General features: G+C 66.0%; 45 protein-coding genes, 1 tRNA gene and 1 pseudogene (2 of these 47 cut by a window edge). 20 read left to right on the top strand and 27 right to left on the bottom strand.

Annotated elements, in window-relative coordinates:
- The 7 genes from lon to LK542_RS07900 all read right to left on the bottom strand — a co-directional run.
- Positions 1 to 1,827 carry the 5' portion of an endopeptidase La gene (gene lon, locus LK542_RS07930; RefSeq protein WP_227803044.1) on the bottom strand. It extends 585 nt beyond the left edge of the window, so only the first 1,827 of its 2,412 coding nucleotides appear in the window; its start codon is at positions 1,825 to 1,827; the stop codon falls past the left edge of the window.
- A 268-nt stretch (positions 1,828 to 2,095) separates the two neighbouring features.
- On the bottom strand, positions 2,096 to 3,364 hold the full coding sequence (gene clpX, locus LK542_RS07925; RefSeq protein WP_227803045.1) for an ATP-dependent Clp protease ATP-binding subunit ClpX: 1,269 nt from the start codon (positions 3,362 to 3,364) through the stop codon (positions 2,096 to 2,098).
- Positions 3,365 to 3,521: 157 nt separating this feature from the next.
- Positions 3,522 to 4,139, bottom strand: a complete 618-nt coding sequence (gene clpP / locus LK542_RS07920) for an ATP-dependent Clp endopeptidase proteolytic subunit ClpP (RefSeq protein ID WP_227803046.1) — start codon at positions 4,137 to 4,139, stop codon at positions 3,522 to 3,524.
- 221 nt (positions 4,140 to 4,360) lie between these two features.
- Positions 4,361 to 5,701, bottom strand: coding sequence for a trigger factor (gene tig, locus LK542_RS07915; RefSeq protein ID WP_227803047.1), 1,341 nt, complete (start codon positions 5,699 to 5,701; stop codon positions 4,361 to 4,363).
- Between the two features lie 31 nt (positions 5,702 to 5,732).
- Positions 5,733 to 5,819 (bottom strand) — tRNA-Leu (locus LK542_RS07910).
- Positions 5,820 to 6,117: 298 nt separating this feature from the next.
- Positions 6,118 to 9,216 (bottom strand): efflux RND transporter permease subunit, encoded by a 3,099-nt coding sequence (locus tag LK542_RS07905; protein WP_227811463.1) that lies wholly within the window; start codon positions 9,214 to 9,216, stop codon positions 6,118 to 6,120.
- Positions 9,213 to 10,424 carry an efflux RND transporter periplasmic adaptor subunit gene (locus LK542_RS07900; protein ID WP_227811462.1) on the bottom strand — a complete coding sequence of 404 codons (1,212 nt, stop codon included), beginning with the start codon at positions 10,422 to 10,424 and terminating at the stop codon, positions 9,213 to 9,215. The genes LK542_RS07905 and LK542_RS07900 overlap by 4 nt, the downstream gene beginning before the upstream one ends.
- A 65-nt stretch (positions 10,425 to 10,489) precedes the next feature.
- Here LK542_RS07900 and hpnC point away from each other — a divergent pair, with 65 nt between their 5' ends.
- From hpnC to LK542_RS07870, 6 genes are all read left to right on the top strand, one after another.
- On the top strand, positions 10,490 to 11,299 hold the full coding sequence (hpnC, locus tag LK542_RS07895) for a squalene synthase HpnC (RefSeq protein WP_227811461.1): 810 nt from the start codon (positions 10,490 to 10,492) through the stop codon (positions 11,297 to 11,299).
- 171 nt (positions 11,300 to 11,470) lie between these two features.
- Positions 11,471 to 12,304, top strand: a complete 834-nt coding sequence (gene hpnD / locus LK542_RS07890) for a presqualene diphosphate synthase HpnD (protein WP_227811460.1) — start codon at positions 11,471 to 11,473, stop codon at positions 12,302 to 12,304.
- Positions 12,291 to 13,694 carry a hydroxysqualene dehydroxylase HpnE gene (gene hpnE / locus LK542_RS07885; protein WP_227811459.1) on the top strand — a complete coding sequence of 468 codons (1,404 nt, stop codon included), beginning with the start codon at positions 12,291 to 12,293 and terminating at the stop codon, positions 13,692 to 13,694. The genes hpnD and hpnE overlap by 14 nt, the downstream gene beginning before the upstream one ends.
- Before the next feature lie 33 nt (positions 13,695 to 13,727).
- Complete coding sequence (locus tag LK542_RS07880; protein WP_227803053.1) at positions 13,728 to 13,880, top strand: hypothetical protein; 153 nt, start codon at positions 13,728 to 13,730, stop codon at positions 13,878 to 13,880.
- Positions 13,881 to 13,899: 19 nt separating this feature from the next.
- Positions 13,900 to 14,691 (top strand): DUF1700 domain-containing protein, encoded by a 792-nt coding sequence (locus tag LK542_RS07875; RefSeq protein ID WP_227803054.1) that lies wholly within the window; start codon positions 13,900 to 13,902, stop codon positions 14,689 to 14,691.
- Positions 14,692 to 14,693: 2 nt separating this feature from the next.
- Complete coding sequence (locus LK542_RS07870) at positions 14,694 to 15,500, top strand: head GIN domain-containing protein (RefSeq protein ID WP_227811458.1); 807 nt, start codon at positions 14,694 to 14,696, stop codon at positions 15,498 to 15,500.
- Here LK542_RS07870 and LK542_RS07865 read toward each other — a convergent pair.
- Positions 15,484 to 16,731: a TIGR03862 family flavoprotein gene (locus LK542_RS07865; protein ID WP_227811457.1), complete on the bottom strand. Its 1,248-nt coding sequence runs from the start codon at positions 16,729 to 16,731 to the stop codon at positions 15,484 to 15,486. The genes LK542_RS07870 and LK542_RS07865 overlap by 17 nt on opposite strands.
- Before the next feature lie 132 nt (positions 16,732 to 16,863).
- On the opposite strand from LK542_RS07865, the gene LK542_RS07860 reads away from it, so the two are divergent.
- From LK542_RS07860 to dctP, 5 genes are all read left to right on the top strand, one after another.
- Positions 16,864 to 17,250, top strand: coding sequence for a hypothetical protein (locus tag LK542_RS07860; protein WP_227811456.1), 387 nt, complete (start codon positions 16,864 to 16,866; stop codon positions 17,248 to 17,250).
- Positions 17,247 to 17,450 carry a helix-turn-helix transcriptional regulator gene (locus tag LK542_RS07855; RefSeq protein WP_227803058.1) on the top strand — a complete coding sequence of 68 codons (204 nt, stop codon included), beginning with the start codon at positions 17,247 to 17,249 and terminating at the stop codon, positions 17,448 to 17,450. The genes LK542_RS07860 and LK542_RS07855 overlap by 4 nt, the downstream gene beginning before the upstream one ends.
- The gene (locus LK542_RS07850; RefSeq protein WP_227811455.1) at positions 17,447 to 18,388 is read left to right on the top strand and encodes an alpha/beta fold hydrolase; all 942 of its coding nucleotides are present in this window, start codon (positions 17,447 to 17,449) and stop codon (positions 18,386 to 18,388) included. The genes LK542_RS07855 and LK542_RS07850 overlap by 4 nt, the downstream gene beginning before the upstream one ends.
- Positions 18,389 to 18,406: 18 nt before the next feature.
- The gene (locus LK542_RS07845) at positions 18,407 to 18,619 is read left to right on the top strand and encodes a hypothetical protein (protein ID WP_227803060.1); all 213 of its coding nucleotides are present in this window, start codon (positions 18,407 to 18,409) and stop codon (positions 18,617 to 18,619) included.
- A gap of 241 nt (positions 18,620 to 18,860) precedes the next feature.
- Complete coding sequence (gene dctP / locus LK542_RS07840) at positions 18,861 to 19,877, top strand: TRAP transporter substrate-binding protein DctP (protein WP_227811454.1); 1,017 nt, start codon at positions 18,861 to 18,863, stop codon at positions 19,875 to 19,877.
- 141 nt (positions 19,878 to 20,018) lie between these two features.
- On the opposite strand, the gene moaD is transcribed toward dctP, so the two are convergent.
- From moaD to LK542_RS07810, 6 genes are all read right to left on the bottom strand, one after another.
- Positions 20,019 to 20,276: a molybdopterin converting factor subunit 1 gene (gene moaD / locus LK542_RS07835; RefSeq protein ID WP_227803062.1), complete on the bottom strand. Its 258-nt coding sequence runs from the start codon at positions 20,274 to 20,276 to the stop codon at positions 20,019 to 20,021.
- Positions 20,277 to 20,283: 7 nt separating this feature from the next.
- Positions 20,284 to 21,516, bottom strand: a complete 1,233-nt coding sequence (gene glp / locus LK542_RS07830) for a gephyrin-like molybdotransferase Glp (RefSeq protein WP_227811453.1) — start codon at positions 21,514 to 21,516, stop codon at positions 20,284 to 20,286.
- 13 nt (positions 21,517 to 21,529) lie between these two features.
- Positions 21,530 to 23,005, bottom strand: coding sequence for a threonine synthase (thrC, locus tag LK542_RS07825; RefSeq protein ID WP_227811452.1), 1,476 nt, complete (start codon positions 23,003 to 23,005; stop codon positions 21,530 to 21,532).
- Between the two features lie 221 nt (positions 23,006 to 23,226).
- Entirely contained in the window at positions 23,227 to 24,615 is a 1,389-nt protein-coding gene (locus tag LK542_RS07820) for an L-serine ammonia-lyase (RefSeq protein ID WP_227803065.1), read from the bottom strand.
- 50 nt (positions 24,616 to 24,665) lie between these two features.
- Positions 24,666 to 25,622, bottom strand: a complete 957-nt coding sequence (locus LK542_RS07815; protein ID WP_227811451.1) for an NAD-dependent epimerase/dehydratase family protein — start codon at positions 25,620 to 25,622, stop codon at positions 24,666 to 24,668.
- A 15-nt stretch (positions 25,623 to 25,637) separates the two neighbouring features.
- Entirely contained in the window at positions 25,638 to 26,843 is a 1,206-nt protein-coding gene (locus LK542_RS07810) for a glycine C-acetyltransferase (protein ID WP_227811450.1), read from the bottom strand.
- Between the two features lie 184 nt (positions 26,844 to 27,027).
- Between LK542_RS07810 and LK542_RS07805 the strand changes: the two genes are divergently transcribed.
- Positions 27,028 to 27,603, top strand: a complete 576-nt coding sequence (locus LK542_RS07805; RefSeq protein WP_227811449.1) for a helix-turn-helix domain-containing protein — start codon at positions 27,028 to 27,030, stop codon at positions 27,601 to 27,603.
- 154 nt (positions 27,604 to 27,757) lie between these two features.
- Here LK542_RS07805 and LK542_RS07800 read toward each other — a convergent pair whose 3' ends face one another.
- From LK542_RS07800 to LK542_RS07785, 4 genes are all read right to left on the bottom strand, one after another.
- The gene (locus LK542_RS07800) at positions 27,758 to 29,941 is read right to left on the bottom strand and encodes a prolyl oligopeptidase family protein (RefSeq protein ID WP_374040128.1); all 2,184 of its coding nucleotides are present in this window, start codon (positions 29,939 to 29,941) and stop codon (positions 27,758 to 27,760) included.
- A 148-nt stretch (positions 29,942 to 30,089) separates the two neighbouring features.
- Entirely contained in the window at positions 30,090 to 31,481 is a 1,392-nt protein-coding gene (locus tag LK542_RS07795; protein ID WP_227811447.1) for a tetratricopeptide repeat protein, read from the bottom strand.
- Between the two features lie 170 nt (positions 31,482 to 31,651).
- Positions 31,652 to 32,314: a PolC-type DNA polymerase III gene (locus tag LK542_RS07790; RefSeq protein ID WP_227811446.1), complete on the bottom strand. Its 663-nt coding sequence runs from the start codon at positions 32,312 to 32,314 to the stop codon at positions 31,652 to 31,654.
- 12 nt (positions 32,315 to 32,326) lie between these two features.
- Positions 32,327 to 33,592: an Hsp70 family protein gene (locus tag LK542_RS07785; protein ID WP_227811445.1), complete on the bottom strand. Its 1,266-nt coding sequence runs from the start codon at positions 33,590 to 33,592 to the stop codon at positions 32,327 to 32,329.
- A 120-nt stretch (positions 33,593 to 33,712) separates the two neighbouring features.
- On the opposite strand from LK542_RS07785, the gene LK542_RS07780 reads away from it, so the two are divergent.
- The 7 genes and pseudogenes from LK542_RS07780 to LK542_RS07750 all read left to right on the top strand — a co-directional run bounded on the left by LK542_RS07780 (position 33,713) and on the right by LK542_RS07750 (position 41,475).
- Positions 33,713 to 34,195, top strand: a complete 483-nt coding sequence (locus LK542_RS07780) for a DUF2244 domain-containing protein (protein WP_227811444.1) — start codon at positions 33,713 to 33,715, stop codon at positions 34,193 to 34,195.
- Between the two features lie 119 nt (positions 34,196 to 34,314).
- Positions 34,315 to 35,226 (top strand): isoaspartyl peptidase/L-asparaginase, encoded by a 912-nt coding sequence (locus LK542_RS07775; protein ID WP_227811443.1) that lies wholly within the window; start codon positions 34,315 to 34,317, stop codon positions 35,224 to 35,226.
- Positions 35,223 to 36,098 (top strand): cyanophycinase, encoded by an 876-nt coding sequence (locus tag LK542_RS07770; RefSeq protein ID WP_227811442.1) that lies wholly within the window; start codon positions 35,223 to 35,225, stop codon positions 36,096 to 36,098. The genes LK542_RS07775 and LK542_RS07770 overlap by 4 nt, the downstream gene beginning before the upstream one ends.
- The gene (gene cphA / locus LK542_RS07765; RefSeq protein ID WP_227811441.1) at positions 36,095 to 38,686 is read left to right on the top strand and encodes a cyanophycin synthetase; all 2,592 of its coding nucleotides are present in this window, start codon (positions 36,095 to 36,097) and stop codon (positions 38,684 to 38,686) included. Before LK542_RS07770 ends, cphA (LK542_RS07765) begins: the two co-directional genes overlap by 4 nt.
- 271 nt (positions 38,687 to 38,957) lie before the next feature.
- Positions 38,958 to 39,585, top strand: a pseudogene (locus LK542_RS07760) (IS607 family transposase).
- Positions 39,576 to 40,775, top strand: a complete 1,200-nt coding sequence (locus LK542_RS07755; RefSeq protein WP_227811440.1) for a transposase — start codon at positions 39,576 to 39,578, stop codon at positions 40,773 to 40,775. Before LK542_RS07760 ends, LK542_RS07755 begins: the two are co-directional and overlap by 10 nt.
- A gap of 199 nt (positions 40,776 to 40,974) precedes the next feature.
- A complete protein-coding gene (locus LK542_RS07750) occupies positions 40,975 to 41,475 on the top strand; it encodes an outer membrane beta-barrel protein (protein WP_227811439.1) in 501 nt (166 codons plus the stop codon).
- Positions 41,476 to 41,696: 221 nt separating this feature from the next.
- Here the strand turns inward: LK542_RS07750 and LK542_RS07745 are convergent, their stop codons facing one another.
- The 6 genes from LK542_RS07745 to LK542_RS07720 form a co-directional block, all read right to left on the bottom strand.
- Positions 41,697 to 43,622: a S9 family peptidase gene (locus LK542_RS07745; protein ID WP_227811438.1), complete on the bottom strand. Its 1,926-nt coding sequence runs from the start codon at positions 43,620 to 43,622 to the stop codon at positions 41,697 to 41,699.
- A 163-nt stretch (positions 43,623 to 43,785) separates the two neighbouring features.
- Positions 43,786 to 46,416: a cyanophycin synthetase gene (cphA, locus tag LK542_RS07740; protein WP_227811437.1), complete on the bottom strand. Its 2,631-nt coding sequence runs from the start codon at positions 46,414 to 46,416 to the stop codon at positions 43,786 to 43,788.
- 85 nt (positions 46,417 to 46,501) lie between these two features.
- Complete coding sequence (locus LK542_RS07735; RefSeq protein ID WP_227811436.1) at positions 46,502 to 47,953, bottom strand: iron-containing redox enzyme family protein; 1,452 nt, start codon at positions 47,951 to 47,953, stop codon at positions 46,502 to 46,504.
- Between the two features lie 150 nt (positions 47,954 to 48,103).
- Entirely contained in the window at positions 48,104 to 49,867 is a 1,764-nt protein-coding gene (locus LK542_RS07730) for a thiamine pyrophosphate-requiring protein (protein WP_227811435.1), read from the bottom strand.
- A 22-nt stretch (positions 49,868 to 49,889) separates the two neighbouring features.
- Positions 49,890 to 50,552, bottom strand: coding sequence for an isochorismatase family protein (locus tag LK542_RS07725; protein WP_227811434.1), 663 nt, complete (start codon positions 50,550 to 50,552; stop codon positions 49,890 to 49,892).
- Positions 50,553 to 50,636: 84 nt separating this feature from the next.
- A complete protein-coding gene (locus LK542_RS07720; protein WP_373889583.1) occupies positions 50,637 to 52,031 on the bottom strand; it encodes an amino acid permease in 1,395 nt (464 codons plus the stop codon).
- Positions 52,032 to 52,418: 387 nt separating this feature from the next.
- Between LK542_RS07720 and LK542_RS07715 the strand changes: the two genes are divergently transcribed.
- A complete protein-coding gene (locus LK542_RS07715; RefSeq protein WP_227811433.1) occupies positions 52,419 to 54,473 on the top strand; it encodes a tetratricopeptide repeat-containing diguanylate cyclase in 2,055 nt (684 codons plus the stop codon).
- A 21-nt stretch (positions 54,474 to 54,494) separates the two neighbouring features.
- On the opposite strand, the gene LK542_RS07710 is transcribed toward LK542_RS07715, so the two are convergent.
- The 3 genes from LK542_RS07710 to LK542_RS07700 form a co-directional block, all read right to left on the bottom strand.
- Positions 54,495 to 56,483, bottom strand: a complete 1,989-nt coding sequence (locus LK542_RS07710) for an MHYT domain-containing protein (RefSeq protein WP_227811432.1) — start codon at positions 56,481 to 56,483, stop codon at positions 54,495 to 54,497.
- Positions 56,484 to 56,649: 166 nt separating this feature from the next.
- Positions 56,650 to 57,615: a GGDEF domain-containing protein gene (locus LK542_RS07705; RefSeq protein WP_227811431.1), complete on the bottom strand. Its 966-nt coding sequence runs from the start codon at positions 57,613 to 57,615 to the stop codon at positions 56,650 to 56,652.
- Positions 57,616 to 57,646: 31 nt separating this feature from the next.
- Positions 57,647 to 57,671: the 3' portion of an ATP-binding protein gene (locus LK542_RS07700; RefSeq protein ID WP_227811430.1), read on the bottom strand. 2,036 nt of this gene lie beyond the right edge of the window; only the last 25 of its 2,061 coding nucleotides appear in the window; its start codon lies off the right edge, out of view; it ends in the stop codon at positions 57,647 to 57,649.

The raw sequence follows: 57,671 nt of genomic DNA, 5'->3' as shown, positions 1-57,671 counted from the left end.
GTCGCCGCCCACCTCGGTCCACGCGAGACCCACCACCTGGCCGATCTGGTTTTCCTTCTCGGCCACGCCGAAGTCATAGCGGCGCACGCCCAGGAACTTGTCCAGGTTCTTGGCGCCGACCGTGATCTTCTTCTCGCCCTTGGTCAGCAGCAGCATCTTGACGACCTTGCGGCAGATCTTCGAGATTTCACGCTCGAGCGAACGCACACCGGCTTCGCGGGTGTAGTAGCGGATGATGTCGCGGATCGCCGATTCCTCGACCTTGATCTCGCCTTCCTTCAGGCCGTTGTTCTTGATCTGCTTCGGCAGCAGGTAGCGCTGCGCGATGCTGGTCTTCTCGTCCTCGGTGTAACCCGACAGGCGGATCACTTCCATCCGGTCCAGCAGCGCCGGCGGGATGTTGAAGGAGTTCGAGGTCGCCACGAACATCACGTCCGACAGGTCGAAGTCGACTTCGACGTAGTGGTCGCTGAAGGTGTGGTTCTGCGCCGGGTCCAGCACTTCCAGCAGGGCCGAGCTCGGATCGCCGCGGAAGTCCGCGCCCATCTTGTCGATCTCGTCCAGCAGGAACAGCGGGTTGCGCACGCCTACTTTCGACAGCGACTGCAGCACCTTGCCCGGCATCGAGCCGATGTAGGTACGGCGGTGACCGCGGATCTCGGCTTCGTCGCGCACGCCGCCGAGCGCCATGCGCACGTACTTGCGGTTGGTGGCGCGGGCGATCGATTCGCCCAGCGAGGTCTTACCCACGCCCGGAGGACCGACGAAGCACAGGATCGGGGCCTTCAGCTTGTCGACGCGCTGCTGCACCGCGAGGTACTCGAGGATGCGTTCCTTGATTTTGTCGAGGCCGTAGTGGTCCGATTCCAGCACCTGCTGGGCCTTTTCGAGGTCGATGGTGACCTTCGACTTCTTCTTCCACGGCAGGCCGACCAGGGTGTCGATGTAGTTGCGCACCACGGTGGCTTCGGCCGACATCGGCGACATCATCTTGAGCTTCTTGATCTCGCCCATCGCCTTGTCGAGCGCTTCTTTCGGCATCTTGGCGGCGACAATCTTCTTCTCGAGTTCCTCGATATCGGCGCCGTCTTCGCCCTCGCCCAGTTCCTTCTGGATGGCCTTGACCTGTTCGTTCAGGTAGTACTCGCGCTGCGACTTCTCCATCTGGCGCTTGACGCGGCCACGGATGCGCTTCTCGACCTGCAGGATATCAAGTTCGCCTTCCAGCTGGCCGAGCAGGTGCTCGAGGCGCTTGGCGACGTTGAAGATCTCGAGGATGACCTGCTTCTGCTCGAGCTTGAGCGGCAGGTGGGCGGCGACAGTGTCGGCCAGGCGGCCGGCGTCGTCGATGCCTGCCAGCGACGCCAGGATCTCCGGCGGGATCTTCTTGTTCAGTTTGACGTACTGGTCGAACTGCTGGACGATGGCGCGGCGCATGGCCTCGACTTCGGAATCGTCGCCGATTTCCGATTGCACCGGGGTCAGCTCGGCGGTGAAGTGGGTAGCGCCATCGGTGATGTTATCGATGCGCGCGCGCTGTGCGCCCTCGACCAGGACCTTCACGGTACCGTCGGGCAGCTTCAGCATTTGCAGAATATTGGCCACGCAGCCGATCTCGTAGATGTCTGCGGCGGAGGGTTCGTCTTTGGCGGCAGCCTTCTGGGCGGCCAGCATGATGCTCTTGCCCTGCTCCATCGCGGCTTCGAGTGCCTTGATGGACTTCGGACGGCCGACGAACAGAGGTATCACCATATGCGGGAACACGACCACATCGCGCAACGGCAGAAGTGGCAGCGTCGTTTGCTCGGTTAATTTCGAAGTTGTCATGGCATACCTTATAGAAACGTGTTGCTGAACTTGGGCGCTCGCAGCGCAAATCTCAAGACCACTGCGAATATATTTTCTAACCGTAATATTTAAGCACTTGGTTATTAATATAGCCGTTCCGATAAAAAACGCGTTTTCAAATGAAAAAGCCACCGCGCAGGGGATCCCGCGAGTGGCTTTTCGATTGAAGCCCGGTTTCTTATTAAGACCTAGTGTACCCTCAAGAATCCGTACGGCAAGACTTTTGTGACAAAAGTGTGGCGCTTTTTTAGTTCTCGCCGGAAGCTTTTGGCGTTTCGCTGTAAATCAGCAAAGGTTTCGCGCCATTCGTGATCGTATTTTCATCGATGACGACCTTCACGACGTTTTGCTGGCTTGGCAGCTCGTACATCACATCCAGCAGCGCGTGCTCGAGGATCGAGCGCAGGCCGCGGGCGCCGGTCTTGCGCGCCAGCGCCTTGCGGGCGATCGCGTGCAGGGCCGCAGGACGTATTTCGAGTTCGGCGCCTTCCATTTCAAGCAGCTTCGAGTACTGTTTGATCAAGGCGTTCTTCGGCTCGATCAGGATCTGGATCAGCGCCTCTTCGGTCAGTTCGCTCAGGGTGGCGACCACAGGCAGGCGGCCGACCAGTTCCGGGATCAGGCCGAACTTGATCAGGTCTTCCGGCTCGGCTTCCATCAGGATTTCGCTGTTGGCGCGCTCGGTCTGGCTCTTGACCGTGGCCGCGAAACCGATACCGCTCTTTTCCGAACGGTTCTGGATGATCTTGGCCAGGCCATCAAAAGCGCCGCCGCAGATGAACATGATGTTGGTCGTGTCGATCTGGACGAAGTCCTGGTTCGGGTGCTTGCGGCCGCCCTGCGGCGGCACCGAGGCCATGGTGCCCTCGATCAGCTTCAGCAGCGCCTGCTGCACGCCCTCGCCCGACACGTCGCGGGTGATCGACGGGTTGTCGGACTTGCGCGAAATCTTGTCGATCTCGTCGATGTAGACGATGCCGCGCTGGGCCTTCTCGACTTCGTAGTTGCAGCTTTGCAGCAGCTTCTGGATGATGTTCTCGACGTCCTCGCCGACATAGCCCGCTTCGGTCAGCGTGGTCGCGTCGGCGATCACGAAGGGAACGTTGAGCATGCGCGCCAGGGTCTGGGCCAGCAGGGTCTTGCCGGAACCGGTCGGGCCGACGAGCAGGATATTGCTCTTGGCCAGTTCGACGTCGTCCTTTTTGCCCAGGTGCTTGAGGCGCTTGTAGTGGTTGTACACCGCCACCGACAGGATGCGCTTGGCCGTCTGCTGGCCGATCACGTACTGGTCGAGCAGTTCGGTGATTTCGTGCGGAGTCGGCAGATCGGACTTGGCGCCCGCCACCGATTCGACGTTCGAGGTCTCGTCGCGGATGATGTCGTTGCACAGGTCGATGCATTCATCGCAGATGAACACCGACGGTCCCGCGATCAGCTTCTTGACTTCGTGCTGGCTCTTTCCGCAGAACGAGCAGTACAGAAGTTTTTCGCCGCTGGAGGATTTTTTGTCAGACATGGGGCAGGTAATTTAATTAATTGCAATGAATGTATCGCTAATACGGGTACGCAACAAGCGCGCACACGACCATGCTACCTGAAATAAAAACGAAACGCCCGAACGTCGTTCCGCCCGGGCGTTTTTTGGCAACACCTTGGTTGATGTCGCAACGCGCTTAGGCGCGGTTGGTCAGGACGCGGTCGATCATGCCGTACTCGACAGCCTCTTCCGCCGACATGAAGCGGTCGCGGTCGGTGTCGCGATGGATCTGCTCGATGCTCTGGCCGGTGTTTTCCGCCATGATGCGTGCCAGGCGCTCGCGCAGGTACAGGATTTCCTTGGCCTGGATCTCGATGTCCGACGCCATGCCCTGCGAACCGCCGGACGGCTGGTGGATCATGACGCGCGAGTTCGGCAGCGAGAAACGCTTGCCCTTGGCGCCGGCGGCCAGCAGGAAGGCGCCCATCGAGGCAGCCAGGCCGGTGCACAGCGTGGAGACGTCCGGCTTGATGAAGTTCATCGTGTCGAAGATCGCCAGGCCCGCCGAGACGGAACCGCCCGGCGAGTTGATGTACAGCGAGATGTCCTTGTCCGGATTCTCGCTCTCCAGGAACAGCAGCTGGGCCACGATCAGGTTGGCCATCTGGTCGTTGACAGGGCCGACCAGGAAAATCACGCGCTCCTTCAGGAGGCGCGAGTAGATGTCATAGGCGCGCTCGCCGCGGCCGCTTTGTTCGACCACCATCGGCACGAGGCCGAGTGCTTGGGTATCCAATGCCGGATTACGAATCATACCTGTCTCGTTCCTTGTAAATAGGGGTTGGGACGACCAACCCACAGACACGTAGGGTGGGCAGCTTCGCTGCCCACGAGATGATTGTTGGCGGCTCCGAAATCGTGCTCGACGATCGCGCTGCCACTAAACAACTGTGGGCGTCCGCAATTCAGGCCACCGGCCTGAATTGCCCCGCCCACCCTACGATTAAACCACAAAAGCCTTTCGGCCCTTGCCTGTTAACCTTGTGGGTTGCCACCCATCAGTTCATCGAAAGCGATGGTCTTGGTGCTGACCTTTGCCTTGCCGAGGACATAGTTAACGACGTTTTCTTCCAATACAAGAGCTTCCACCTCGGCCAGGCGGCGACGGTCGCTGTAGTAGTACTTCAGGACTTCCTTCGGATCTTCGTAGCTCTGCGAGAAGTCTTCGATCTGTGCCTTGACCTGTTCCTGGGTGGCGTTCAGGTTGTTGTCGCTGACCAGCTGCGACAGGATCAGGCCCAGGCGCACGCGGCGCTCGGCCTTGTCGGCGAACATCTCGGCCGGGAACGGCATTGCCTTCACGTCCATACCGCGCTGCATCATGTCCTGGCGGGTCATCTCGGCCAGGCGCTCCGAATCCTGCTGGATCATGGCCTTCGGCACTTCCATGTCGGTGGCCTTGACCAGCGCATCCATCACGGCTTCCTTGTTGCGGGCCTTGACGCGGGCGGTGACTTCACGCTCCAGGTTGGTCTTGATGTCTTCGCGCATCTTCTCGATCGAGCCGTCTTCGATGCCCAGCGAACGCGCGAATTCGGCGTCGACTTCCGGCATGTGGGCCCACTCGAGCTTTTTCAGGGTGATGGTGAACTCGGCGGTCTTGCCGGCCACGTCCTTGCCGTGGTAATCCTCCGGGAAGGCCAGCGGGAAGGTCTTGGCCTCGCCCACTTTCAGGCCGACGGTGGCGGCTTCGAATTCCGGCAGCATGCGACCTTCACCCAGCACGAAGGCGTAGTTGTCGGCCTTGCCGCCAGCGAATTCTTCGCCGTCGATCTTGCCGACGAAGTCCACGGTCACGCGGTCGCCGTTGGCAGCGACAGCTTCGCCGCCGGTGCCGTGCTCGCCTGCCTCACCCTTGGTGTGGTAGTGCACGCGCTGCTTGCGCAGGATGTCGATGGTCTTGTCGATTTCAGCGTCGCTGACGTCGGCCTTGACGGTCTCGACTTCGACGCCGGCCAGGTCGCCGATCACGACGTCCGGGTAAACTTCGAAGGTCGCGTCGAAGGCCAGCATGCCTTCCGGTGCGTCCTGCTTCGGCTCGATTTTCGGGAAGCCGGCAACGCGCAGCTGGTTCTCGTTGGCAGCGTCGTTGAATGCACGGCCGACTTTGTCGTTGAGCACATCCGATTCGATCTGGTAACCGTATTGGGCAGCGACCATCTTGAGTGGCACTTTGCCTGGGCGGAAGCCCGGGGCTTTGGCCGTCTTGGCCTGCTGCTTCAGGCGCTTGTCAACTTCGGTACGGACGTCAGCTACCGGAAAAGTGATCGTCAAGCGACGCTCGAGTTTACCCAGGGTTTCGACTGCAGTTGCCATTATAAAAATCGTCCAAAAAAATAATTATTCGTGGTGCGAGGAGGGGGACTCGAACCCCCACACCATTGCTGGCGTCAGGACCTAAACCTGGTGCGTCTACCAATTTCGCCATCCTCGCGCAGGATTGCATTTTTGCCACAAAAACAAAGGGCGCCCGACAGTGAAACCGGCCGCCCTGCACTCCTCTGTTTAGGGGCTACAACTTCAATCAATTATTTTACTGGATTTTCTGACACTATTGGGCGTTTTTTGCTAGGCGTGCGGGGGTGGGGAGCTCATCTATATAGGAGTTTGGACGCTCATCTATATGCATGTGTACATCGACTGCGTGGGCGGACGAGCCGCCCACCCTACCGACAGAGCAGATTTTGTAGGGTGGGCAAGTTTCTTGCCCACGCGGTCAACAAGCGCTTGCGCTACGCAACTTTCGGCCCGACCGGCTTCTTGACCCTGAACCAGGCCGCGTACAGCGCCGGCAGGAACAGCAAGGTCAGCGCCGTCGCCACCAGCAGTCCACCCATGATCGCCACTGCCATCGGTCCCCAGAACACGGAGCGCGACAGCGGAATCATGGCCAGCGCCGCCGCGGCCGCCGTCAGCAGGATCGGCCGGCAGCGCCGCACCGCCGCCTCGACCACCGCATCCCAGGCTTCCGCCCCGCCGGCGATATCCTGCTCGATCTGGTCGACCAGGATCACCGAGTTCCGGATGATCATGCCAAACAGTGCGATCACCCCGAGGTTGGCCACAAAACCGAACGGCCGGTCGAACACCAGCAGCGCCATCGCGGCACCGGCAATGCCCAGCGGCCCGGTCAGGAACACCAGCAGCGCGCGCGAGAAGCTGTGCAGCTGCAGCATGAGCAGGGTGAACACGATGAACAGCACCAGCGGCACGTTGGCCATGATCGAGGCTTCCGCATCCGAACTGTCGGCCGCGGCGCCCTCCACCGTCACGCGGTAGCCTGCGGGCAGCCCGGCGCGGATCTCGGCCAGCTTGGCGTCCACCTGGGCGGTCACGGTCGGCCCCTGGATGCCTTCCACCACGTCGGACTGCACCATGATGGCCCACTCGCGCCCCTCGCGCCAGACCACGCCCGGCTCCCAGACGAAAGCGACGCGCGCCAGTTGCCCGATCGGCACCGCACCGCCGCTGCCAGTGGGCACCAGGGCTTCGGACAGGCGCGTGATGGTCGAGCGCTCCTCGATCGGCTGGCGTACCACGATGTCGATCAGGCGGTTGGTTTCGCGGAACTGGCCGACGGGCGTGCCGGTCAGGGTGGTGTTGATCACGCGCCGCACCGCCTGCGAGGTCACGCCCAGCGCGCGCAGCTTGTCCTGGTCCAGGTCGAGGCGCAGCACCTTCACCGCTTCGTTCCAGTTGTCGTTCACGCCCACCGTGTTCGGGTTGGCGCGCACGACCTCCTTCACGGCGTCCGCCACCTTGCGCACGACGCCGATATCCGGTCCCAGCACCTGGAACTGCACCGGATAGGCCACCGGCGGGCCGTTCGGCAGCAGCTTGACGCGGCCGCGCACTTCGGGGAAATCGTTGCGGAAGGCTTCCTCGATTTTCACGCGCAGGCGTTCGCGCGCCCCGGCGTCGACGGGCAGCACGACCAGCTGCGACACGTTCGACTGCGGGAAGATCTGGTCCAGCGGCAGGTAGAAGCGCGGGCTGCCGGTGCCGACGTAGCTGGTCACGCTCTGCACGCCCTGCTGCTGCTTCAAGAAACTTTCGAAGCGTTTCACGACCGCCTCGTTGGCGGCAAAGCTCGTGCCTTCGGGCGACCACATCTCCACCATCAGCTCGGGACGGCTGGAATCCGGGAAGAACTGCTTCTCGATGAAGTTAAAGCCGAACACTCCCAGCGCGAACACGCCCAGGCTGAGCGCGATCGTGGTCTTGCGCCACTCGACGCACCAGTTGACCAGGCGCCGGAAGCGCTCGTAGGCCGGGGAGTCGAACACGTCGTGCGAGGATTCGCCCTGGCCGTGCGGCTTCACGCGCAGCAGCACGTAGCCGATATAGGGCGTGAACACCACCGCCGCGACCCAGGAAATCAGCAGCGCCAAGGCGTTCACCGAGAACATCGTAAAGGTGTATTCGCCCGCCGCCGACTTGGCCAGGCCGATCGGCAGGAAGCCGGCGGCCGTGATCAGGGTGCCGGTCAGCATCGGCATCGCGGTCGAGGTGTAGGCGAAGGTCGCCGCCTCGAAGCGCGACAGGCCCTCCTCCATCTTGCGAACCATCATTTCGACCGCGATGATGGCGTCGTCCACCAGCAGGCCCAGCGCGATGATCAGGGCGCCGAGCGAAATCTTGTGCAGCGAGATGTCGAGCACCCGCATGCAGAGGAAGGTAATCGCCAGCACCAGCGGGATGGTCAGGGCCACCACCAGGCCCGGGCGCACGTCGATCCGCAGCTTCGGCTTGGTATGCAGGCCGAGCGCGATAAAGGAGACGGCCAGCACGATGATCACCGCCTCGATCAGCACCTTGATGAATTCGTTGACCGAGGCGGTGACCGCCTGCGGCTGGTCCGACACGCGTTCGAGCTCGATCCCGACCGGCAGTTGCGAACGGATGCGCGCCACGGTGGCGTCCAGGCCCTCGCCCAGACGAATGATGTTGCCGCCCTTCTCCATCGACACGCCGAGGCCGATCACCTCCTTGCCATTGAAGCGCATCTTGTCCTTCGGCGGGTCCTGGTAGCCGCGCGTGACGGTCGCGAAGTCGCCCAGGCGGAAGGTGGTGCTCCCGGCGCGCAGCTGCAGGTTTTCCAGCTGTTCGGCGTTCTTCAGGGCGCCGGTCACGCGCACCTGCAGGTAATCGGTGGGCGTCACCAGCACCCCGCTGGCTTCCACCGCATTTTGCGTCGCGATCTGGTTGACGATCTGCTCGAAGGGCACGCCCAGTTGCGCGAACTTCTTGCTCGAGAACTCGATGTAGAGCTTCTCGTCCTGCACCCCGAACTGCTCGACTTTCGAGACCAGCGGCACCTTCAGGAGCTGCTGGCGCACGAAGTCGGCGTAGTCGCGCATCTCGGCCTGGGTGAAGCCGTCGCCCGACAGGGCGAAGATGGAACCGTAGGTGTCGCCGAATTCATCGTTGAAGAAGGGACCGATCACGCCCTGCGGCAAGGTGGCCGCCATGTCGCCGATCTTCTTGCGCACCTGGTACCAGGCCGGCGCCGTCTCGGAAGGCGGGGTCGATTCGCGCAGCTCGAGGATGATCGTGGTCTCGCCCGGCTTGGAAAAGCTGCGGATACGGTCGATGTAGGGCGTCTCCTGGAGCTTGCGCTCCAGCGGATCGGTCACCTGCTCGGCCATCTGCACCGCGGTCGCACCCGGCCAAACGGCACTGACCACCATCGCGCGGAAGGTGAACGGCGGGTCTTCGTCCTGGCCCAGCTGCTGGTAGCTCAGGATGCCGCCGATGAGCAGCGCGGCGATCAGGTAGCGCGTGAGCGGAATGTGTTCCAGCGCCCAGCGCGACAGGTTGAAACCCTTCATTGTCCGCCCCCGCTTGCCGCGGCTTCGGTATCGCCGCGGCGCGAGACGTCGGCGGTCAGGATACGCACCTTCTGGCCGGGTTTGAGCAGGTGCACGCCCGCCGTGACGACGGTCTGCCCCGGCTGCACGCCACCCGACAGCAGGATGTCGTTGCCCGACTGGCCTGCGACCTGCACCCGGCGGAGCTGCACCGCCGGCACGCCGGACCGCCCTTTCTCCACCAGCCAGACGCTGGTCGCGCCCTTGTCCTGCACCAGGGCGCTCAGCGGCACGCGCAGTGTTGCCGCGTCGCTTGCTTCCTTGGTCGCCATCTCCACGGTCGCCGTCATGCCGAGGCGGATATCCGGCCGCGGCGGAATCGATACCTTCACGGTATAGGTGCGGGTGGCTGGATCGGCCACCGGCGCGACTTCGCGGATCTTGCCGGGAATGGCTTCGGCGCGGTTGGCCCACAGGCGCACGCTCACCTCACTGGCCTGGCGCAGCTGTTCCACCCGGTCTTCCGGGATGCCGATCACGACCTCCTTTTCGTCGGTGCGGGCCACCCGCACCACCGGCGCTCCGGCGCTCACCACCTGGCCGACTTCGGCGTCCACCGCCGTCACCACGCCGTCGGTGTCGGACGCGAGGTTGGCATAGCCGGCCTGGTTCGACTGGCCGCGCAGGCCGGCCCTGGCCGCATCGACATTGGCCTGGGCGGCGCGCAGGGCCGCCTGCTTGGCGTCCAGCACCGCCTGGCTCACGAAGTTCTGGGCGCGCAGGTTCTGGTGGCGCTTGTAGTCGGCCTGGGCGAGGTCGCGCTCGGTCTCGGCGGCGCGTAGCGTCGCCCTGGCCTGGGCTTCGGCCAGGCGCAGGTCCTGTGGGTCGAGCCGCATCAGGACCTGGCCATCCTTGACGATGGCGCCCACGTCGACCTTGCGCTCGACGATCTTGCCGCCGACTCGAAACGCCAGACGCGACTCGTAGCGCGCACGCACGTCACCGGAGAACTCGACGCGCTCGTCCCCACTGCCGGCGGCCAGGGTGATGGCGCGCACCGGGCGCACCTCTTCCACCCTGGGGGCGGGTTTGTCGCAGCCGGCCAGCAGGCCAAGGACAGCGACAGCGAGCGGCAGGCCATATGCACGGCGGGTGAGGCGAAGCTGCGGAAAAGCGAACACGTGGAATCCCTTGTCGTTATTGGCGTCGAACGGGCAAACATTTGGCATTTGTAATCAAGCAATTATAATCAGCGGACCCATTGAAATCCCGACATTAGAGTCAACAGTCAAATATGCCAGTCGAGCATTACGAGAACTTTCCTGTGGCATCGATCCTGCTGCCGCGGCGCCTGGTGCCGGCGGTCGAGGCGATCTACGCCTTCGCCCGCAGCGCCGACGACATCGCCGACGAGGGCGACGCGGCGCCGCCAGAACGGCTCGCCGCGCTGGAGCGCTACGGACAGGAACTCGCTGCCATCGAACGCGGCGTGGTCCCGGCCGACCCGCTGTTCGCGCGCCTGGCCGCCGTGGTGACCGAGTTCCGGCTGCCGGTGGCGCCCATGCACGACCTGCTGTCAGCCTTCCGCCAGGACGTGGGAACCACGCGCTACGCCGATTACACCGCGCTCCTCGACTATTGCCGGCGCTCCGCCAACCCGGTCGGCCGCCTGATGCTGGAACTGTACGATGCCGTGGACGAGCGCAATCTGCGCGATTCGGACGCGATCTGCACTTCCCTGCAGCTCATTAACTTCTGGCAAGACGTCGCCATCGACCTTGCCAAGGGGCGCATCTACCTGCCGCTGGAAGACCTGGAGCGCCACGGCGTGAGCGAGGCCGAACTGAAATCCGGCCCCGCGACCCCGGCCTGGCGCGCGCTGATGCGCTTCGAGGTCGACCGCGCGCGCGCCCTGATGCTGAGCGGCGCCCCGCTGGCGCGCCGCCTGCCGGGCCGGGTCGGCTGGGAACTGCGCCTGATGGTGCAGGGCGGCCTGCGCATCCTGGAAGCGATCGAAAAGGTCGACTTCGACGTGTTCAGGCGCCGCCCGACGCTGGCCCCGGCCGACTGGATCGTGGTTGGCTGGCGCGCCCTGCACATGTAATCCGCGAACTGTCGTTCGTAGGGTGGGCGGCTTGTCCGCCCACGCGGTTACCGACGGCGGTACATTCGCAACAGGCGCAAAGGTCCGCGATCACGGCGTGGGCGGAATACCCGCCCACCCTACGATCGGCTAAGATAGCGGATTCGCATCACACAACACCAGCATTCATACATGTCTCCCGACGACTACTGCCAGCAAAAAACGGCCCAAAGCGGTTCCAGCTTCTATTACAGCTTCCTGTTCCTGCCGCCGGAGCGCCGCCGCGCGATCACCGCGCTGTACGCCTTTTGCCGCGAAGTGGACGACACCGTCGACGAGACCTCAGACGCTTCTGTAGCGCGCATCAAGCTGGCCTGGTGGCGCACCGAAGTCTCGACCATGTACAAGGGCACGCCGACCCACCCGGTGACCCAGGCGCTGCAGCCGCACATCGCCGCCTACAAGCTGGAAGAACAGCACCTGCAGGCGATCATTGACGGCATGGAGATGGACCTCGACCAGAGCCGCTACCTCGATTTCGCCGGGCTGCAGAAGTATTGCTGGCGGGTGGCCGGCGTGGTCGGCATCCTGTCGGCCAGCATCTTCGGCTATACCGACCCCAAGACCCTGGCCTATGCCGAAAAGCTCGGCCTGGCCTTCCAGCTCACCAACATCATCCGCGACGTCGGCGACGATGCGCGCAAGGGCCGCATCTACCTCCCGGTCAACGAGCTGCAGCAGTTCAACGTGACGGCCGCCGACATCCTGAATTTCCGCCACAGCGAGAAGTTCGAAGCCCTGATGCGCTTCCAGGAAGAGCGCGCCCAGCGCACCTACGACGAGGCGCTGGCGCTGCTGCCGAAGCAGGACCGCCGCGCCCAGCGCCCCGGCCTGATGATGGCGGCGATCTACCGCACCCTGCTCGATGAAATCGCCGACGAGAAGTTCCAGGTACTGAAGCAGCGCATCTCGCTGACGCCGCTGCGCAAGCTGTGGCTGGCCTGGAAGACCTATGTCCGCACCTGAGGGGGCCTTGCGGGTCCTGGTCGCCGGCGGCGGCTGGGCCGGCTGCGCCGCCGCGGTTGAACTCGCCGCCAAGGGCACGCGTGTCACGCTGGTCGAAAGCGCGCGCAGCCTGGGCGGGCGGGCCCGCGGCGTCGAAGTGCAGGGCAAGATGCTGGATAACGGCCAGCACATCCTGCTGGGCGCTTACCACGAGACCCTGCGCCTCATGCGCCAGGTCGGCATCGACCCGGACGAGGTGCTGCTGCGCCTGCCCGTCCAGATGCGCTATCCGGAAGGCAGCGGCGGCATGGACTTTGTCGCGCCGCGCTGGCCGGCGCCCTGGCATTTGTTCGGCGCCCTGCTGCGCGCCAAGGGCCTGGCGCGTGAAGACAAGCTGGCCCTGGCGCGCTTTACCAGCGCCGCGCGCTGGATGGGCTGGGTGCTGTACAAGGATTGCAGCGTGCACGAGCTCCTGGAACGCTTCGGCCAGACGCCGCGCCTGGCGCGCCTGCTCTGGTACCCGCTGTGCATCGCCGCGCTGAATACCCCGCCCGAGCGCGCATCAAGCAAGGTCTTCCTGGCGGTCCTGCGCGACAGCCTGGGCGCCAAGCGCCGCGCCGCCTCGGACATGCTGCTGCCGCGCACCGACATGGGATCCCTGTTCCCGCAGGCGGCCGCGCGCCACCTCGAACAGCAGGGGGCCCAGGTCGCCACCGGCACCCGGCTCGAGGCCTTGAGCCGCAACGCCGACGGCTGGCGCGCGACGCTCAATGGCGCCCAGAGCGACTTCGACGCCGTGGTGCTGGCCACCCCGGCGACCCAGTCGGCGGCCCTGCTCGCTCCGCATCTGCCGGAACTGGCCGATCAGCTCTCGGCGCTCGCCTATGAGCCGATCGCGACCTGCTACCTGCAGTACGATCCGCTGCTGCGCCTGGATCTGCCCTTCTACGCCCTGCTGGACGAGCCGGCGGCCGGCCGCTGGGGCCAGTTCGCCTTCGACCGCGGGCAGCTCGACGCCACCCAGCCGGGACTGGTGGCGGTGGTAGTCAGCGCCGCTATGGATGCCGCCGCGCTCGACCAGGATGCGCTGGCGGGGGCGATTGCCGCCCAGCTGGCGCAGGACCTGCGCCGTCCGGAGCTGGCCCGGCCCCAGTGGTCGCGCGTGATCACCGAGAAGCGCGCCACCTTTTCCTGCACCCCGGACCTGCTGCGTCCAGGCGTGCAAACCGCCCTGCCCGGCCTGGTGCTGGCGGGCGACTACACGGCCAGCGACTACCCGGCGACGCTGGAAACCGCCGTGCGCAGCGGCGTTGCGGCCGCGACGGTCATCGCCGCCTGCGACACCCTGCCCCGCGAAAACCGCAGCCTGTCGCACGCCGATGGCGGCGCGAGCCCGACTTCCGTAGAGTAGCACCATCGACACACCTCTTACGGATTGAACAACATGAACAACATCCAACTCGGCCTGCGTACCCTGGCACTGATTGCCCTGGTGGCCTTGAGCACCGCCGTGCTGGTCCACCCGGAACTCATCGGCGGTTCTTCGCCGGCCAGCGCGCTGGCGACCGGCTCGATCCCGGTCATGGCACATCACTGATTTCGTAGAACTGCAGCACATGGGCAAACTGGAATATCTCGACGCGCTGAAGCGGGCCATGACCGGCCTGCCGCCGGAAACCCAGGCCAAGACCCTGGCCTGGTACGAGCAGCGCTTTGTCGACGGCGTCGCCGCCGGACGCAGCGAGCAAAGCATCGCCGAAGAACTGGACGACCCGCGCAGGATCGCGGTGACGCTGCGCGCCAGCGCCCACATGCAGGCCTTCGACGAAAAGAAGAGCCCGGCCAATGCCGTGCGCATGATCGTGGCCGGCGCGGGGCTGCTGGTGTTCAACCTGTTCATGGCGATTCCGGCCGCCGTCTACGCCTCGCTGCTGTTCGCGGTGTACGGCACCGCGCTGGGCTTTTATGTGTCCGGGATCGCCATCACGGCGAGCGGGCTCGCCGGCGCCAATGAGCTGGTGCTGAACAATCCGCTGCACCGGATCGAGGTGCTGGAGTCGGGCGAGCGTCGCGAGACCCGTGAGAACGGCCTGACCCGCGTCACCATCGGCCAGAACGGTATCCAGGTCTTCGAGGAAGATCCCCAGCCGGTCGACCCGGACGCCGAGCCAGGCGACGAAGGCCGGTCCGCCATGGTCATCCGGCGCGCCGAAAAGGTGGCCGATACCGGCATCCAGATCACCACCGACATGGACGGCGAATCGCGCGCCACCCAGACCCTGTTCGGGCTGGTCATGGTACTGGGCGGGATCCTGCTGTTCCTGCTGTCCCTGGTGATCACGAAATACACCTTCCTCGGCCTCAAGCGCTACCTCAAGATGAACATGTCGCTGCTGAAGGGAGCTTGAGGATGCGCGCACTCCTGAAAGTCGGGTTCAGCCTGCTGTTGCTGGCCTTTGTCCTGATCGGCCTGAGCTACGCCATGTTGCGCGCCAACGGCGTCACCGCCAAGGCCGAGGGCCGGCAGGTCTCGAGCGAATCGCGCGAGGTGCCGGCCGGGGTCAGCTCGGTCGAGCTGGAAGGCCCGATCAACCTGAACCTGCGCTACGGCGCCGCGCCCTCGATGAAGGTGCGGGGCGAGGCCCGCCTGCTGAACAATATCGATGTGTCGAACGATGACGAAGTCCTGCACATCGGCATCCGCGGCATGGTGCTGAGCCACCGCCATCCGATCGAGGTCGAGCTGGTGCTGCCGCGCCTGGAAAGTATCAAGGTGGACGGCGGCGGCGACAGCAGCGTCAACGGCTTCTCGGGCGACCGCATCGAGGTCCGCATGGAAGGCCGCGGCAGCCTGCGCTTCAACGGTCGCTTCCGCGAGGTGGATGCGGCCCTGAGCGGCAACGGTGAACTCGATCTGAACGCCGGCTCCGGCATCGAACGCTTCGAAGCCGTGCTCACCGGCGCCGGCCACATGACCATCGTCGGCAGCACCCGCGAGCTGCACGCCAACGCCAGCGGTTCGGGCGAACTCGATGCGCGCCACCTGCGCGCCGAGCGTGTGGAGGTCAGCCAGACCGGCTCCGGCCGCAGCTCCGTGCATGCGCGCCAGACCTTTAGCGCTTCGCTGTCGGGCAATGGCGACGTCGAGGTCACAGGCAATCCGGCCGAACGCAGCGTCAGCCGCACCGGCGACGGGGCGGTTACTTTTTCTGATTGAGCCAGGTTAGAACGTCCTGTCCGGCGGCGCGGCCGCTGCCGAAGCAGGCGGTCAACAGGTAGCCGCCGGTCGGCGCCTCCCAGTCGATCATCTCTCCCGCCACGAATAGCCCGGGCAGCGCGCGCAGCATCGCGCTGCCTTCGGCCAGGGCGTCGAAGCGCACCCCGCCGGCGCTGCTGATCGCTTCATCGATCGGCCGCGGGCGCCTCAATACCAGCGGCAGCGCCTTGAGCGCGGCCGCCAGCGTTTGTGGGTCGGCGTATTCATCCTTTGACAGGCATTCGTGCAGCAGACCGGCTTTCACGCCCTTGATTCCCAGGCGGCCAGCGAGGTGGCTGGACAGCGAGCGCGAGCCGCGCGGACGCGCCACCTCGGCCGCCACACGGTCCGCATCGAAGTCCGGCAGCAGGTCGAGCCAGATCGTGGCGCTGCCCTCCTCGGCGATCTGGTCGCGCAGCGGCGCCGAGATCGCGTACACCAGGCTGCCCTCGATGCCGGTCGCCGTGACCACGAACTGGCCCTGGCGCCGCACCAAGCAGCCGTCGCGGCCACGCCAGGCGATGGCGACGGTGGTAAGCGGCGCGCCCGCGTGCTTCTCGCTGAAGTGCGCGCTCCAGTCGACGTCGAAGCCGCAATTGGATGGTACGAGGGGCGCCACCTCGACTCCGCGCTCGGCCAGGAGTGGCGCCCAGGCGCCGTCCGAACCGAGGCGCGCCCAGCTGGCGCCGCCCAGGGCCAGCACCGTGGCGTCGGCCTCGACCAGGATTTCCCCGTCGGGCGAAGCCAGGCGCAGACGCCCGTCCTGCCAGCCGAGCCAGCGATGCCGCATGTGGAAACGCACCCCGGCCTCGCGCAGGCGGTGCAGCCAGGCGCGCAGCAGTGGCGCAGCCTTCATGTCCGTCGGGAATACGCGGCCGGAGCTGCCGACGAAGGTGTCGATGCCGAGGCCGTGGATCCAGTCGCGTACCGCCTGCGGGTCGAACGCCTCGAGCCAGCGCGCGACCTCGCGCTCACGGCTGCCATAGCGGCTGCGGAAGGCCTCGATCTCTTCCGAGTGCGTGATGTTCATGCCGCCCTTCCCCGCCAGCAGGAACTTGCGCCCGACGGACGCCATCGCATCGTAGACGTCGACCTGCACGCCGCCCGCCGCCAGCACTTCAGCCGCCATCAGGCCGGCGGGGCCGCCGCCGATCACGGCGACGCGTTGGGGTGGCTTGGTAAGCTGGCTCATCGAGACATCAAGGGAAGCAAAGGAGCGGCATTGTAGACGAGTTTGCCGCCTGCATAAAAATGTAAAGCGAGCTTGACATGTCTAGTTTCCTTGACTACGATGTCAAGCATACTTTACTTCACGGAGGATGTCATGCACGAAAAACGGGTGGGCCGGGCGTATATGCGCGAGATGCTGGGAGCGCTGGTGCTGTACACGGTGCTCTTGATGGCAGCAATCCGCTGGGGCCGGCCGATGGAAGAAGGCCCGGTGCGTACCCTGGTGCTGCTGTCGCCCATGATCGGCTTTGGCATGGCGCTGTGGGCCATCGCCCGGCATTTCGCGCGCGTCGACGAATACATCCGCCGCTTCCTGCTCGAGTCGCTGGCGCTCGGCGCCGGCATCACGGCCGGCCTCACCTTCACCTACGGCTTTCTCGAGACGGCGGGTTTCCCGCGGCTGTCGATGTTCACCGTGTGGTGCGTGCTGTGCGGCTCGACAGGCATCATCTGCGTCATCCGGCGCTGGACAGAGCGATGAACAACCATATCCGGACCCTGCGCGCCGAGCGCGGCTGGAGCCAGGCCCAGCTGGCCGACATGCTCGACGTCTCGCGCCAGAGCGTGAATGCTATCGAGACCGGGCGCTACGATCCCAGCCTGCCGCTTGCCTTCGCCATCGCCAGGCTATTCCAGTTACCGATCGAATCGATCTTCACCCCAGACCAGGAGCCAGCATGAAAGCCCAGTTGTTCACCGCATTGTTCGCCGCATCCTTCGCTTTCGCGCCGCCGGCCCTGTCCCAGCAGGCGCCGCCGCAGCCGAACCGCTTCCTCGCCGCCCAGCCGGCAGCCGCCGAACGCTTCGAGATCAAGGGCATGCTGGTCGAGCGCCACGGCAGCGGCGCGCGCGCCCTGATCCTGGTGCCGGGCCTGTCCAGCGGCGGCTGGGTCTGGAGCCAGGTGGCGCGCGACTTCGCGCCCACCCACAGCGTCTACGTCGTGACCTTGCCCGGCTTCGATGGCCGTCCCGCGGTCGCGGGCGACCCGTTCGACGCCAGCCGCGACGCGCTGGCCGAACTGATTATTAGCCGCAAGCTGGTCGAACCGGTGCTGATCGGTCACAGCATCGGCGCCACGCTGGCCCTCGCGCTCGCCCAGGCAAGCCCGCAACAGATCGGCGGCGTGGTCGCCATCGACGGCCTGCCGGTGTTCCCGCGCACCGAAGACATGCCGCCCGAGCAGCGTGCCGTCATGGCGGACAAGACCCGCCAGCAGATGGCGGCCTTGACCGGACCTGCGTTCGCCGCCCAACAGCTGGCCTACATGCGCAGCATCGGCCTGGTCGACATGGGCAAGGCCGACGATGCCGCCCGCCTGAGTTCGCGCAGCGACCCGCAGGCGGTCGCCGCCTACATGGGCGCGGCGCTGGCGCGCGACCTGCGCCCGGGGCTGGCGCGCATCGAAGCGCCGGTGCTGGTACTGGCGCCCTATTTTGCGCCCGATGCGCCGCTCCTGAATAACATGACTGCAGCGGACAAGGTGGCGTATTATCGGGAACTGATGGCCGGCACGCCGAAGCTGGAAGTCGAGACCATCGACAAGGCGCGCCACTTCGCGATGATCGACCAGCCCGATGCGGTCAGCGCGGCCATCCGCCGATTCCTCGACCGCAAATAACACCGACAGGAGCACAGCATGCAGAAACTGATCCACTGGGGCGGACAATACCTGCTGGCGGCCGGCACGATGTTCGCGCTGCTGGTCTGCATCGACGTCTTCCTGCGCGGCGAAGCCTTCGCGACCGTCTGGCCGATGTCCCTGGCCTGGTCGCTGATGGCCGCCGGCATCTTCATCGCCTCGCGCTATTTCCGCAGCAATAGCGGCGCCCTGCCTCCCGGCCGGCGCTGAACGCTCACCCCTCCAAGCTGCATCAAGACGGAAACCCAGCGGCAGGCCATACTGCCGCCGGGACATCTGTATGGATTTGCCATATCTATAAGATTCCGCTTGACAATAGTTTTAACAGGAATATTCTTGTATCCGCTACAACGAACGATGGCTTCCCGCTCGACGAGGAAACCACGATTCGCCACAGCAGTTCGATTCAACATCTTGGAGGATGTGTATGTCGGTAATGACAAGGGCAGCAATGTCCCGTAGGGCTATGCTGGGCGCAATCGCGACCAGTCCACTCTGGATGCAGTCCGCCTGGGCGCAGCCAAACAACCTGAAAATCTCGCACCAGTTCCCCGGCGGCAGCATCGCCGAAGGCGATTTCCGTGACCGCTTGTGCCGCATGTTCGCGGCCAACGTCGAACGGCGCACCCGCGGCGGGCTGAAGTTCTCGATCTACCCAAGCTCGAGCCTGATGGCCCCGAACGCCCAGTTCGCGGCACTGCGCAGCGGCGGCCTCGATATGGCGCTGGTGCCGCTGTCGTATGCCGGCGCCGAGGCGCCGGAAGCGAACATCGGCCTGATGCCGGGCCTGGTCACCTCCTACGAGCAGGGTTACGGCTGGAAGAATGCGCCGGTCGGCAAGGAACTGACGCGCATCCTGCACGACCAGGGCCTGGTGGTGATCAGCTGGATCTGGCAGGCCGGCGGCGTCGCCTCGCGTAGCAAGCCGATCGTGCATCCGGAAGACGTGGCCGGCCTCAAGGTGCGCGGCGGCTCGCACGAGATGGACCGCCTGCTGGCCGACGCCGGCGCCACCGTGGTCAACATGCCCTCGAACGAGATCCAGGCCGCGATGCGCGCAGGTAGCCTGGACGCGGCGCTCACATCTTCGACTTCGCTCATTTCCTTCCGCCTGCAGGAGTCCGCACGCGCGCTCACCACGGCGCGCGGCGGCGCCTACTGGTTCATGTTCGAGCCCCTGATGATGTCGCGCACCGTGTTCGACCGCCTCAGCAAGCAGCAGCAGGCGGCGGTGATGGCGGTGGGCGCGGAACTGGAAGGCTTTGCGCGCAAGGCGGCGCGTGCCGACGATGCGGCGGTGGCGGCGGTGTATGCCAAGACCGGCGCCCAGATCGTCGACATGAATGCGGAAGCCCTGCGCAAGTGGCAGGCGGTGGCGCGTACCAATGCCTGGCGCGAGTACGCCGAGCGCAGCGCCAACTGCGCCAAACTGCTGCAGCTGGCGGAGCAGTCGATCGCAATGATCTGACCGTAGGGTGTTCGGCTTTGCCGAACGCGCGTTCAACTAGCGGATGCGTCGTGGATGCGCATATTCCGGTTGAACGCGCGGTCGGCGTAGCGTGATCTGGTCCACCTGACCGTGATCTAGTCCACTGGACTAGATCACCCCCTACCCACCTGTCACCGGCGGGAAGAACGCCACCTCGGCCCCGTCGACGACTGCCGTCTCGGGGCCGCACATCACCTGGTTGCAGGCCATGCGCACGGCGCGGTCCTGTCCCAGCGCTTCGGCCCACGCGCCGCCGCGCGCGACCAGCGCATCGCGCACCGCTCCCACCGTCGCTGCCTCACCGGGCAGTTCCAGGCTGTCCTGGCCGGTGCCGAGCTTCTCGCGCACCGATGCGAAGTATTTCAAGCTGATCTTCATGGCCATCCTAATGCTGCAGTTCGGCGAAGGGGATGAAGCGCACCAGGTCGCCCTCGGCGATCGACTGGCCCGGCGGATTGTCCACCAGCCCGTCGCCCCAGACGGTAGAGGTGAGCACGCCCGAGCCCTGGTTCGGGAACAGGTCGAGGCCACCGGCAGCATTCACGCGTACGCGCAGGAATTCGTTGCGGCGGTCGGCCTTGGGCAGTGCGAAATCGGCGCGCATCACGTAGCCGCGCGGCTCCACCTGCCCAGTCGCACCCTGCAGTCGCAACAGGAAGGGGCGCACGAACAGCAGGAAGGTGATGAAGCTCGATACGGGGTTGCCCGGAAGGCCGATAAAGTAAGCAGCTCCAGTGGAGCTGCTTACGCAAGTGCCATCCTCCCGCTTGATTTCCCCGAAAGCCAGCGGCTTGCCCGGCTTGACGGCGATCTGCCACATGTTCAGGCGCCCTGCCGCTTCCACCGCCGGCTTGATGTGGTCCTCTTCGCCGACCGAGACGCCGCCCGAGGTAATGATCAGGTCATGCTCTTGTGCCGCCTCGCGCAAGGTGGCGCGGGTCGCTTCCAGCGAATCGGGCACGATGCCGTAGTCGGTGAATTCACAGCCGAAGTTTTCCAGTAGTCCGCGCAGGGTGAAGCGGTTGGAGTTGTAGATAGCGCCTGGCTTCAAAGGGTCGCCCGGCATGGCCAGTTCATCGCCCGTGAAGAACACGGCGACGCGCACGCGGCGCAGCACCGGCAGTTGGGCCAGGCCGACGGAGGCGGCCAGGCCCAGCTCCTGGCTGCGCAGGCGGGTGCCCGCCGGCAGGATGACCGAGCCGGCAGCCACGTCTTCGCCGGTGCGCCGGATCCATTCGCCGCTGCGCGGCGTGTGACGTACGGTGACGCTGTCGCCCACCGCTTCGCACTGTTCCTGCATCACCACCGCATCGGCGCCCGGCGGAATCAGGGCGCCGGTGAAGATGCGGGCCGCGGTGCCGGGCTCCAGCGGCTCGCCGACCGTGCCCGCAGGGATGCGCTGGGCTACCCGCAGGGTCGCGCTGCCGCTCACGCAGTCGGCGGCGCGCACCGCGTAGCCGTCCATCTGGGTGTTGTCGGCGGACGGCACGTTGATGGTCGCAAGCTGGTCTTCGGCCAGCACGCGGCCGTTCGCCGCCAATGTCGGCACCAGCTCGGTACCACTAACGGCGCGCGCCGCATCGAGCAGTTGGCTCAGCGCCTCGCGTACGGACAGCATCGGGGCCTTCATCTCACAGCCCCGTGTGGTCGGCGATATAGGCCTTCATGCTGTCCACACTCGGCCGCATGACGACGAAACGCTGCGGCAGCGACTCGATGTTCTCGAAGCCGGCGGGGCGCTCGGCGTCCGTGCCCAGCGCTTCCAGGATGGTCTCGTTGAACTTGGCGGCCAGCGCGGTTTCCAGCACGATCATGGGAACGCCAGGCTGCATGTGTTCGCGCGCGACCTTGATGCCGTCCGCGGTGTGGGTGTCGATGGTGATGCCGTAGTCGTCCGCCACGTCGCGGATCGTCGCCAGGCGGTCGGCATGCGTCGACTTGCCCGAGGCGAAGCCATATTGGCCTACGAGTTTCCATTCGTCGCCGTCGCTGCCCGGGGCGCCCGACAGGTCGAAGCCGCCATGGGTGTCGACCTTCTTGAACAGCGCGTGGGTGCGCTCGGCATCGCGGCCCACCAGTTCGTACACGAAGCGTTCGAAGTTGGAGGCCTTCGAGATGTCCATCGAGGGGCTGCTGGTGTGGTAGGTCTCGGATGGTTTACGCACGCGGTAGACACCCGTGCGGAAGAATTCGTCGAGCACGTCGTTCTCGTTGGTGGCGGCGACCAGTTTGTCGATCGGCAGGCCCATCATGCGGGCGATGTGGCCGGCGCAGATGTTGCCGAAGTTCCCCGACGGGACGGTGAACGAGACCTTCTGGTCATTACTGGTGGTGGCTGCCAGGTAGCCGCGGAAGTAATAGACCACCTGCGCGACCACGCGTGCCCAGTTGATCGAGTTGACGGTGCCGATCTTGTGGCGCGCCTTGAAGGACAGGTCGTTCGATACGGCCTTGACCATGTCCTGGCAATCGTCGAACACGCCTTCGACAGCGATGTTGAAGATGTTCGGGTCCTGCAGGCTGAACATCTGGGCGGTCTGGAAGGCGCTCATCTTCTTGTGCGGCGACAGCATGAACACGCGCACGCCGCGCTTGCCGCGCATTGCATATTCTGCCGCGCTGCCGGTGTCGCCCGAAGTGGCGCCGAAGATGTTCAGCTCATCGTTGTTCTTCGCCAGTGCGTATTCGAACAGGTTGCCGAGCAGTTGCATGGCCATGTCCTTGAAGGCCAGGGTCGGGCCGTTCGACAGGGCCTGCAGCACCAGCTTGCCCTGCACACCGTCTTCCAGCACGCGCAGCGGGGTGATCTCGCTCGCCGACTCGTCGACGCGCGCATTGCGGTAGACCTCCGGGGTATAGGTCTTCGCGGTCAGGGCGCGCAGGTCTTCGTCGGGGATGTCGGTCGCGAATTTACGCAGGATTTCGTAAGCCAGTTCCGCGTAGGAGAGCTTGCGCCAGGCATCGAGCTCCTCCCCGCTGACCTGCGGGTAGCTTTCAGGCAGATACAGGCCGCCGTCCGGGGCCAGGCCCGCCAGCAGGATGTCGGAGAAACGCTGGGGATTGCGTGCTGCGGACGCGCTGGTTGCGCGGGTGGAGACGTAATGCATACGGTAGGAGATCCGGTTGTGGCCAAAGTTGAACTTTTATTATAGCCCCCGTTGGGGGCGTATGCTGTGGTGCAAAAAAAACCGGCGGGTTTTGCTCACGAGATTGGATCCCGGCCTGCGCCGGGATGACGGTTCGAAGGCGAGCGGTGGAATGTCACAACCGTAGTCCGCTACATAGGCACGTCATCCCGGCGAAGGCCGGGATCCAAGTTGGCTCTACGTCAGCAAGCGGCGTGGTTCACCGTCACCACGTGCACCGCCAGGCCACCCAGCGAGGTTTCCTTGTACTTCACCTGCATGTCGGCGCCGGTCTGGCGCATGGTCTCGATCACGTTATCCAGGCTGACGAAGTGGGTGCCATCCCCCTTCATGGCGAGCGAGGCCGCGGTGATCGCCTTGATCGCCCCCATGCCATTGCGCTCGATGCAGGGAATCTGCACCAGGCCGCCGATCGGGTCGCAGGTCATGCCGAGGTGGTGTTCGATGCCGATCTCCGCCGCGTTCTCGATGCGTTCGTTGGAACCGCCCAGCGCTGCCACCAGCCCGGCGGCGGCCATCGCGCAGGCCACGCCCACTTCGCCCTGGCAGCCGATTTCGGCGCCCGAGATCGAGGCGTTCTTCTTGCACAGCATGCCGATCGCGGCGGACGTTAGCAGGAAGTCGCGGATACCCTTGGCCGGATCGCTCGGGCAGCAGTCTTCAGCGTAATAGCGCAGTACCGCCGGAATGATGCCCGCCGCGCCGTTGGTCGGCGCGGTGACGACCCGGCCGCCGGCCGCGTTTTCCTCATTGACCGCCATCGCATACAAGGTCACATGGTGCGTCGCATCATGCGGCAGCTCGTTGACGCGCTTGCCCTCGGTGCAGTGGGCCTGCTTCCACAGCTTGGCGGCGCGGCGCTTGACGTTCAGGCCACCCGGCAGCTGACCTTCGGTGACCAGGCCATGCGCGATACAGTCGCGCATGACTTCCCAGATCCGGTCCAGGCCCGCGTCCAGTTCAGCCTCGCTCATGCGCGCCAGCTCGTTCGCACGCAGCATGTGCGGGATCGACAGGCCGTGCTCGCGGCCCTGGGCCAGCAGCTCGGCCATGGTGTTGAACGGGAACGGCACCGCTACCCCCGGCGCCTCGTTGGCGCGGCCCTGGCTTTCGCCGGCGGCCGTGATGAAGCCACCTCCGACCGAATAATAGATGCGTTCGATGATGCTGCCGTCCGCCAGCTGCAGCACGAACTTCATGCCGTTCGGGTGTTCGGGCAGGGTCGACTGCTTGTGCCACACCAGGCCTGTGCGGTACTGGAACGGCACTTCCTTGCTACCCAGCAGCCGGAGCTTGCCGTCCATCTCCGCTTCGGCCAGCTTGTCCTCGACCGCATCCGGGTCGACGCCCTGCGGCGTCTCGCCCATCAGGCCCAGGATCACGGCCTTGTCGGTGGCGTGGCCGACACCGGTCAGGGCCAGCGACCCGTACAGGTGGGCCTCGACGCCGACGGCGTTCTCCAGCGAGCCGCACTCCAGTAGGAAGCGGCGCGCCGCCACCATCGGACCCACTGTGTGGGAGCTCGATGGCCCGATACCGATCTTGAACAGATCAAAAACGCTCATGTCCATCTTGTTGTCTCGACTATCCGGTTTTTATTATTGTATTGATGCGGTGACGTTCAGGCAGCGATGCCCACGTCGACGTTCTTCAGCATGCTGTCTACCATCTCTTCCACACCGATGCGCGCCTTCCAGCCCCAGTCGCTCGTGGCGCGGCTGTCGTCCAGGCTCTTCGGCCAGGAATCCGCAATCTGCTGGCGGCTGTCCGGCTTGTAGGCGATCTCGAAGCCAGGTACCGCCTTCTTGATGGCGGCCGCCAGTTCGCGCGGGTTGAAGGACACGCCCGCCACGTTGTACGAAGAGCGGATCGCGACCTTCTCGCTTGGCGCGTCCATCAGCTCGATGGTGGCGCGGATCGCGTCCGGCATGTAGATCATCGGCAGCGTGGTTTCCGGGCCCAGGAAGCACTCGTAGGTCTCGCCCTTGAGGGCCGAGTGGAAGATGGCGATCGCGTAGTCGGTGGTGCCGCCGCCCGGAGGCGACTTGAAGCTGATGATGCCCGGATAGCGGATCGAACGCACGTCCACGCCGTACTTGCTGTGATAGTACTCGCACAGGCGCTCGCCGGCCAGCTTGCTGATGCCGTAGATCGAGGTCGGGTCCATCACCGCGTACTGCGGGGCCGGATCGGCCGGGGTGTTCGGGCCGAAGGCGGCGATCGACGAAGGCCAGAAGACCTTCAGCGGCTTGCCCGCCTCGCCACGCTCGCGCGCGACTTCCAGGATATTCAGCAGGCCATCCATGTTCAGGGTCCAGGCCTTGAGCGGTGCTTTTTCGCCGGTGGCCGACAGCAGCGCCGCCAGCTGGTAGACCTGGGTGATGCCTTCTACCTCGATCAGGCTGGAGAGGCGTTCGCGGTCGAGCACATCGAGCTGGGTGTAGCGCGCCGCGCCGTAGACGTTGGTGGCGCCGATGTCCGAGGCGATCACCTTGTCCGCGCCATGCTGCTCCGCCAGCGCGGTCACGAGTTCACTGCCGATCTGGCCGTTGGCGCCGATGATGAGGATGCGTTCCATTGTTCTGTTCCGTTCTTATTGATTCTTGAGGATGCCCAGCTCTTTGCCGGCTTGTTCGAAAGCTTTCAACACGGTGTCCAGCTGCTCGCGGGTGTGCGCGGCCGACAGCTGCACGCGCACGCGCGCCTGGCCCATCGGCACCACTGGGTAGAAGAAGCCCGACAGCAGCACGCCCAGCTCGAACATGCGGGCGGCGAATTTCTGGGCGATCGGCGCATCGAACAGCATCACCGGCACCACCGGGTGGGTGCCCGGCTTGATGGTGAAGCCGATGCGCTCGATCTCCTTGCGGAAGTAGGCGGTGTTCTCGTGCAGGCGGTCGCGCAGCTCGGTCGACTTCGAGATGCGGTCCAGGACCGACAGCGAGGCGCCGGCAATCATCGGCGCCAGGGTGTTCGAGAACAGGTAGGGGCGCGACTTCTGGCGCAGGGTCTCGATGACTTCCTTGCGGCCCGAGGTGAAGCCGCCCATCGCGCCGCCCAGGGCCTTTCCCAGGGTGCCGGTGATGATGTCGATCTTGCCGATCACGCCGCAGTGCTCGTGGGTGCCGCGCCCGGTCTTGCCCATGAAGCCGGAGGCGTGCGATTCGTCGATCATGGTCAGGGCGCCGTATTTTTCGGCCAGCTCGACGATCTTGTCCAGCTGGGCTATGGTGCCGTCCATCGAGAACACGCCGTCGGTGACGATGATCTTGTGGCGCTTGCCGGCTTCGGTAGCGGCGATCAGCTGCTTTTCCAGGTCGGCCATGTCGTTGTTGGCGTAGCGGTAGCGCGCGGCCTTGCACAGGCGGACGCCGTCGATGATCGAGGCGTGGTTCAGGGCGTCCGAGATGATCGCGTCGTTCTCGTCGAACAGCGGCTCGAACACGCCGCCGTTGGCGTCGAAAGCAGCCGCGTACAGGATGGTGTCTTCGGTGCCAAGGAATTCGGACAGCTTCTGCTCCAGTTCCTTGTGCACGGTCTGGGTGCCGCATATGAAGCGCACCGAGGACAAGCCGTAGCCGTATTTTTCCAGGGCGGCAGCAGCGGCCGTTGACGTCTGCTCGTCGCCGGACAGCCCCAGGTAGTTGTTGGCGCACATATTGATGAGCGTGCGGCCGTCCTGCGCCGTAACGATGGCGCCCTGGCGCGAAGCGATCACGCGCTCCGGCTTGAACAGGCCGTCGTTGCGCAGCGTCTCGAGTTTCGCTTGCAGGCCGCTATAAAATGCTTGATCGCTCATGTTGTTCCCACTCCCTGGTTGGTCCCGGCTTGACCGGCGGTTGGCGAATGTCGTATCGTCTGCTCGTTCGATTCAAGAAACCAAGTTCTGTATGTCGAACGAAAATTCAATATATTGAATCTTACCCCTAGCTAATGAACTTGGCAAGCCACGCTATAAGCATATTCAGGCATCGATTAAGGCAATGACCAAAACTCTAACAAATAACGCTCCGCCCGAAGTTGGCGCCACGCTACAGCGCCTCCGATTGGCGCGTGGCCTGACCCTGGAAGACCTGTCGCGTATCGCCGGGGTGTCCAAGTCGATGCTGTCGCAGATCGAGCGCGAAAAGGCCAATCCCACCATCGCCATCACCTGGCGCCTGGCCAATGCCCTGGGCGTGGAGATCGGCGAACTGTTGTCGTCCGAAGTGCGCGCGGTGGACCTGATCCGCGTGGTGGACGCCCACGAAACCCCCACCCTGCCCGGCGCCCACGCCGGCTACTCGCTGCGCATCCTGGGCCCGATGGACCTGGCGGGCAAGTACGAATGGTATGAACTGACCCTGGCGCCGGGCGGCGAAATGGCCTCGCAGGCGCACGATCCGGGGACCAAGGAGCACCTGACCGTCATTAGCGGGACGATCGAGCTCGAAGTGGGGGCTGAGAAGAAGAAGATCAAGCATGGGGGGACGGCGCGCTATCCGGCCGACCATGACCACGTGATTCGGAATGCGGGCAAGACCGAAGCCAAGGCGCTGTTGGTAGTTGTACAACGGTAGGGTGGGCGGGTCTTCCCGCCCACGCGGTCACAGCAAGATCAGACGCTACGAGCGTTCTTCGGCTAACTATCACCGCGTGGGCGGCAAGCCGCCCACCCTACGAAAAACAACGGCCACTCAGTGCGAGTGGCCGTTTTCACATCAGGGGGTCAGCTTATTTGCTACCGCCAACCGCCACCGGAGCGGCTTCGCCCACCTTCAGCTCACGCGCCAGGAAGCCCCAGCGATCCGCCACTTCCTCGATCTGCTTGGTGGTCGGCTTGCCCGCGCCGTGGCCAGCCTTGGTCTCGATGCGGATCAGAACCGGCGCGGCGCCGGCCTGCGCGGCCTGGGCGGCGGCGGCGAACTTGAAGCTGTGCGCCGGCACCACGCGGTCGTCGTGGTCGGCCGTGGTCACCATGGTGGCCGGGTAGCAGGTGCCCGGTTTCAGGTTATGCAGCGGCGAGTACTTGACCAGAGCCTTGAACTCGTCCGGGTTCTCCGACGAGCCGTAGTCCGAGGTCCAGGCCCAGCCGATGGTGAACTTGTGGAAGCGCAGCATGTCCATCACGCCCACGGCCGGCAGCGCCGCGCCGAACAGGTCCGGACGCTGGGTCATCGCGGCGCCCACCAGCAGGCCGCCGTTCGAGCCGCCTCCGATCGCCAGCTTCGACGGCGAGGTCACCTTGTTCGCCACCAGCCATTCGGCCGCGCCGATGAAGTCGTCGAACACGTTCTGCTTCTGCAGCTTGGTGCCGGCCTGGTGCCAGGCTTCGCCGTATTCGCCACCGCCGCGCAGGTTGGCCACCACGTAGACGCCGCCCATCTCCATCCAGGCCAGGTTGGCCGGCGAGAAGCCCGGGGTCATCGAGATGTTGAAGCCGCCGTAGCCGTACAGGTAGGTCGGGTTCTGGCCGTCCAGCTTCAGGCCCTTCTTCGAGACGATGAACATCGGGACCTTGGTGCCGTCCTTGCTGGTGTAGAACTGCTGGCGGGTCTCGTACTGCATTGGATCGAAGTCGACCTTCGGCTGGCGGAACACGGTGCTCTCGCCGTTCTTCAGGTTCAGGCGATAGATCGTGGTCGGGGTGGTAAAGCCGGCGAACGAGTAGAAGGTTTCGCTCTCGTTGCGCTTGCCCGACAGGCCGCCGACGGTGCCGATGCCCGGCAGCTTGATTTCGCGGACCAGCTTGCCCTTGAGGTCATGCACGCGCACGACGCTGCGCGCATCCTTCAGGTACTCGAGTACCAGCTGGTTGTTGATGATGTCGGCGCCGGCCAGGGTGTCGGGACTTTCGGCGACGATCTCCTTCCAGTTGCTCTCCTGCGGCTTGTTCACGTCGATCGCGATGATGCGCTTCTTCGGCGCGTTGCGGTCGGTGCTGAAGTAGAACACGCTGCCGATGTTGTCGATGAAGTGGTAGCCGGCGTCGAAGTTGTCGACCAGGTCGACCACCTTGGAGTCCGGCTTGCTCAGGTCCTTGTACGACACGCGGTACTTCGGCGCGGTGCCCTTGGTGGTCGTGATGATCAGGTAGCGGCCATCGTCGGTGGTATTGCCGCCGAAGCCCCATTCCTTCTGGTCCGGGCGGTCGTAGACCAGGGTGTCGCTGCTCTGCGGGGTGCCGAGGCGGTGGTAGTACAGCTTCTGGAAGTAGTTGACGTCGGCCAGCTTGGTGCTTTCCTTCGGCTCGTCGTAGCGGCTGTAGAAGAAGCCCTTGCCGTCCTTGGTCCAGGCGGTGCTGGAGAACTTGACCCACTTGATGTGGTCTTCCAGGTCCTTGCCGGACTCGATGTCGCGCACGCGGATCTCGTTCCAGTCCGAGCCCGAGGCCGCAACGCTGTAGGCCAGCAGCTTGCCGTCCGGGCTTGGTTCGACACCGGCCAGGGCCACCGTGCCGTCGCTCGACATGGTGTTCGGGTCGAGCAGCACGCGCGGGCTGTCGCCCAGGTTCTTCAGGGTGTACAGGACCGACTGGTTCTGCAGGCCGTCGTTGCGGGTGTAGAAGTAGCGGCCGCCTTCCTTGCCCGGCACGCTGTAGCGCTCGTAGTTCCACAGCTTGGTGAGGCGCTCGCGGATCGCCGCGCGCTGCGGGATCTGGGCCAGGTAGGCCTGCGTCACCTTGTTCTGGGCCGTCACCCATTCCTTGGTTTCAAGGCTGTTCGCGTCCTCGAGCCAGCGGTAGGGGTCGGCGACGGTAGTGCCGTGGTAGTTGTCAGCCTGGTCGACCTTCTTCGAGACCGGGTAGGTCACGGAGGCGTTTTTGGAACCAGGTGCGGGGCAGCTTTGTGCCAGCGCCGTGTTGGCGCCGAAGGCCGCCGCCAGCAGGGCGACGAGCGTTGCGTGTCTCAGGGTCATGTCGATCTCGTTCGAGTTATTCATGGGTTCGGCTTGCGCCGAGAGCCATCATAACGCGAATTGCCGGGCTCGCATATGCATGTCTTCCCCGTCAATACGGGAGGAAGCCGCAGGGCGACCCGCCCTGCATGCGCCGGAAGAAACGCCCTCAGGAGTTGGCTGCCGGGCGCTGGCCGTGCTGGTGGCGGCGCGCGGCGCGCACCCGGCTCACCAGGGCCCGCCCCCAGGGGCCGACGCCCGCGCCCAGGCGCCCGGCGACGCCGCGGTTGCGGCGGCCGTCCTGGCCGCCACTGGCGGCCAGGACCATCCACATGTAGGCGCGCAGCGGATCGCGCTCGACACCGCGGCCGCTGTTGACCATGCCGCCCAGGTTGTACTGGGCCAGCGTATGGCCCTGCTCGGCCGCCTGGCGGTACCAGTAGGTAGCGAGGGTGTCGTCGTGCGGCACGCCCTGGCCGTTGGCATACAGGACACCGAGGTTGTTCTGGGCGCTGGCGTCGCCCTGCTGGGCCGCGCGCCGGTACCACTCGGCGGCGCGCGCCTCGTCGCGCGGCACGCCCTCGCCCCGGGCGTACATGACGCCAAGGCTGAACTGGGCGTTGGCCGCGCCCTGCTCGGCCGCGCGCAGGTAGCATTCCAGGGCCCGCGCCGGGTCGCGGGGAGCGCCTCGGCCGGCGGTATACATGAGACCGGCGCAGTAGTTCGCCTGGACGTGGCCGCGCGCGGCGGCGCGCAGGAAGCAGTCGAGGGCCTGGCCGTCGCCGGCGCTGCCGTGGCCGGCGGCCAGCAGGGTGCCGAGGGCATAGTCGGCCTCGGTGTCGTGCTGGGCCGCGGCGCGTCCGAGCCAGGAAATGGCGCGGTCCGGGTCGGCCGGCACGCCCTGCCCATGGGCATAGGCCAACCCGAGGAAGCGCTGGGCCGCCGCGACGCCCTGGGCCGCGGCTTCGCGGAACCAGCACACGGCCTGGGCGTCATCGGCTTCGACGCCGTCGCCGCGGCGGTACATGAGGGCGAGGTTGAGCTGGCCCTGGCCATGGCCCTGGCTGGCGGCCTTGCGGAACCAGGCCATCGCCAGCGGGTGGCTGACCGGCACGCCCATGCCCTGCAGGTAGCATTCACCCAGCAGGTTCTGGGCGCTGGCCAGGCCCTGCTCGGCGGCGCGGTAGAACCAGCCGAATGCGACTTCGTGCGATTGCGGTACGCCCCGTCCCTTGCGGTAGAGCTGGCCCAGGTTCTGCTGGGCGGCCGGATCGCCCTGGGCGGCGGCGCGCCCGAACCAGCAGGCAGCGAGTTCGTCGCTGCGCGGAGCGCCGCGCCCGTTGCCATACATGGCGCCGAGGTGGTTCTGGGCCGCCGCCAGCCCCTGGCGCGCGGCGCGCCCTATCCAGTCGAAGGCGCGCGCGTCGTCGCGCTCGACGGCCTCGCCATGTTTGTAGAGCAGGCCGAGGTTGAACTGCGCATACGGATCGCCGCGCTCGGCGGCGGGCAGGAACCACTGGAAGACCTCGACCCCCTCGCGGGCAGCGTTCTGGCGATTCATCCCTACCCCCTTGCGGCCCAATGGAACCGTTTCACAACGCGGGCGCAGGATCGTCCGCCGTTGTTAAAATTTTAAGGAGTGCGACCCACCAGCAGTTTGCGTCCGCACAATCGTAGAGACGCGACGCGCGGGCAAAGACGTGGTATGCGCAGAACGCCGCGCGTGCGGGATCAGGCGGCCTGGGCCACGGTGGCGCGCCGTTCCCGCTCGAGGCTGGCGTATTTGTCCAGGAAGAGCGCGACCTTGGCCGCCGCCAGCTTGTTCACCGAGACCAGCAGGTCGGGCGCGACCTGCGGCAGGCCGTGGGTCGTGCCGAGATGGCGCGCCGCATGCAGCAGCACTTCGGCGGCGACTTCGGCGTCGGCCTCGGCCCGGTGGGCTGTGCCGCGAAACGGGATGCCGAGGCCGCTCGACAGATTGCCCAGCTTGTAGCTGGGCAGGCCCGGGAACAGGCGGCGCGCCAGTTTCAGCGAACACACCAGGCCGCAATGGCCGGTGGGACGGCCGATGCGCCAGCCTTCCGCCTTCAGGAACTTCTCGTCGAAGCTGGCATTGTGGGCCGACAGCATGTCGGCGCCGATGAAGTCGAGCAGCTCCGCCACCACCTTCTGGCTCGGCGGCGCGCTGTCGACCATGTCCTGGGTGATGCCGGTCAGCTGGGTGATGAAGGACGGAATGCGCACGCCGCAGTTCACCAGCGAGACATAGCGCTCGCGGATCTCGCCGCCGACGATGCGCAGCGCAGCCACTTCGGTGATGCGGTCGCCCATCTCGGGCGACAGGCCGGTGGTCTCGAAGTCGAGCATCACGATCGGGCGTTCAAACACACTCATGGTAGGTCCTCGTTATCCAAACTTGCGCAGCGCGTCGAGCGCCAGGCCGGCGCCGATGCTGCCGAACAGGTCGCCCTCGACCTTGCGCGCGCGCGGCAGCAGCGCCGCGATGCGCTCGCGCAGCAGCGACACGCCGCTCGAGCCGCCGGTAAAGAATACCGTATCCACCGCATCCGGTTGGACGCCGGCTTCTGAGAACAGGCGCAGCACGGTGGCGCCGACGCTGTCTACCAGTTGACCGATGGCGGCCTCGAAGGTTTCACGGGGGACCACCAGGGTCTCGGGCGGCGCCAGGCGGTCGAGGTCCATCTCGACCGCCGGACTTGCGGAAAGGCCGATCTTGGCCGCCTCCACCTGAATCGCCAGCCAGTGGCCGGCGCGCTCGTCGATCAGCTTCTGCAGGCGCGTCAGCTTCGCCGGTTCGGCCGCGTCGCGCACCAGGTCGGCCAGCTGGGCGATGCTCTTGCGGGTATACGCCTGGTTGATCGTGTGCCAGGTGGCCAGGTTGAAGTAGTAGCTCGACGGGATCGAGGCGCCCGACAGCAGCGTGCTGCCGTAGCCGAGCAGCGGCATCACGCTGGCCAGGCTCAGGTATTTGTCGAAGTCGGTGCCGCCGATGTGCACGCCGCCGTTGGCAAGGATGTCGTCGCGCCGCTCGGCGCGGCCGGCGCGCTGCGGCCCCAGGCGCACCAGCGAGAAGTCCGAGGTACCGCCGCCGATGTCGGCGATCAGGACCAGCTCTTCGCGCTCGATCCGCGATTCGTAGTCGAAAGCGGCGGCGATCGGTTCGTACTGGAAAGCGATCTCGCGAAAGCCGACGGAGCGCGCCACTTCTTCCAGCGTGTCCTGGGCGCGGCGGTCGGCTTGCGCGTCGTCGTCGATGAAATACACCGGGCGGCCGAACACGGCGCTGGAAAACTCGCGCCCGGCCTGCTGCTGGGCGCGGCGCTTGACTTCGCCGATGAACTGGCCCAGCAGGGCCTTGAAGGGCAGCGCGCGGCCGGCCACTTCGGTCTGGCCGTCGATCAGGCTGGTGCCGAGCAGGCTTTTCAGGGAGCGCATCAGGCGGCCTTCGTAGCCTTCCAGGTAGTCGGCCAGCGCGGCGCGGCCGTAGCTCACCTGGTCATCGTCGGCATTGAAGAACACGACCGAAGGCAGGGTCGCCTTGCCGTCTTCAAGGGACAGCAGCGCGCCGGCGCCCGGGAGCGCATCGCCGCCGGACAGCCAGCCGACAGTGGAATTGGACGTACCGAAGTCAACGCCGCAAGCGAGCGCCATAAGAACCTTTTCATTGGGAGGGGCGGTATGGTAACAGATAACAAGCGGCATGAAATCACCGGGCGTTGGGATTTTCCCGCTTGTGGCAAACTGGCACACACCCGTATTGACAGCTGAAGCATGGACACCACGCCCGCCGAATGGCTCATGAAGCGCAACTGCTCGCTCACGCCGCGCCAGGCGCTGCTCGTGTATGCGCTGCTGTGCGCCGCCACGCTCGGCATTGCCATCGTGTTCACATTGCGCGGTGCCTGGATGGTGCTGGCCTTTGCCCTGATCGAGGCCACGGCCGTGGGCGCCGCCCTGCTCCACTACAGCCGCCACGCGCTCGACCACGAGCGCATCCTGCTGGAAGACGGCTGTTTGCTGGTGGAGCATGCCGACGGCGCGCGCCGCGTCGCGGTGCGGCTCGACCCGAGCCACGCCCGCGTCAGCCTGCCCGATACCGGCATGCGCACCCTGGTGGTGATCGAGGCGCGCGGCGTGCGCGTCGAGACTGGACGTTTTCTGACACCCTCCGCACGCCTCGAGCTCGTCCGCGCCCTGCGGCGCGCGCTGCGCGGCGCGTCGCTGCTGTATGCGGCCCCATCCCGTCTCCTGTAAGCAAGCTCTTACACAAGCACGGCAACGGTACCGATATGGTGCACGCGCGCCGGCACGGATAATGGCGTCTTGACTGCGTGACAACAAACACGCTGACCCAGACATACCACAAGGATCACATGAGCAACATGCAACAGGCCGGCGCCGTCGTCGTGCACGGCGGTGCGGGCGCACCGAAGGAAAACGAAGACGGCTGCGTGCTGGCCGCGCGCCGCGCCCTGGCGCAGCTCGAAGCCAACGGCGACGCCCTCGACGCCGCCATCATCGCCGTCACCACCCTCGAGGACGACGGCCGCTTCAATGCCGGCAGCGGTTCGGCGCTGGGCCTGGATGGCGAGACCATCGAAATGGACGCCTCGATCATGGATACCCGCGGGCGCCTTGGCACCGTGGCCGCGGTGCGCGACGTGAAGAATCCGGTCAAGCTGGCGCGCGCGATCGCCGACACCCCGCACGTCATGCTGGTGGCCGAAGGCGCACAGCGCCTGGCCCGTTCGCTCGGCATGCCGGGCGGCGCCCCTATCTCGGAACACCAGCGCGCCGAGCATCGACAGATCATGAAGGAACTGGCCGGCGCGGTGCCGGCCATGCCCGGCATCGACAACCGCCTGTTCGACCGCTTCTGGAACTACAAGACGCCGCTGCAGTTGCCGAAGTCGAGCGCCTGCGACACCGTCGGCGCCGTCGTGCGCGACCCAAGCGGCCACTTCGCCGTGGCCTGCTCGACCGGCGGCTCGGCGCCTTGCCTGCTGGGACGCGTGGGCGACAGCCCGATCATCGGCAGCGGCTTCTATGCTGGCTCGCTGGGCGCGATCGCCGCCACCGGGATCGGAGAACACATCGTGCGCCACCTGCTGGCGCGCACCGTCTACGGCTGGATCGAGCACGGCATGGCGCTCGATGAAGCCCTCAAGCGCGGCGTCGACCTGTTCCCGAAGGAGGTTGCGATTGGACTGATCGGCGTGACACGGACCGAGGCCTGCGCTTATGACAATCAGGGCATGCCCTACACGAAAATGACCCAACGATGAGCGAACGACAACACAAGAACGGCCACCTGGTGATCATCGGCGGCCACGAAGACCGCAAGCGTGAAATGGAAATCCTGAAGCGCTTTGTCGAACTGTCCGGCGGCGCCGATGCCAACATCGTCGTGATCACGGCGGCCAGCACGATTGCCGACGAGATGTGGAGCATCTATGACGAAGCCTTTGGCTCGCTCGGCGTGGAGCGCCGCAGCCACCTCGAGGTGACCAGCCGGCAGGACGCCAACAGCGAGGACTTCGTGCGCCAGGTAGACGAGGCGACCGGCATCTTCATGACCGGCGGCGACCAGAAGCGCCTGCTGGCCCTGATCGGCGGCAGCGCACTCGACGCCGCGATGCATGTCGCGCTGAAGGTGCGCGGCGCCACCATCGGCGGCACCAGCGCCGGCGCCTCCGCCATGTCGGGCCACATGCTGGCCCAGGGCCGCGCCGAGATCCTGCCGGAGAAAGGCTCGGTCAGCCTCGGCGCAGGGCTCGGCTTCCTGCACCGCGTGGTGGTCGACCAGCACTTCTCGGAACGCCAGCGGCTCTCGCGCCTGCTCAGCGTGGTGGCCCAGAATCCCTACCTGCAGGGCATCGGCATCGATGAGGACACGGCCCTGGTGATCGACATCGGCGAGGGCATCGAAGTGCTCGGCCAGGGCGCGGTCACGATTGTCGACGGCCGCACCATGATCACCAATGTGGCGGACATCAAGGACCGCGACACGCCGGAACTGATCGACGTGCGCCTGCACCTGCTTCCAGCCGGCTCCAGCTACCGCCTGCCCGCTGCCGGCAGCGACCCGGCCAAGAGCCTGCCGCTGCCGCTGCTCGATTTTTTGGAAAATGTAACGAAACGGAACCCGCTTTCATGAAGATCAAGGAAAAACGTCTGCTGCGCGGCCCCAATCTGTATGCCGGCAGCCCCTGCCTGATGGCAGTCATCGACGACACCGGCGCCAAGGCGGCCGGGTTCGCCGCCCGCCTGTTCGCCCTGCTGCCCGAGCTGCCGCCCGACGCCGCCGTGCGCCTGGCTGACGACGCCCTGCTGGTCGAGGCAGTCGAGCCGGTCGTGATGGAACTGCAGCGCCTGGCCGGAGCCCCTGGAGGCGACGTCAAGGCGACCCTGGCGGTGCCGGGTGCGCCGCGCGCGCGCCGCATCGTGTGCGGCTACGCCATCGAGCAGGTCGCCAGCAGCGCCCTGCGCGTTGCGCTCGACCTGGTCCAGGCGCTGGCCGAAGACCGCGCCTTCGACCTCGCGGCGGCCCTGCAAGAACTGCGCGAGACTGCCGAGGACTACGCGATCGGCACCAGCACCAACGCCGTGGTGCAGGCAGCCCTGCGCCGCGGCATCCCGGCGCTGCGTCTCACCGATGAAGCCAACCTGTTCCAGCTCGGCTGGGGCAGCCGCCAGAAGCGGCTGCAGGCGACCATCACCGGCGCCACCAATTCGATCGCCGTCGGCATCGCCAGCGACAAACAGCTCACCAAGGCCCTGCTGGAAGGCGCCGGCGTGCCGGTGCCGGCCGGCTCCACCGTCCGCACCGAGGAAGAAGCCCTGCGCGCTGCGCGCCGCCTGAACGGCGCCGCCACCATCAAGCCGCTCGACGGCAACCAGGGCAAGGGCGTCACCACCAACTGCGCCACGCCTGAGGAAGTGGCGCGCGCCTTTGCGCATGCGCGCAAGTACGGCCGCAAGATCATCGTCGAAGAACACCTGGTGGGGCGCGACTACCGCGTGCTGGTCACCGGGCGCAAGGTGGCCGCCGCCTCCTGGCGCCGTCCGCCCTGCGTGACGGGCGACGGCCGCTCCACCATCCGCGAACTGGTCGAGATCGAGAACCGCAACCCGGCGCGCGGCGAAGGCCACACCAACATCCTGACCAAGATCCCGATGGATGCGCTGGCCGAGGAGACCCTGGCCAAGCAGGGCTACGGCTTCGACACCGTGCTGGAACACGGGGTCACGGCCGACCTGCGCGGCAACGCCAACCTGTCCACCGGCGGCACCGCCGAGGACGTGACCGACCTGCTGCCGGAAGAAACCCGCGACATCTGCATCCGCGCCGCGCGCACCATCGGCCTGGACATCGCCGGCATCGACATCGTATGCCAGGACATCTCCAAGCCCCTGCGCGGCCAGCGCGGCGGCATCATCGAGGTCAACGCGGCACCCGGTATCCGCATGCACCAGTACCCGAGCCGCGGCACCCCGCGCGACGCCGGCGCCGCCATCGTCGACGCCCTGTTCGGCGACTGCAACGGGCGCATCCCGACGGTCGCCATCACCGGCACCAACGGCAAGACCACGACCTCGCTGCTGATCGCCCACGCCACCCGCATGGCGGGCCTGCGCACCGGCGTCACCACCACCGAGGGCGTGTACGTGGACGGCGTGCCGACCGTGAAGGGCGACTGCACCGGCTACCACTCGGCGCGCAGCATCCTCTCAAGCCCGGAAGTCGATTTCGCCGTACTGGAAACGGCGCGCGGCGGCATCCTTAAGCGCGGCCTGGCGTATGACCACGTGGACGTGTCGGTGGTGCTGAACGTCTCCAGCGACCACCTCGGCCTGGACGGCGTCGAGACCCTCGACGACCTGGCCAAGGTCAAGGCGGTGGTCGCCGGGCGCGCCTCGCGCGCGGTGGTGCTCAACGCCGAGGACGACTACTGCGTGGCGATGGCCGAATCCCTGCGCGACGGCGTGGAGATCATCTACTTCTCGCTCGACGCCGACAATCCGGTACTGCTGCGCCACCTGGAGAACGGCGGGCGCGCCGTCTACCTGCAGGACCACACCCTGGTGCTGGCCAACGGCGCGCGCCACGAAGCGCTGCTCGATGCGCGCGATATGCCGGTCTCGCTGGGCGGCGCGGCGCGCTTCAACATCGCCAACGCGCTGGCCGCGGCGGGCGCCCTCACCGCGCACGGCTTCGGCAACGAAGAAATCGCCGATGGCCTGCGCAGCTTCGTCTCTGATGCCAAGCACAATCCGATCCGCTCGAACCTGTTCGACGTCGACGGCGTTGCCGTGATCGTCGACTACGCCCACAACTGTGCGGCCTACGCCGCGCTGGCCGAGAGCGCGCGCGCGATGAGCGCCGGCCGCCTGGTCGGTGTGGTGGCGGCGCCGGGCGACCGCCGCGACGCCGACCTGATCGACATCGGCCGCACCTGCGCCGCCGGTTTCGACGACCTGGTCGTGTTCGAGACCGAGAACCGCGGCAGGGCAAGTGGTGAAACCGCTTCGCTGCTGGTGCGTGGCGCCCGCCTGGGACGGCTGGCCGACGATTCGCTGAGCGTCGTGCTCGACTCGCGCGAGGCGATCCGCCACGGCCTGTCGCTGTGCAAGCCGGGCGACGTGCTGGTGTTCGGTTGCGGCAGCACCCTGTCAGAGCTGACCGATGCTATTCGTCCGGACAAGCCGGAACTGGCGCGCCGGATCGAGGCGGAAGCGATCTGAGCGCCCTCGTCAGCGGCAATCCAACAGGACTCGTCAGGGGCTCGTAGGGTGGGCGGCTTGTCCGCCCACGCGGTCAAACGACGTTTCCCAGCCTGTTTATTGGGTCTACGGAGTACGGTCACCGCGTGGGCGGGAATGTAGTCCACTGGACTACATTCCCCTGCCCACCCTACAAGAGCGCCCGAATATCGCTTAACTGAGCGGCATTAGCCCGTCAGGGTTTCAAGCAGTTGATTAGAAACTTATCTAAACCTGCACGGTCTCATGGTGCATGGACAAACTGGTTCCAATCGGTACCGCCGCCGCTGCCCTGGGCGTCTCGACCAGCACATTACGGCGCTGGGAGGCCCGGGGGCCGGCTACGACCGAGCAGGACTGACGGCGGACAGCGGCGCTACGATCTCGCCGCGCTATGCCGGCAGTTCCAGCCTGGCGCAGCAGCACAAGGCAGGACTGTCGCATATGCCCGTGTTTCAGGTTATGACCAGAAGGAAGACCTGCAGCGGCAGATCCGGATACTCGAACTGTACTGCGATGCGCATGGATGGCGCCATGAGCTCATCGCCGATCTCGGCTCGGGGATGAACTGTCACAAGAAGGGCTTGAGAAAGCTGCTCGACCAGATCGTAGCGGGCGAGCTCGGCCGGCTCGTCATCACCCATCAGGACCAACTGCTGCGCTTCGGAGCCGAACTGGTGTTTGCCGTCTGTCAGGCAAAAGGAGTCGAGGTCATCATCATCAATCAGGATCATGACAGGACATTCGAAGAAGACCTGGCCAGTGATCTCCTGGAAATCGTTACTGTCTTTTCAGCCAGGCTGTATGGCAGCGGCAGCCACAAGAACCGCAAGATGATCGAGGGAGTGCGGCAAGTGGTACAGGAGGCGCAATGCTCGTAGCGCACCGCATCCGGCTCGATCCGAACAATGTGCAAGCGACATACTTCTCGCGCGCGGCCGGGGTTGCCCGTTTCGCCTACAACTGGGCGCTAGACGCATGGACGAAGCAGTATGCGGCCTGCAAGTCCGATCCAGCGCTGCCAAAGCCCAGTGAGGCCGCCTTGCGGCGCCAGCTCAATGCCATCAAACGCGAGCAGTTTCCATGGATGCTGGAGGTAACGAAGAACGCGCCGCAGATGGCGATCATGCAGCTCGGGCGCGCTTTCGAGAACTTCTTTGCCAGGCGTGCCGGCTTTCCAGCATTTCGCAGGAAAGGACGGGACAACCGGTTCAGCCTGTCCAACGATCAGTATCGCATGCAAGACAAGCGCATCCGCGTCCCCAAGCTCGGCTGGGTCCGGATGTGCGAGGCCCTGCGCTTTGCCGGCCGCATCGTATCGGCATCGATTTCGCGTGTTGCCGGCCACTGGTATGCCAGCATTACCGTGGACACGCTTGAACATTGCCCACCGCCAGCCGAAAACCATGGCGCGGTCGGCGTGGATCTCGGCATCACGGCGCTGGCCACCTTGTCGACGGGAGAGAAGGTCACGGGGCCAAAGGCGCTTCGCAGCCTGCTGGATCGTGTGCGGCGCCTGTCGCGCAATCTGTCGCGCAAGGTGAAAGGTTCACGCAACCGTGCCAAGGCCAGGATGAAACTGGCACGCTTACATGAGCGGATCGCCAACATCCGCCGTGACAGCCTGCATCAACTCAGCACCAGTATCGCGCGCTGCTTTCACACGATCGGCATCGAAGATCTCAACGTGAAAGGCATGATGGCCAATTCCCGCCTGGCGCGCGCCAGCGCCGACATGGGTTTTTACGAACTGCGTCGCCAGCTCGAGTACAAGTCGGCATGGCGTGGTGGGCAGGTGGTCGTTGCCGACCGATGGTTCGCAAGCAGTCGCCTGTGCTCTTGCTGCGGCTACAAGCACGAAGCGCTCGATCTGGGAACAAGGCAATGGACCTGCCCGGGTTGCAAGACGCAACACGACCGCGACATCAATGCGGCCATCAACCTGGAGAACATGGCGGTGAGTTCCACCGCCTCTGCTTGTGGAGGGGAAGGCGCTGGCCTTGAGCGCGAGCACAAGGTGAAACCGGCCCCGGTGAAGCAGGAATCCAACGGCAAAGCCTGCTCTGCATAGCTTTGCGTAAGTTTGGAGGAACGGCCTTTTGACTTAAGCTCGTCTTAAACAGGGCTGATGTTGTTGGGTTATCAGCGAAACTTTTGCATTTCGTTACAAATTGCTATTTTAATGCTGACCCACAACTGTTACCTTGCTCATCCATAAACCGGCCCGCTCCTCACGACAGCGCACCGGCCCGAATTCGGAAGGACAAGGTATGCAGAAAGTGTTGGCCGTTCTCTTCGCAGGCTTCATCGCCGCCGGCGCCGTCCATGCGGCCGAGCCGGTGCGCACCGCCCCACAATCGTATGTGGGCGTGGGCGTGTCCAGCGTCGACTACGTCGGCGCTGCGACCAAGGCCAGCCCGAAAGTCTTCACTGGCTACCAGATCAAGCCGCAGCTGGCCCTCGAAGCCGGCGCCGTGGACCTGAAGAACGGCTACGGCATGTACATCGCTGTCAAGCCCAGCCTACCCTTGAGCGAGAAGCTCTCCGCCTACGGCAAGGTCGGGGTGGGACAAACCCGCCGCCAGCCGCTGCCGGCCGCTCCGACTCCGCTCGGCAAGAAAAACGACACCGGCGCTTATGGCGCCTTCGGCCTGCAGTATTCGATCAGCCCGAACGCTGCCGTCACGCTCGAAGTCGAGCGCCTGCCGCGCGAGAAGCCGAGCGCGCTCAAGCCCAACGTCTGGACCCTGGCGCTGCAGTTCCTGTTCTGATCCTCAAATAAACAGGCGGCCCGCGGGCTCATGCCGGTCACTTGAAGCTGCGGCTCATCCGTAGGGTGGGCGGGGGAATATAGTCCAATGGACTAGTACTGAAGCTCGTGCGGCTGTTTATATCGCAACCATCACCGCGTGGGCGGGAAACCCGCCCACCCTACAATTGGCTAACTGACTGGCATTAGCCCGCGGGCCGCCTGTCTTACGCGCTCACATCCTCACTTCTTCAGGTGCTTGTCGAGGAAGGCCAGGATCCTGGCGCTGGCCTCGATCTGGTTCTTCTTCTTGGAGAAGCCGTGTCCCTCGTCCGGGAACACGATGTACTCGACCTCCACCCCGTTCTTGCGCACGCCTTCGACGATCTCGTCGCTCTCGGGCTTGATCACGCGCGGGTCGTTCGCCCCCTGGATGACCATCAGCGGCTTGCGGATGTTCGCCGCGTGGAACAGCGGTGAGGTCGCGACCAGGAATTCCTTGTCCTTCACCGGGTCGCCGATCTCGTCGTACAGCGCCTTGCGCTGCGCTTCCCAGTAGGGCGGAATGCTCTCCAGGGTGCGCACCCAGTTGCTCACGCCGAAGATGTCGATGCCGACCTTGAAGGCTTCCGGCCGGAAGGCCATCGCCGCCAGCGTCATGTAGCCGCCATAGCTGCCGCCCATGATCGCCACGCGTTCCGGATCGATGTAACCGAGGCTGGCGAGCCAGGTCTTGGCCTCGACACAATCCCACAGCGGCTCGCGGCCATGCTTGCGGTCGTCGGCGGTGAAGAAGGTCTTGCCGTAGCCCGAGCTGCCGCGGTTATTGATGCCCAATACCGCATAGCCGTGGTTCACCAGGTACTGGATCTGGGCGCTGTAGCCGCGCGTGGTCTGGCCGCCCGGGCCGCCGTGCACGTAGACGATGGCGGGCACCTTGCTGGTGGCGGAGGCGCCCTTTGGCTTGTAGTAGATCGACGGAATCACCATGCCGTCAAAGGAGCGGAAGCGCACCACCTCGGCCTCGACCAGGTCGTTCGGATCGATTTCCTTGTTCAGGCTCTGGGTCAGCTGGGTGGTCTTCCTGCTGCCAAAGTCGTGCACGTACAGGTTGCTAGGCGAGCGGTCGCCGTTGAGATAGAACGCGACCAGGCGGCCGCTCGGCGAGAAGGTGGTCTGGCGGAGCTCGCCGCCCGGCAGCCTGGGCATCGCCACCGGCTTGCCCGCCAAGTCGACGACGCGCACATCGATGCTGCCGTCACGGTTGACCACGCTCACCCGGTGCTGTCCGTTGCGCGAATAGCTCGCGCCCAGCAGGTCCCAGTCGGCCTTCTCGACCTCGCTGACCTGGCCGCTGGCGAGGTCGTAGCTGGCGATGCGATTGAATTCGCCGCCGTCGTTGGTGGTGAACAGCAGGCGCTTCGATTCCGGATCGAAGGTCGAGGCCGAGTAGCTGGCGGTGCCCTTGTGCGGCGTGATGTGTTTCATCTCGCGCGTGGCGACGTTATACAGGTAGACGTCGCTGTCGGCCGTGGTGTTGGGCTTGTCGAAGGCCAGCCACTTGCCGTCGCGGCTGATGCTCGAGACGTTCATGCCGCTCTCGTTCTGGTACACGACGCTGCGCTTGTAGTCTTTTGCGTCATACAGGTAAAGGTCGAAGAACTTCGGATCGCGCTCGTTGGTCAGCACATAGAAGCCGCTGCCATCGGGGCGCCAGCCGGCGAACATCGCGCGGTGCTTGTCGCCCGGGGTCAGGTCGGTTTCCTTGCCGTCGAGTTCGCGCACGAAGACGTGGTTGCGCTCGTTGCCGCCGCTGTCGCGCGTGAACAGGACGCGGTCGTCGTTGTAGAAGTAGCCGATGGCATAGGTGCTGTCGGTGGTCGAGCGGGTCAGTGCTACCTGCTTGCCGCCGCCGACGGGCATCGTGTAGACATTGAAGATGCCCGAGGCGTTGCTGCTGAAGAGGATGTTCTTCTCGTCCTTGCTGAAGGAGGCGCCGGTGACCGAAGTCGTCGCCATGAACTGCTCGATCGTGTAGCGCTTGGGCGTTTTCTGGGCCTTCTGGACCTTGGCCGCCGGCGCGGTGGTCGCGGCGTGGGCTGGGGCGAAGGCGGCGTGCACGCATAGGGCGAGCGCGGACAGGTGGACGACGGAACGGACCAGACGCATGGGCTTCTCCATATTGTTAGCTAGAAAGACAACGGGTCGAGTGTTGCAAACCCGGCTAGCCATGTCAACATGCAGCAAAGCGCTTATGCCTGACGCCTGAAATGAAAAACGGACTCACCTTGCTAGTGAGTCCGTTTCGCTTTGCGTCGTCAAGGCCGGCGCTTCAGACCTGCGACGCCACCAGGTCGGCACTCTCCGGATCGTTCACGCGCAGCGCATCGACGAAGACCTGCAGCGAGGAGCCGCAGGCGAACACCATCACGTCGCCCGGACGGCACAGGCTCAGGCCATGGCGAATCGCCTCGCCCACTTCGATCACGCGGTGCAGCGTGTCGCTGATGCCGCCGGTTTCTTCCGCCCCGTCCAGGATCAGGTCCACCGCCTCGCCCACGGCGCGGCCGCGGCTCTGGGACTCGTACACCACCAGTTCGTCGAAGCGCTCGCCGCACACGCGGCCGACGTCGCGCAGGTCTTCGTCGCGGCGGTCGCCCGGCGCCGTCACCACGCCCACCAGCTGGCCCGGCAGCAGCGCGCGCGCCATCTCGGCCATCGCCTTGTAGGCGGCCGGGTTATGCGCGTAGTCGACGATCACGGTCACGCCGCGGATGTCGAACATGTTGGTGCGCAGCGGATTGGTGCGACCGTTCGACACGAAGGTGGACAGGCCGGTGGCGATCTGCAGGTTGGTGAAGCCGGACGCCATCAGGGCCGCCGCCGCGGCCAGGCTGTTGGCGATGTTGAAGCGCGCACGGCCACCGAAGGCGACCGGCATGCTCTCGACCCGCACCAGCTCCTGGTGCAGGTTGCCGTCTGCGACCACGACGGCATTGTCCTGCAGGTAGACGCCGCGGCCGCCGTCTTCCAGGTGCTGCAGGAAGACCGGGTTTTCCGCGTCCATCGAGAAGTACACGATCTCCGCTTCCGGCTTGGCGCGCCGGCCCATCGCGACGCACAGCGGGTCCTCGGCATTGAGCACCACGGCCTTCGAGGCCGAGGTCGCGACCACGGCCTTCACCTGCGCCAGGTCTTCCACCGTATCGACACCGTCCAGGCCCAAGTGATCGGCTGCGATGTTGAGCACCACCCCGACGTCGCAACGGTCGAAGGCCAGGCCGCGCTTGAGGATGCCGCCGCGCGCCGTTTCCAGCACCGCGAATTCGACGTCGGGCGAACCGAGCACGGTGCGCGCCGACCAGTAGCCGGTGCAGTCGCCCTTGGTCACCTGCTTGCCGTCGATGAAGACGCCTTCGGTGGTGGTCACGCCCGCCACCTTGCCCGCCATGCGCACCGTGTGCCCCACCAGCAGCGTGGTGGTGGTCTTGCCGTTGGTGCCGGTGATGGCCACCGTCGGGATGCGGCCATCCGACTCGCCCATCAGGCCCTGCACGATGGCGTCGCCGGCGTCGCGCGGCTCGCCGCTGCTCGGGTACTGGTGCATGCGGATGCCGGGCGCCGCATTGACTTCGATGACGGCGCCGCGCTGGGCGTCGAGCGGCATCGCGATGTCGCGGCAGACGATGTCGATGCCGGCCACGTCCAGCCCGATCTTGGCAGCCGCGCGCACGCACAGCAGGCGGGTCGATTCCGGCAGCAGGTCGGTCACATCCTCGGCGGTGCCGCCGGTGGACAGGTTGGCGTTGCCGCGCAGTTCGGCGGGGACGCCCGCGGGCAGCACGCTGTCGAAGTCATGGCCCTGCTTGCGCAGCATGTCGGCGGCGTGGTCGTCGAGCGAGATCTTGGTGAGGATGTTGGTGTGGCCGGCGCCGCGCGCCGGATTCTCGTTCTCGCGCTCGACCAGTTCACGGATGGTCGACAAGCCATCGCCCACCACGTGGGCCGGGCGGCGGTAGGAAGCGGCGGCGACCTTGCCGCCTGCGACCAGCACGCGGTAGTCGCGACCTTCGACGAAGCGCTCGACGATGATGCGGCGTCCGTACTGGCGCGCGAAGTCAAAAGCGCGCGCCACCTGTTCGGCATCGCGGCAGTCGACGGTGACGCCCTTGCCCTGGTTGCCGTCAAGCGGTTTCAGCGTGACCGGCGCCTTCATGCGCGCGGCTGCCCGCTGCGCCTCGTCGACGCTGGTCACCACCGAGCCTTCTGGCACCGGCACGCCAGCTTCCTTGAGCAGGGTCTTGGTCAGCTGCTTGTCGCTGGCGATCTTCACCGCGATGAAGCTGGTGTCGCCGGTGGTGGTGGCCTGCAGGCGCTTCTGCTTCGCGCCCCAGCCCAGCAGGAACAGGTTGGCGTCCTCGGTGATGCGCTGGGTCGGAATGCCGCGCTCGTGCGCCGCCGCCAGCACCGCCGCAGTGCTGGTGCCGATGGCGTGGCGCGCCACGATATCGCGCAGCTCGTCCAGGCGCGGCGCCAGGTCGAACTCCTCTTCATTGCCCAGGCTCGTCACCAGGTCAACGGCCAGCTGGAAGGCAGGCTGCACCAGTTTTTCGGACTGGTAAGCGCACACGATACGGAACACGCCGGGACGGCCCGCGACCGGGCGCGTGCGCCCGTAGCTGGCGGGGGCGCCGGCCTGCGTCTGCAGGTCGAGCGTGACCTGTTCGACCACGCGGCCCAGGTAGGTGCCTTCGCGCAGGCGCTGGGCGAAGCCGCCGCGCTGGCCGATCGGCAGCAGCTGGCCGGCCAGCGATGGCAGCGCATTCAAGAGCGCCTCATTGAAACCGGGGATGTCTTTCGAGGAGATGCCGTACAGCTCCTGCAGATCGATGACGCTCAGCAGGCAGGGGGAATCGGCGTGGACGTTTGGTCCGCGCAAGAAGCGTTGTTCCAGGATTTGCACGAATAGATCCTTGTAATAATAATGATGTGCGCACCGGGCGGCTGCCCGGTGCGCGGGAAAACTGGTGCACCCAACACGCCGGCGATCAGGCGTCGAACAGCCGGGTGTACATGCGGGTGGCCATCAGGCCCACCGCCGTATGGTGGATCTCGGGCGACATCAGGCCACCCAGCAATTCCATCGCCTGCTGCTTGCCCGGCGCGGCGGCGACCTGTTCTTCGAGCAGCCGGAGTTCGTTGTCCGGCGCTTCCAGGCGCGGGTGGCGGCGAATCAGGCCGCGTTCCGGGAAATGCTCGCTGCGGTCCTGCTGCTGGCCCAGGTTGTCGAGGGTGCGCTGGCGGGCGCGCCAGGTCAGCGCGCGCGGGCCTTCCACACGTCCACCCTCAGGCTTGCTGGTGATCCAGTCGCGCAGCACCTGCTGCTCGTAGGCGCTGAACACGCCGAACATCTCGGCCTTCTCGCCGTGCACCAGGCCCCAGAAGCGGCTGTGCTCGACGGCCTCGCCGCGCTTGATCCAGCCGGCCTTCTCCAGCGCCGCCAGGAAGTCGGGAATCTTGGCCGGGTCGCCCAGCCAGTCGTTGACCGAGCGGCCGGCCACGCGGCAGTAATCCGAGTGCATGTTCTTGCCCACGCTGCTCTTGGCGGCGAGGATGCTCACCAGTTCACCCTGCAGGTCGAATTCGGCGATGCTGGAGGTGGTGCTGGCGCCGATGTCGTTCAGGCGGTAGCCGTCCATCACGCGGCGGTAGAAGGCGTCGCGGTCGCCCACGCGCGGCATCAGGTTCTTCAGGGCCTGCACCGCCTTCTGGGCGTGGCCGCTGGCGGCGTTGTCCACGGTGACGTGCAGCGTGAAGTAGTACGGATCGATGCCGAATTCATTCAGCTCATACGAGGTGATGAGCAGGTGCAGCGGCAGCTGCTCGTAGCCCAGGTTGTAGCCAATAACTTCGGGCAGGAAGTGCTCGACGTTGTGGCCCAGCGCGAGCTGGATCGCACCCTGCACGAAGTGCTCGTCGTCCAGGTTCTCCCAGCCCTCAACGCCGTGCGTCGCCAAGAGCTTGCGGTAGATCGTGACGTGGTTCTTGTCGGGCAGGCCCTCGCCCAGCTCTTCCAGGTAGGTCTTGATCAGCTCATGGTAGGCCGGGTTGTCCCAGTGCTTGAGCAGGCCAAAGAGCCAGGCGCCGTCCACCAGCTTGGTCGCGGCCACCGCCTTGATGAAGTACAGCGCGTGCGCGCGGCACGAGAAATAGCGGCGCGGCGCGCCGTTCTTGCGGGCGGCGAGGTAGTCGCGGTACTCGGCGCCAACGGCGTCGGTGCGCTCTTCGACCCAGCCCGGGAGTTCCGCCAGCGAGGAAGGCAGGTCGGCGGGCAGCGCCTGGACCGCGCCGATCTGGTCGGCGAGATAGGCGCGCGCCTCGTCCGCGTGCGCGCCCGGGTTGTCGTACAGGGCGAAGTACAAGGCCTTGGAGCGCTCACGGGTGGCGGGAGCGCGGCGGGCCGCAGAGGCGGTGGCATCTGCTAACAGCATCGAATTCATGGTCTCGGATCGTGTTGTTGGTCTGGTAGGACGATAGACAACATTATCCAGACTGAACTATTTGCACGAAATCGGTAGCCGCGCTGTGAGTATGTAAGAGTCGGATTACAAAGGTACAAACACGGTACAACAGATTTTCTTACCAGATGGTCAAGATCCCGATTGCGTATCCGCCCCGCGCTGCATGTCCGCCGCTTCCGGATCGCCTTTCGCCTGGGCTTTGTCGTACTGCTCCCGCTGTTTGTCGACCATGTGCGGCGGCAGTGGCGGGATGTTCGGATCCACCACCACTTCCAGCACGAAGGGCTTGTCGGCGGCCAGCGCCCGCTCCCACGCGGCCCCGAGTGCGTCCGGGTCGTCCACCCGCAGGCCGTCCAGGCCCAGCATGCGCGCGTAGTCCGCGTAGGAAAAATCGGGCAGTTGCTGGGAGGGCTCGTACTTGGGCTGGCCCTGCATGCCGCGCTGTTCCCAGGTCACGAAGTTCAGGTCGCGGTTGTTCAGCACCAGTACGATCAAGGTGGGATTGGTCCAGCGTTGGCGGTGCCAGGCGATCGACATCAGGCCGTTGATGCCGTTCATCTGCATCGCCCCGTCGCCGGCCAGCGCGATCGCCGGGCGGTCCGGGTGGGCCAGCTTGGCGGCCAACGCGTAGGGCACGGCCGAGCCCATGGTGGCGAGCGTACCGGATAGCGAGGCCAGCATGCCGGGCCGCAGCTGCAGGTGCAGCGCATACCAGGCCGCCACCGAACCGGAATCGCCGGCCAGGATGACATCGTCCGGCAGGCGCGGCGACAGCTCGGTGAACACGCGCTGCGGGTTGATCGGTTCGGCGGGCTCCATGGCCTTTTGCGCGAGCTGGCTGCGGCTGTCAGCCACCTTGGCCTCGATCCGTTCGCGCCAGCTGCGTTCCTGCTTGCGCTCGAGGAGCGGGATCAGGGCGCGCAGCGTGGCCCTGGCATCGCCCAGCAGGTTCGCTTCCATCGGATAGCGCAGGCTCAGCATGCGGCCGTCGATGTCGACCTGCACCCCGCGCGCCTGCCCTTCCGGCGGCAGGAACTCGGCATACGGAAAGCTCGACCCGACCATCAGCAGCGTGTCGCACTCTTCCATCATGTCGTTGCTGGCGCTGGTGCCGATGATGCCGATCGACCCGGTGACGAAAGGCGGGGCATCCGGCACCACGGCCTTGCCCAGCAGCGCCTTGGCGATGCCGGCGCCCAGCAGTTCCGCGACCTCGAGAAGTTCCGCGTGCGCGCCATGGGCGCCGGCGCCGGCCAGGATCGCCACCCTGCGGCCGGCGTTCAGGATCGCGGCGGCCTGCCGCAGGGCATCCTCGGGCGGCACCGGCGCGCTTGCGGGGGCCCCGATGCCGCTGTAGGTATAGCCGTGCTCGCGCGGCGGACTCGGTACGGCGTCCTGCTCCTGCAGGTCGTTGGGCAGGATGATGCAGGTGACGCAACGCTCGCTGATGGCGATGCGCAGCGCGCGGTCGACCAGGTGGCGCAACTGTTCCGGGGTGCTCGCTATCTGCACGTATTCGCCGGCCACGTCCTTGAACAGCGTGACCAGGTCGACTTCCTGCTGGTAGCTGGCGCCCAGGGCGCTGCGCTTTTGCTGGCCGACGATGGCGACCACCGGTTGGTGGTCGAGCTTGGCGTCGTACAGGCCGTTGAGCAGGTGAATGGCGCCGGGACCTGAGGTGGCCAGGCACACGCCCACCTCGCCCGAGAACTTGGCGTGGCCGCAGGCCATGAAGGCTGCCATTTCCTCGTGCCGGGTCTGGATGAACTCGACCGCCTGCTGGCGTCCGAAGGCGGCCATGATGCCGTTGATCCCGTCGCCGGGATAGCCGAAAACGCGCCGCACGCCCCATCCGTGCAGGCGCTCGAGCAGGAAGTCGCCAAGCGTTGCCATTCGTTCCCCCTTTCAGTCGCGTTTACAGCCGGGCACCCATCCTGGGGTCCGCAATCAGGTGGCCGCCCGACACGCCCACCGGCACCGCGCCCTGCCCCAGCATCCGCGCCACGGCGCGGTCGCCATCGCCAGGCGTGACCTCGACCGCGCGCATGCCTTCCAGCGGCAGGAGCACCTCGAAGCCGGCCTCGATCCCGTCCAGTACGGTATTCAGCACGCAGTAGTCGGTGGCAAGCCCGCACACGGCCAAGCGGGTGATGCCTTCAGCGCGCATGCTGCGCGCCAGGCCGGTGCCGTTGAAGGCGGAGTAGGCGTCCTCCGCCTCAAGCACGGCCTTGGAGACGACGATGGCGTCCCGCGGCAGGCGCAGCGCCGCGCTGAAGGCCGCACCGATGGTATCCGCCACGCAGTGCGGCGGCCACGGTCCGCCCTGGGCCGCGAACGAGCAGTGCTGCCCGGGGTGCCAGTCGCGCGAGGCGTAGATGGGCAGCCGCTGTTCACGATACAGGTCGATGAGTGCGTTGATCGGTTCGATCACCAGGTCGCCGCGCGGCACGGCCAGGCTGCCGCCGGGAAGGAAATCGTTCTGCATGTCGACGATCAGGAGGGCGTCGCCCTTGCCGAGCACGATGGCGCTCATGGAAGCATTCTCCGCAAAGCCGCCGCCCGGGATGGCGGCGTTCATCGGGAGCTTAGCACGGCCCCGAAATGCAGGACGCCCGGCCACCTTGCGGGGGCCGGGCGTCACGGAGAGCTCAGGCGGCGCTGCTTATGCCTTGTTCAGCAGCGAACGCTGGCGCGCGTACAGGAAGTACACCGCCAGGCCGATCGCCAGCCAGATGATGAAGGCCACCCAGGTGTGCCAGCTGAGGAAGGACATCAGGGCCAGGCAGAAGATGATGGCCAGGGCCGGGATCACCGGCACGCCCGGGCAGCGGAAGGCGCGGTGCAGGTCCGGGCGCTTCTTGCGCAGGATGATCACGGCCAGCGACACCAGCGAGAACGCGGCCAGGGTGCCGATGTTGACCAGTTCGGCCAGCACGTCGAGCGGAACCAGGCCGGCGAGCAAGCCGAACACGATGCCGACCATCCAGGTGGCGAAGTACGGGGTGCCGTATTTCGGATGCACTTCCGACAGCTTGGCCGGCAGCAGGCCGTCGCGCGACATCGCGAACAGGATGCGGGTCTGGCCATAGGCCATCACCAGCATCACGGTGCTCATGCCCAGGATCGCGGCCAGGTCGACGAAGCCGGCAACCCAGTCCTGGCCGGCGAACTGCAGGGCCAGCGAGACCGGGTGGTCGACGCCCTTGAACTGCATGAACGGGACGATGCCGGTCATGATGGCGGCCACGATCACGTACAGCACGGTGCAGACGGCCAGCGAGCCGATGATGCCGATCGGGAGGTCCTTGGACGGGTTCTTGACTTCCTCGGCGGCCGAGGTGACGGCGTCGAAGCCGATGAAGGCGAAGAACACCAGCGCGGCGGCGCTCATCACGCTGCTGAAGCCGAAGGGCATGAAGGGCTGCCAGTTGTCCGGCTTGACGTAATTGACGCCGACCACGATGAACAGGATCACGACGCCGGTCTTGATGATCACCATGATGTTGTTCAGGCGCGCCGATTCGCGCACGCCCATCGACAGGATCCAGGTCAGGAACATCATGATCAGGAAGGCCGGCAGGTTGAACATGGTGTTCACGCCGGGCTGGGCGCCCGGGGCCGCGCGCAGCGCTTCCGGCAGCACGATGCCGATGCCCTTGAGCAGCGACTGGAAGTAGCCGGACCAGCCCACCGCGACGGTCGAGGTAGCCAGGCCGTATTCGAGCAGCAGGTCCCAGCCGATCATCCAGGCGACGATCTCGCCCAGGGTGAAGTAGCTGTAGGTGTAGATCGAGCCGGCCACCGGCACGCTCGAGGCGAACTCGGCATAGCAGAGTGCCGCGAAACCGCAGGCCAGCGCGGCGACGACGAAGGAGAGCGTCAGGGCCGGACCCGCGGTGACGGCGCCGGTGCCGGTGAGCACGAAGATACCGGTGCCGATGATGGCGCCGATGCCCATGAGGACGAGGTCGAACGGACCGAGCACCTTCTTGAGACCGCCCGGCTTCTGGGCCGCCGCGACCATCGTGTCAAGATTTTTGGTTCTGAAAAGACTCACTACTCATTCTCCAATCAAAAAATAGTTGGTTCCGCGTCCTTGTTTTGCCGGGGCACCGTATGCCCGCGGTCGCGCGCTGCCATCCGGCCGGTAGACCCGATGCCTGACCCGTGAACCGAGTACGCCATACTGCTGCTCGTCGTTCGTACGCGCAATGCTGCAGACGTGACATTATCACCAGATTGTTGTTTGGAATCAAAGTAAAGTGATGAAAGTCGAATAATTTCTCCGTTCCAATCAGAAATTGTGTCCGTTGCGTATACATCGCGCGTCACCTTCGGCGCTTGATTTCCACAAGTCAACAGAACATAATCGGTGGAACGCCGTATCGCGCGGCGTCGAGCCGCCCGGCCTCCCGCCGCGCACCGCCCGCTTCCACCGACCACGATGACGACTCCACTGGCATCCCGCAGGACAAGGCGGGCCTGGCGCAAGGCCCTCCCGGTCCTGCTGCTGGCGCTGGCCGTCGCGGCGCCAGGGGCGATGGCGCAGGACGAACATCAGGTCGCGGCCCAGCTGCGCCTGCGCGAGCTGGCCCAGCTGGCGGAGCGCAACAACCCGCAGGCGCGCAGCCTGCTGCTGGCCGAAGCCGCCAGCCTTACCCGAAACGCACCCTACCCGGTGCAGGTCGCCTACCTGCGCCTGCTGCGCCGCATCCACAGCGACGCCGGCCAGCTCGGCGAAGCGTATGCGGTCGACGAACGCCTGATCAAGCTTGCGGGTGCACAGGGCGATAACGCGCAACTGGCCCTCGCCAGCCTCGGCCGGGTGCACAAGCGCCTCAACGACAACGATCCGGCCGCCGCCATGGCGCTGCTGGAAACCCTGAACGGCCAGTACCGCGAACTCGGCAACAGCGAGTTCGAGGCGAATGCCGAAGTGGCCTACGGCGCGATCTACAACACCACCGGCCAGCACGACCTCGCACTTGGGCACTACCTGCGCGCGCTCGAGCTGGTGCAGCGCTTCCCCGAGCTGTGGAGCCCGCGCGAAGCCGACCTGCGCCTGGCGCTGGCGCGCCTGTACGTGAACAGCGGCGAAGCCGTCAAGGCGCTGGAATCGACCCGCGCCTACCGCCAGGGCCGCAGCGGCAGCGACCCGATGACGCCGCGGGTCGAGGCCCTGATGCACTTCATGGATGGACGCGCCTTCGTTTCGCTGAACCAGCTGCCGCAGGCGCACGCCGCCTTCAACCGCGCGCTGGTGCTGGCGCGCCGCCACGAGCTGCGCTGGATCGAGGCGAATGTGCTGGGTAACGTCTCGGACGCCTGGCTGCGCGGCCACAACTATGTCGAAGCCGAGCGCGCCGCACGTTCCGCGGTCGCCCTGTCGGAACAGGTAGCCGACCAGAGCGTGATCCAGATGGTGTACGCCAACCTGGGCTTCGCCCTGTTCGGCCAGGGCCGCATGGCCGAAGGCACGGTCTACATCGACCGCACCGCGCAGGAACTGCGCAAGGCCGGCGCCATGCTGGCGGTCTCGAACATCCTGGCCGAAAAGAGCGAAGCGCTGGAAAAGGCCGGCCTGCACCGGCAGGCCCTGGCCACCGTGCGCGAACGCGAGAAGATCCAGGTGAGCCTGGCCATCGAGAGCCGCGACAAGGCCTTCGCCGCCCTGCAGGAACAGTTCAGCGCCAAGCAGCGCGCCGCCCAGATCGAGCGCCTGCGCCAGGAAAATGCGGTCAAGGATGCGGAGATCCGCAACCGCAGCCTGCGCACGGCCCTGGCCTCGCTGGGTGCGGTGCTGGCGCTGGTGCTGTCCGGCTTCGTCTTCATGTTGTACCGCAGGTCGCAGGCGACCGGACGGCGCCTGGCGGAACTGAACGCCGAACTGGCGCACCATTCCGCGCACGATCCGCTCACCGGCCTGTACAACCGGCGCTCGTTCGTGGAGCGCATGCGCGAGCAGCCGCCGCTCGTGGCCGCCGGCGACCGGCAGAACGATTGCTTCACCCTGCTCGACATCGACCACTTCAAGCGCATCAACGACCAGCACGGCCACGCCGCCGGCGACGCAGTGCTGGTCGAGGTGGGCCGCCGCCTGAACGAGGTGGTGCGCGAATCCGACATGGTGCTGCGCTGGGGCGGCGAAGAATTCCTCGTGTATTCGCAGGGCGTGTCCGACACCCAGCGCCCGCTGCTGGTGCAGCGCATCCTGAATGCGATCGCGGCCGCGCCGGTGATGCTGGAAGACGGCACCGCCCTGCAGGTCAGCGCCACCGCCGGCGCCGTGTCGCTGGCGCCCGGCGCGGGCGCCCCGATCGGCTGGGAGCAGGCCATCGCACTGGCCGACCGCGCGCTCTACAAGGGCAAGGAAGCGGGCCGCAACCGCGGCTTCATCGTGGAAGGCGTCGACAATGCGCCCGGTGCGGGCAGCCTGGATGAAAGCAGGCTGCGCCTGCAGCTGGTGATGCCGGACGTGTACTGGCAGCCGGCTTCGTAAACTGCCGGCCTGGCCAAGGCATCAGGCCCTGCTGCGCTTGGCCGCGGCCTTCCCCGCCATCCCCACCACGATTTGCACCAGCGCCGCCGGCCGCAGGGGCTTGGCCATGTATTCGTCGAATCCGGCCTCCAGGGCGCGCTGCTGGTCCTCGCGGCGCGAGAATGCGGTCAGCGCAATGGCGGGCACGCTTGACACGGCGCGCTCGCGCGCGGCGCGGATGCGCCGGATCAGCTCGAAGCCATCCATCAGCGGCATGCCGATATCGCTGATCAACAGGTCCGGGCGCTCGCGCTCGATCATGCGCAGCGCGTCGCCCGCGCTCATCGCGGTGAGGATGCGGGCGCCGGTCTCGGACAGTACCTGCTGCACCAGCTCCAGCGAATCGGGTTCGTCGTCCACCACCAGCACCGACAGGCCCGCCAGGCTGCCGCCGGCCGCGGCGCGCGCGTCCTCGTCCGGCGCGGCGGTGGGCGCCGCCGTCGGCTCGAGCGTGGCGCCGCCCTGGTGGATCGGCAGGTGCACGGTGAAGGTGGCGCCGCGCCCGGTCCCGCCGCTGGCGACCGTGATCGCACCACCCTGCAGCTCGACCAGCTGGCGCGCGATCGCCAGGCCCAGCCCGAGGCCGCCATGGCGGCGCGCCGACGAGGAGTCGGCCTGGCGGAAGCGGTCGAACACATAGGGCAGGAATTCGGGATCGATGCCGATGCCGGAATCGGCCACGTCGATCGACACTTCGTCGCCCTCGCGCGTCACGCTTACCGCCACCCGGCCTCCCGGTTCGGTGAACTTGATCGCGTTCGACACCAGGTTCGACATCACCTGCTGCATGCGCCCGGGGTCGCCCAGCACCGGCCCGGCATCGTAGTCGACGTCGGACACCAGGTGGATCTGCTTGGCGATCGCCGCCGGGCGCGCGGTCTCGAGCGCGGCGTTGACGAATTCGGCCGCCGTCACCGGGCGCGTCTCGACCCGGATCTTGCCGGCGATGAGGCGGCTCATGTCCAGCATGTCTTCGATCAGCTGCGACTGGGCGCGCGCATTGCGTTCGATGGTCTCCAGGCCGCGCCGCAGCATTGCCTCGTCGCGCGCGCCCTGCAGCAGCAGCTGCGACCAGCCCAGCATCGCGTTGAGCGGAGTGCGCAGCTCGTGCGACAGGGTGGCCAGGAATTCGTCCTTCAGCTGGCTCAGGTGCTCGGCCTCGACCCGCGCCTTCTGCTCGCGCAGGTAGAGTTCCTGGCGCTCGGCCGCCGTTTCCAGCGAGGCCGCCAGGGTGCGGTTGCGCGACTCGAGCCGGGTATCGAAGATGGCGGCCAGCAGCGCGATGCTGAGCACGGCGAAGGTCGCCACCGCGACCAGGATTGCCAGGTGATCCTGGTTGACGCCATTCTCGGCGGCGCGGCAGATGCTGTTGGCCTCGAAGTGGGCCGCGGCCATGCCGGTATAGTGCATGCCGGCGATCGCGCCGCCCATCACGACGGCGGCGCCCAGCTGCACCAGGCGCGGGTGGCGCATGCTGGCGCCCAGCCGGAAGCCGATCCAGAGCGCGCCGGCGGACGCGCCGATCGCGATCGCCACCGAAGCGAGGAACAGCCAGGGATCATAGGTGATCGGCGGATCCATGCGCATGCCGGCCATGCCGGTGTAGTGCATGGCGTTGATGCCCAGGCCCATCAACACCGCGCCCCAGGCCAGGTGGCGCCCGCCCAGCTCGCGGTGGCGCAGCTGCCACAGGGCCAGGCCGGAGACGACGACCGGCAGAAGCCAGGATACGAAGGTGATCCACGGATCGTAAGCGAGCGGCATCGGCAGGCGGAACGCGAGCATGCCGATGAAGTGCATGGCCCAGATGCCGCTGCCCATGGCAAAGGCGCCGCCGGCCATCCAGAAATGCCGTGCCACGCCCTGGACGGCCTTGACCCGCACCGCCAGGCTCAGGGCCGTGTAGGAGGCGAAGATCGCCGCCAGGATCGAGAGCAGCACCAGGCTTGGTTGATAGTGGCCGATCAGCATGGGAGGTCGTGGGTTCCTTGGGTATCCGCAGCGCGCAGGGCAATCCTCGTGCTTTCGAGTGTACACGAGCGGCACGAGCGCACGCCCTAACGGCTTGCCGTGCGGCAATTCTACAGGATCGCGCGGGCGCTGGCGCACGCCCGATGCGCCTGCGCCACAGTGCGGATCAGGCCGCGCTGCTGTCGCCGTCCGCCACCACGCGGTCGCGCCCGCCCCGCTTGGCCGCGTACAGGGCCTTGTCGGCCGCCTCGATCAGGAGTGCCGGTTCGTTCAGGCGCTCGGGGTCGCAGGCAGCCGCGCCGATGCTGAGGGTCACCCAGGGCCTCACCGCCGACGGCGCATGCGGCAGCTTCAACGCCGCCACGTGTTCGCGGATCGCGTTCGCGTGAGCACGCGCCTGCGCCAAGGAGGTGTCGGGCAGGATTGCGGCGAACTCCTCGCCGCCGTAGCGCGCCGCGACGTCGGCTGGGCGCTTGCACATGCCCGCCAGTGCCTGCGCTACCGCGGTGAGGCAGGCATCGCCTTCCTGGTGGCCGAAGTGGTCGTTGTAGGCCTTGAAGGAATCGATGTCCATCAGCAGCAGCGACAGCGCGCCGCCGTTGCGCTGGGCGCGCCGCAGTTCGCGGTCGAGGGCGACGTCGAAGTGGCGGCGGTTGGCGATGCCGGTCAGGCCATCGATATAGGAACGGGCGCGCAGCGACTCGGCGTGGTCGAGCAGGCGGCGCTCGCGGCCGGCCGCGCCGCTGACGTCGCGGATCTCGATCAGGCAGAAGCGCTCGCCGCCTTCGCTGAACGGCGTCACGCTGACCGCCTGCTCGATGCGCTCGCCGTCGAAGCTGCCCGCTTCACGCAGCGGGAACGGGGTGCGGCCGCTAGACGCCGGCACCGTGGTCGCCAGCTCTTCGGTCAGCGCCGCCAGCACCGCAGCCTCGACCCGCGAACCGCGCAACTCGGGGAAGACGTCGTACAGGGAGCGGTCGCGCACGCGCGCGGCGCCATAGCCTGAACGCGGCACCATCCAGCCGTTCCACAGCACGATCTCGTGCGCGGCATCGAGCACGACCAGACCGCAGTCGACGAGGTTGAGGACGCGCGCGGCCAGCGCGCTGTCGGGTTCGGGCTTGATATGCATCGCCGGCTAGCACAAAGATGTCGAAAGGAAACTAAGGGATGATACCCGAGTTCTCT

The organism is Massilia sp. IC2-477, from assembly GCF_020707265.1.
GTDB lineage: Bacteria > Pseudomonadota > Gammaproteobacteria > Burkholderiales > Burkholderiaceae_D > Telluria.
This window is presented reverse-complemented; position numbering and strand designations above follow the sequence as displayed.

Coding starts and splice junctions, on each gene's coding strand:
- hpnE (WP_227811459.1), top strand. CDS start 12,291: ATGTCCGCACCTGAGGGGGCCTTGCGGGTCCTGGTCGCCGGCGGCGGC.
- LK542_RS07790 (WP_227811446.1), bottom strand. CDS start 32,314: ATGAGTGTGTTTGAACGCCCGATCGTGATGCTCGACTTCGAGACCACC.
- LK542_RS07800 (WP_374040128.1), bottom strand. CDS start 29,941: ATGACCCTGAGACACGCAACGCTCGTCGCCCTGCTGGCGGCGGCCTTC.
- LK542_RS07850 (WP_227811455.1), top strand. CDS start 17,447: ATGAAAGCCCAGTTGTTCACCGCATTGTTCGCCGCATCCTTCGCTTTC.
- hpnC (WP_227811461.1), top strand. CDS start 10,490: ATGCCAGTCGAGCATTACGAGAACTTTCCTGTGGCATCGATCCTGCTG.
- cphA (WP_227811441.1), top strand. CDS start 36,095: ATGAAGATCAAGGAAAAACGTCTGCTGCGCGGCCCCAATCTGTATGCC.
- LK542_RS07795 (WP_227811447.1), bottom strand. CDS start 31,481: ATGAATCGCCAGAACGCTGCCCGCGAGGGGGTCGAGGTCTTCCAGTGG.
- LK542_RS07815 (WP_227811451.1), bottom strand. CDS start 25,622: ATGGAACGCATCCTCATCATCGGCGCCAACGGCCAGATCGGCAGTGAA.
- LK542_RS07775 (WP_227811443.1), top strand. CDS start 34,315: ATGAGCAACATGCAACAGGCCGGCGCCGTCGTCGTGCACGGCGGTGCG.
- moaD (WP_227803062.1), bottom strand. CDS start 20,276: ATGAAGATCAGCTTGAAATACTTCGCATCGGTGCGCGAGAAGCTCGGC.
- LK542_RS07785 (WP_227811445.1), bottom strand. CDS start 33,592: ATGGCGCTCGCTTGCGGCGTTGACTTCGGTACGTCCAATTCCACTGTC.
- LK542_RS07705 (WP_227811431.1), bottom strand. CDS start 57,615: ATGCATATCAAGCCCGAACCCGACAGCGCGCTGGCCGCGCGCGTCCTC.
- LK542_RS07900 (WP_227811462.1), bottom strand. CDS start 10,424: ATGCCAAATGTTTGCCCGTTCGACGCCAATAACGACAAGGGATTCCAC.
- LK542_RS07725 (WP_227811434.1), bottom strand. CDS start 50,552: ATGAACGCCGCCATCCCGGGCGGCGGCTTTGCGGAGAATGCTTCCATG.
- clpP (WP_227803046.1), bottom strand. CDS start 4,139: ATGATTCGTAATCCGGCATTGGATACCCAAGCACTCGGCCTCGTGCCG.
- LK542_RS07770 (WP_227811442.1), top strand. CDS start 35,223: ATGAGCGAACGACAACACAAGAACGGCCACCTGGTGATCATCGGCGGC.
- tig (WP_227803047.1), bottom strand. CDS start 5,701: ATGGCAACTGCAGTCGAAACCCTGGGTAAACTCGAGCGTCGCTTGACG.
- LK542_RS07820 (WP_227803065.1), bottom strand. CDS start 24,615: ATGGACATGAGCGTTTTTGATCTGTTCAAGATCGGTATCGGGCCATCG.
- LK542_RS07875 (WP_227803054.1), top strand. CDS start 13,900: ATGGGCAAACTGGAATATCTCGACGCGCTGAAGCGGGCCATGACCGGC.
- hpnD (WP_227811460.1), top strand. CDS start 11,471: ATGTCTCCCGACGACTACTGCCAGCAAAAAACGGCCCAAAGCGGTTCC.
- dctP (WP_227811454.1), top strand. CDS start 18,861: ATGTCCCGTAGGGCTATGCTGGGCGCAATCGCGACCAGTCCACTCTGG.
- LK542_RS07805 (WP_227811449.1), top strand. CDS start 27,028: ATGACCAAAACTCTAACAAATAACGCTCCGCCCGAAGTTGGCGCCACG.
- LK542_RS07745 (WP_227811438.1), bottom strand. CDS start 43,622: ATGCGTCTGGTCCGTTCCGTCGTCCACCTGTCCGCGCTCGCCCTATGC.
- LK542_RS07870 (WP_227811458.1), top strand. CDS start 14,694: ATGCGCGCACTCCTGAAAGTCGGGTTCAGCCTGCTGTTGCTGGCCTTT.
- LK542_RS07845 (WP_227803060.1), top strand. CDS start 18,407: ATGCAGAAACTGATCCACTGGGGCGGACAATACCTGCTGGCGGCCGGC.
- LK542_RS07810 (WP_227811450.1), bottom strand. CDS start 26,843: ATGAGCGATCAAGCATTTTATAGCGGCCTGCAAGCGAAACTCGAGACG.
- LK542_RS07755 (WP_227811440.1), top strand. CDS start 39,576: ATGCTCGTAGCGCACCGCATCCGGCTCGATCCGAACAATGTGCAAGCG.
- LK542_RS07730 (WP_227811435.1), bottom strand. CDS start 49,867: ATGGCAACGCTTGGCGACTTCCTGCTCGAGCGCCTGCACGGATGGGGC.
- clpX (WP_227803045.1), bottom strand. CDS start 3,364: ATGTCTGACAAAAAATCCTCCAGCGGCGAAAAACTTCTGTACTGCTCG.
- LK542_RS07880 (WP_227803053.1), top strand. CDS start 13,728: ATGAACAACATCCAACTCGGCCTGCGTACCCTGGCACTGATTGCCCTG.
- LK542_RS07715 (WP_227811433.1), top strand. CDS start 52,419: ATGACGACTCCACTGGCATCCCGCAGGACAAGGCGGGCCTGGCGCAAG.
- LK542_RS07860 (WP_227811456.1), top strand. CDS start 16,864: ATGCACGAAAAACGGGTGGGCCGGGCGTATATGCGCGAGATGCTGGGA.
- LK542_RS07905 (WP_227811463.1), bottom strand. CDS start 9,216: ATGAAGGGTTTCAACCTGTCGCGCTGGGCGCTGGAACACATTCCGCTC.
- thrC (WP_227811452.1), bottom strand. CDS start 23,005: ATGCATTACGTCTCCACCCGCGCAACCAGCGCGTCCGCAGCACGCAAT.
- LK542_RS07750 (WP_227811439.1), top strand. CDS start 40,975: ATGCAGAAAGTGTTGGCCGTTCTCTTCGCAGGCTTCATCGCCGCCGGC.
- LK542_RS07865 (WP_227811457.1), bottom strand. CDS start 16,731: ATGAGCCAGCTTACCAAGCCACCCCAACGCGTCGCCGTGATCGGCGGC.
- LK542_RS07780 (WP_227811444.1), top strand. CDS start 33,713: ATGGACACCACGCCCGCCGAATGGCTCATGAAGCGCAACTGCTCGCTC.
- LK542_RS07735 (WP_227811436.1), bottom strand. CDS start 47,953: ATGAATTCGATGCTGTTAGCAGATGCCACCGCCTCTGCGGCCCGCCGC.
- LK542_RS07855 (WP_227803058.1), top strand. CDS start 17,247: ATGAACAACCATATCCGGACCCTGCGCGCCGAGCGCGGCTGGAGCCAG.
- LK542_RS07710 (WP_227811432.1), bottom strand. CDS start 56,483: ATGCTGATCGGCCACTATCAACCAAGCCTGGTGCTGCTCTCGATCCTG.
- glp (WP_227811453.1), bottom strand. CDS start 21,516: ATGCTGTCCGTACGCGAGGCGCTGAGCCAACTGCTCGATGCGGCGCGC.